Source organism: Streptomyces sp. NPDC020983 (genome assembly GCF_044333485.1).
GTDB lineage: Bacteria > Actinomycetota > Actinomycetes > Streptomycetales > Streptomycetaceae > Actinacidiphila.
The window spans coordinates 589435-647105 of the sequence record NZ_JBIRRA010000002.1; the positions used below are offsets into that span (position 1 = coordinate 589435).

General features: G+C 74.0%; 44 protein-coding genes, 1 tRNA gene, 1 pseudogene and 1 riboswitch (1 of these 47 running past the window's edge). Of the genes and pseudogenes, 32 read left to right on the forward strand and 14 right to left on the reverse strand.

Annotated elements, in window-relative coordinates; all coding sequences use genetic code 11:
* From ACH4SE_RS05950 to ACH4SE_RS05965, 4 genes and pseudogenes are all read right to left on the reverse strand, one after another.
* Window positions 1–1575 (reverse strand): annotated as a pseudogene (locus ACH4SE_RS05950) (hypothetical protein); the annotation flags it as partial.
* 7 nt (window positions 1576–1582) lie between these two features.
* A complete protein-coding gene (locus tag ACH4SE_RS05955; RefSeq protein WP_398542048.1) occupies window positions 1583–2596 on the reverse strand; it encodes an SMI1/KNR4 family protein in 1014 nt (337 codons plus the stop codon).
* Between the two features lie 163 nt (window positions 2597–2759).
* Window positions 2760–3497 carry a hypothetical protein gene (locus tag ACH4SE_RS05960; RefSeq protein ID WP_398542049.1) on the reverse strand — a complete coding sequence of 246 codons (738 nt, stop codon included), beginning with the start codon at window positions 3495–3497 and terminating at the stop codon, window positions 2760–2762.
* Between the two features lie 247 nt (window positions 3498–3744).
* Window positions 3745–4470, reverse strand: a complete 726-nt coding sequence (locus tag ACH4SE_RS05965) for a sensor domain-containing protein (RefSeq protein ID WP_398542050.1) — start codon at window positions 4468–4470, stop codon at window positions 3745–3747.
* 410 nt (window positions 4471–4880) lie between these two features.
* Here ACH4SE_RS05965 and ACH4SE_RS05970 point away from each other — a divergent pair, with 410 nt between their 5' ends.
* The 6 genes from ACH4SE_RS05970 (at window position 4881) to ACH4SE_RS05995 (ending at window position 14420) form a co-directional block, all read left to right on the forward strand.
* Complete coding sequence (locus ACH4SE_RS05970) at window positions 4881–5387, forward strand: YwqJ-related putative deaminase (RefSeq protein WP_398542051.1); 507 nt, start codon at window positions 4881–4883, stop codon at window positions 5385–5387.
* Between the two features lie 7 nt (window positions 5388–5394).
* A complete protein-coding gene (locus ACH4SE_RS05975) occupies window positions 5395–5931 on the forward strand; it encodes an SUKH-3 domain-containing protein (protein ID WP_398542052.1) in 537 nt (178 codons plus the stop codon).
* Between the two features lie 288 nt (window positions 5932–6219).
* Window positions 6220–7008, forward strand: a complete 789-nt coding sequence (locus ACH4SE_RS05980) for an ABC transporter ATP-binding protein (RefSeq protein ID WP_398542053.1) — start codon at window positions 6220–6222, stop codon at window positions 7006–7008.
* Window positions 7005–9575, forward strand: coding sequence for an ABC transporter permease (locus ACH4SE_RS05985; RefSeq protein ID WP_398542054.1), 2571 nt, complete (start codon window positions 7005–7007; stop codon window positions 9573–9575). The genes ACH4SE_RS05980 and ACH4SE_RS05985 overlap by 4 nt, the downstream gene beginning before the upstream one ends.
* A gap of 299 nt (window positions 9576–9874) precedes the next feature.
* Window positions 9875–13414 (forward strand): transcription-repair coupling factor, encoded by a 3540-nt coding sequence (gene mfd / locus ACH4SE_RS05990; protein WP_398542055.1) that lies wholly within the window; start codon window positions 9875–9877, stop codon window positions 13412–13414.
* Window positions 13415–13493: 79 nt separating this feature from the next.
* A complete protein-coding gene (locus ACH4SE_RS05995; RefSeq protein ID WP_398542056.1) occupies window positions 13494–14420 on the forward strand; it encodes a TolB family protein in 927 nt (308 codons plus the stop codon).
* A gap of 84 nt (window positions 14421–14504) precedes the next feature.
* Here the strand turns inward: ACH4SE_RS05995 and ACH4SE_RS06000 are convergent, their stop codons facing one another.
* The gene (locus ACH4SE_RS06000) at window positions 14505–16169 is read right to left on the reverse strand and encodes a DUF2079 domain-containing protein (RefSeq protein ID WP_398542057.1); all 1665 of its coding nucleotides are present in this window, start codon (window positions 16167–16169) and stop codon (window positions 14505–14507) included.
* A gap of 99 nt (window positions 16170–16268) precedes the next feature.
* A complete protein-coding gene (locus tag ACH4SE_RS06005) occupies window positions 16269–16946 on the reverse strand; it encodes a hypothetical protein (RefSeq protein ID WP_398542058.1) in 678 nt (225 codons plus the stop codon).
* A 198-nt stretch (window positions 16947–17144) separates the two neighbouring features.
* Here ACH4SE_RS06005 and ACH4SE_RS06010 point away from each other — a divergent pair, with 198 nt between their 5' ends.
* The 3 genes from ACH4SE_RS06010 (at window position 17145) to ACH4SE_RS06020 (ending at window position 21484) form a co-directional block, all read left to right on the forward strand.
* Complete coding sequence (locus ACH4SE_RS06010) at window positions 17145–19211, forward strand: N-6 DNA methylase (protein ID WP_398542059.1); 2067 nt, start codon at window positions 17145–17147, stop codon at window positions 19209–19211.
* Between the two features lie 93 nt (window positions 19212–19304).
* Window positions 19305–19949, forward strand: a complete 645-nt coding sequence (locus ACH4SE_RS06015; protein ID WP_398542060.1) for a hypothetical protein — start codon at window positions 19305–19307, stop codon at window positions 19947–19949.
* Window positions 19946–21484: a protein kinase gene (locus ACH4SE_RS06020; protein WP_398542061.1), complete on the forward strand. Its 1539-nt coding sequence runs from the start codon at window positions 19946–19948 to the stop codon at window positions 21482–21484. The genes ACH4SE_RS06015 and ACH4SE_RS06020 overlap by 4 nt, the downstream gene beginning before the upstream one ends.
* Before the next feature lie 24 nt (window positions 21485–21508).
* Here the strand turns inward: ACH4SE_RS06020 and ACH4SE_RS06025 are convergent, their stop codons facing one another.
* Complete coding sequence (locus ACH4SE_RS06025; RefSeq protein ID WP_398542062.1) at window positions 21509–23059, reverse strand: DUF2079 domain-containing protein; 1551 nt, start codon at window positions 23057–23059, stop codon at window positions 21509–21511.
* A gap of 283 nt (window positions 23060–23342) precedes the next feature.
* Between ACH4SE_RS06025 and ACH4SE_RS06030 the strand changes: the two genes are divergently transcribed.
* The 14 genes from ACH4SE_RS06030 to ACH4SE_RS06095 all read left to right on the forward strand — a co-directional run bounded on the left by ACH4SE_RS06030 (window position 23343) and on the right by ACH4SE_RS06095 (window position 39058).
* The gene (locus ACH4SE_RS06030) at window positions 23343–24119 is read left to right on the forward strand and encodes an HNH endonuclease family protein (protein ID WP_398542063.1); all 777 of its coding nucleotides are present in this window, start codon (window positions 23343–23345) and stop codon (window positions 24117–24119) included.
* A gap of 158 nt (window positions 24120–24277) precedes the next feature.
* A complete protein-coding gene (locus ACH4SE_RS06035) occupies window positions 24278–24934 on the forward strand; it encodes a SurA N-terminal domain-containing protein (RefSeq protein WP_398542064.1) in 657 nt (218 codons plus the stop codon).
* 34 nt (window positions 24935–24968) lie between these two features.
* Window positions 24969–26030 (forward strand): nucleoside triphosphate pyrophosphohydrolase, encoded by a 1062-nt coding sequence (locus ACH4SE_RS06040; RefSeq protein WP_398542065.1) that lies wholly within the window; start codon window positions 24969–24971, stop codon window positions 26028–26030.
* 112 nt (window positions 26031–26142) lie between these two features.
* The gene (locus ACH4SE_RS06045) at window positions 26143–27420 is read left to right on the forward strand and encodes a cytochrome P450 (RefSeq protein WP_398542066.1); all 1278 of its coding nucleotides are present in this window, start codon (window positions 26143–26145) and stop codon (window positions 27418–27420) included.
* A 136-nt stretch (window positions 27421–27556) separates the two neighbouring features.
* Entirely contained in the window at window positions 27557–28633 is a 1077-nt protein-coding gene (locus tag ACH4SE_RS06050) for a transglycosylase family protein (protein ID WP_398542067.1), read from the forward strand.
* A 396-nt stretch (window positions 28634–29029) separates the two neighbouring features.
* Window positions 29030–29171: riboswitch (cyclic di-AMP (ydaO/yuaA leader) on the forward strand.
* A 5-nt stretch (window positions 29172–29176) separates the two neighbouring features.
* Window positions 29177–29863, forward strand: coding sequence for a transglycosylase family protein (locus tag ACH4SE_RS06055; RefSeq protein WP_398542068.1), 687 nt, complete (start codon window positions 29177–29179; stop codon window positions 29861–29863).
* A gap of 186 nt (window positions 29864–30049) precedes the next feature.
* Window positions 30050–31330, forward strand: a complete 1281-nt coding sequence (eno, locus tag ACH4SE_RS06060) for a phosphopyruvate hydratase (protein WP_398542069.1) — start codon at window positions 30050–30052, stop codon at window positions 31328–31330.
* Window positions 31331–31477: 147 nt separating this feature from the next.
* Window positions 31478–32002, forward strand: coding sequence for a septum formation initiator family protein (locus ACH4SE_RS06065; protein ID WP_398542070.1), 525 nt, complete (start codon window positions 31478–31480; stop codon window positions 32000–32002).
* A 92-nt stretch (window positions 32003–32094) separates the two neighbouring features.
* Window positions 32095–32634 (forward strand): DUF501 domain-containing protein, encoded by a 540-nt coding sequence (locus ACH4SE_RS06070; protein ID WP_398542071.1) that lies wholly within the window; start codon window positions 32095–32097, stop codon window positions 32632–32634.
* Window positions 32631–33617: an exopolyphosphatase gene (locus tag ACH4SE_RS06075; RefSeq protein ID WP_398542072.1), complete on the forward strand. Its 987-nt coding sequence runs from the start codon at window positions 32631–32633 to the stop codon at window positions 33615–33617. Before ACH4SE_RS06070 ends, ACH4SE_RS06075 begins: the two co-directional genes overlap by 4 nt.
* 295 nt (window positions 33618–33912) lie before the next feature.
* A complete protein-coding gene (locus ACH4SE_RS06080; RefSeq protein WP_398542073.1) occupies window positions 33913–35298 on the forward strand; it encodes an NAD(P)/FAD-dependent oxidoreductase in 1386 nt (461 codons plus the stop codon).
* A 246-nt stretch (window positions 35299–35544) separates the two neighbouring features.
* The gene (locus tag ACH4SE_RS06085; RefSeq protein WP_398542074.1) at window positions 35545–36861 is read left to right on the forward strand and encodes a class I SAM-dependent methyltransferase; all 1317 of its coding nucleotides are present in this window, start codon (window positions 35545–35547) and stop codon (window positions 36859–36861) included.
* 202 nt (window positions 36862–37063) lie between these two features.
* A tRNA-Leu gene (locus ACH4SE_RS06090) sits at window positions 37064–37146 on the forward strand.
* Between the two features lie 322 nt (window positions 37147–37468).
* Complete coding sequence (locus tag ACH4SE_RS06095; protein WP_398542075.1) at window positions 37469–39058, forward strand: flavin monoamine oxidase family protein; 1590 nt, start codon at window positions 37469–37471, stop codon at window positions 39056–39058.
* A 39-nt stretch (window positions 39059–39097) separates the two neighbouring features.
* On the opposite strand, the gene ACH4SE_RS06100 is transcribed toward ACH4SE_RS06095, so the two are convergent.
* Entirely contained in the window at window positions 39098–39976 is an 879-nt protein-coding gene (locus tag ACH4SE_RS06100) for a bifunctional DNA primase/polymerase (protein ID WP_398542076.1), read from the reverse strand.
* 208 nt (window positions 39977–40184) lie between these two features.
* Here ACH4SE_RS06100 and ACH4SE_RS06105 point away from each other — a divergent pair, with 208 nt between their 5' ends.
* The gene (locus ACH4SE_RS06105; RefSeq protein WP_398542077.1) at window positions 40185–41054 is read left to right on the forward strand and encodes a Bax inhibitor-1/YccA family protein; all 870 of its coding nucleotides are present in this window, start codon (window positions 40185–40187) and stop codon (window positions 41052–41054) included.
* 106 nt (window positions 41055–41160) lie between these two features.
* Here ACH4SE_RS06105 and ACH4SE_RS06110 read toward each other — a convergent pair whose 3' ends face one another.
* Window positions 41161–41394 (reverse strand): DUF4287 domain-containing protein, encoded by a 234-nt coding sequence (locus ACH4SE_RS06110; protein ID WP_398542078.1) that lies wholly within the window; start codon window positions 41392–41394, stop codon window positions 41161–41163.
* A gap of 143 nt (window positions 41395–41537) precedes the next feature.
* On the opposite strand from ACH4SE_RS06110, the gene ACH4SE_RS06115 reads away from it, so the two are divergent.
* Window positions 41538–41864, forward strand: coding sequence for a hypothetical protein (locus ACH4SE_RS06115; protein ID WP_398542079.1), 327 nt, complete (start codon window positions 41538–41540; stop codon window positions 41862–41864).
* A 43-nt stretch (window positions 41865–41907) separates the two neighbouring features.
* Here ACH4SE_RS06115 and ACH4SE_RS06120 read toward each other — a convergent pair whose 3' ends face one another.
* From ACH4SE_RS06120 to ACH4SE_RS06130, 3 genes are all read right to left on the reverse strand, one after another.
* The gene (locus tag ACH4SE_RS06120; RefSeq protein WP_398542080.1) at window positions 41908–42717 is read right to left on the reverse strand and encodes a hypothetical protein; all 810 of its coding nucleotides are present in this window, start codon (window positions 42715–42717) and stop codon (window positions 41908–41910) included.
* A gap of 268 nt (window positions 42718–42985) precedes the next feature.
* Window positions 42986–44206, reverse strand: coding sequence for an acetyl-CoA C-acetyltransferase (locus tag ACH4SE_RS06125; RefSeq protein ID WP_398542081.1), 1221 nt, complete (start codon window positions 44204–44206; stop codon window positions 42986–42988).
* A 253-nt stretch (window positions 44207–44459) separates the two neighbouring features.
* The gene (locus ACH4SE_RS06130; RefSeq protein WP_398542082.1) at window positions 44460–45530 is read right to left on the reverse strand and encodes an SGNH/GDSL hydrolase family protein; all 1071 of its coding nucleotides are present in this window, start codon (window positions 45528–45530) and stop codon (window positions 44460–44462) included.
* A gap of 185 nt (window positions 45531–45715) precedes the next feature.
* Here ACH4SE_RS06130 and ACH4SE_RS06135 point away from each other — a divergent pair, with 185 nt between their 5' ends.
* Window positions 45716–47104: a cystathionine beta-synthase gene (locus ACH4SE_RS06135; RefSeq protein ID WP_398542083.1), complete on the forward strand. Its 1389-nt coding sequence runs from the start codon at window positions 45716–45718 to the stop codon at window positions 47102–47104.
* A 340-nt stretch (window positions 47105–47444) separates the two neighbouring features.
* Here the strand turns inward: ACH4SE_RS06135 and ACH4SE_RS06140 are convergent, their stop codons facing one another.
* Window positions 47445–47855 (reverse strand): hypothetical protein, encoded by a 411-nt coding sequence (locus ACH4SE_RS06140; protein WP_398542084.1) that lies wholly within the window; start codon window positions 47853–47855, stop codon window positions 47445–47447.
* A 91-nt stretch (window positions 47856–47946) separates the two neighbouring features.
* Here ACH4SE_RS06140 and ACH4SE_RS06145 point away from each other — a divergent pair, with 91 nt between their 5' ends.
* From ACH4SE_RS06145 to ACH4SE_RS06160, 4 genes are all read left to right on the forward strand, one after another.
* On the forward strand, window positions 47947–49320 hold the full coding sequence (locus tag ACH4SE_RS06145) for an AMP-binding protein (protein ID WP_398542085.1): 1374 nt from the start codon (window positions 47947–47949) through the stop codon (window positions 49318–49320).
* A gap of 245 nt (window positions 49321–49565) precedes the next feature.
* Entirely contained in the window at window positions 49566–51761 is a 2196-nt protein-coding gene (locus ACH4SE_RS06150; protein WP_398542086.1) for an MMPL family transporter, read from the forward strand.
* A 320-nt stretch (window positions 51762–52081) separates the two neighbouring features.
* Window positions 52082–52984: a MurR/RpiR family transcriptional regulator gene (locus ACH4SE_RS06155; protein WP_398542087.1), complete on the forward strand. Its 903-nt coding sequence runs from the start codon at window positions 52082–52084 to the stop codon at window positions 52982–52984.
* Between the two features lie 246 nt (window positions 52985–53230).
* A complete protein-coding gene (locus ACH4SE_RS06160) occupies window positions 53231–53740 on the forward strand; it encodes a hypothetical protein (RefSeq protein ID WP_398542088.1) in 510 nt (169 codons plus the stop codon).
* A gap of 82 nt (window positions 53741–53822) precedes the next feature.
* On the opposite strand, the gene ACH4SE_RS06165 is transcribed toward ACH4SE_RS06160, so the two are convergent.
* Window positions 53823–55163: a diaminopimelate decarboxylase gene (locus tag ACH4SE_RS06165; protein WP_398542089.1), complete on the reverse strand. Its 1341-nt coding sequence runs from the start codon at window positions 55161–55163 to the stop codon at window positions 53823–53825.
* 118 nt (window positions 55164–55281) lie between these two features.
* On the opposite strand from ACH4SE_RS06165, the gene hutU reads away from it, so the two are divergent.
* Together hutU and ACH4SE_RS06175 are read left to right on the forward strand one after the other, a co-directional pair.
* Complete coding sequence (gene hutU, locus ACH4SE_RS06170) at window positions 55282–56943, forward strand: urocanate hydratase (RefSeq protein WP_398542090.1); 1662 nt, start codon at window positions 55282–55284, stop codon at window positions 56941–56943.
* A protein-coding gene (locus tag ACH4SE_RS06175; protein ID WP_398542091.1) for an allantoate amidohydrolase crosses the window boundary here: on the forward strand, window positions 56940–57671 show its 5' portion. It continues 513 nt past the right edge of the window; the window shows 732 of its 1245 coding nt (coding positions 1–732); its start codon is at window positions 56940–56942; its stop codon lies beyond the right edge, outside the window. Before hutU ends, ACH4SE_RS06175 begins: the two co-directional genes overlap by 4 nt.

Sequence of the window (57671 nt, forward strand, 5' to 3'; positions counted from 1 at the left end):
GTACGGCGGCGGGGGCGGGGGCGTGCCGGTGCCGGCGGCGAAGGGCGCGGGTGTGCCGGTGCCGGGTCCGGCGAGCATGGTGGCGGCGTAGTGCGGGTCGTTGCTCGCGGGCGGCGGTGTGCCGGTGGCGCCCGCGAACGGTGCCGGAGGCGGCGTGCCCTGCCCCGCGTGGGGCGGCGGGGGCGGGGGCGTGCCGGTGCCGGCGGCGAAGGGCGCGGGTGTGCCGGTGCCGGGTCCGGCGAGCATGGTGGCGGCGTAGTGCGGGTCGTTGCTCGCCGGTGGCGGTGTCCCGGTGGCCCCCGCGAACGGTGCCGGCGGCGACGTGCCCTGCCCGGCGTACGGAGCGGGCGGCGGCGTGCCCTGCCCTGCGTACGGCGGCGGGGGCGGGGGCGTGCCCTGCCCCGCGTACGGCGGCGGAGGGGTGCCCTGCTCGGCGTACGGAGCGGGCGGCGGCGGGGTGCCCTGTCCGGCGTACGGCGGCGGCGGTGGCGGGGCGCCCTGCGCGGACGGCGCGGGGGGAGCCGGCGGGACATGGCCGACCGGCGTCGCCTTGGCCGTCTCCAGGCCCGCGATGTCGGCGGCGCCCTGCCCGCCGCCGTGCTGCGCGACCGGCGGGGGCAGCGGCACGGCGGGGCCGTCCGGCGCGGGGAAGGGGGACCCGCCCACGGTGTGCGGCACCCCGCCCTGGGCGGGCGGCGGCACCGGTGGCCCGGACTGCGCCGGGGACGGCACGGGCGGCCCGGGCTGCTCGGGCGCGAGCAGCGTCGGCGGCAGCCCGCTGCCGGCGGGCAGCAGTTTCGTCCGGGCCTCGGAGGACTCGGGCGCCGGCGGCGTCTCGGGGAGGTCCGCACCGCTGATCGGCGGTGCGAAGACCGTCGCGGGCATGGGCACGGACTGGCCCTCGCCGGTGTCGCTGACCGTCTTGCCGGCCCAGCTCCCGCCGTCCTGCGGCTCCTCCGGCTCCTGCGCCACCGCCGGCTGCGCGTCCTGCGGCTGCTCCTGCGCGGGCACGGCGGGCCGTCGCGCGTAGTCCACACCGTCCGGCTCCTGCGCCGCGGGGACCGCCTCGGCGGCCGGCCGCCGTACGTAGTCGACACCCCCGGACGGCGCCCCGGCGGAATCCGCCGGAGCCGCCGCGGAATCCCCGGCGGAATCCCCGGTGGAGGCGGCACCCGGCCTGCCGCCGGAGCCCGGCCTGCGGTCGGGGATGCCCATCCGGTCGGCGGCCTCCTGGAGCCACTCCGGGGGGCTCAGCAGGAAGGACGTCGCCTCCAGGTCGATACGCTGCGGCGGCTCGGGCGCCGTGTCCTGCGGCATGGCGCCGTACTCCTCCTCGTAACGGCGGATCAGCTCGCCGATGGGCAGCGGCGGCCAGAGCGTGGCCTCGCCGCTGTCCCGGGCGATGACCACCCGCAGCTGCGAGCCGTCGTCCGCCGGGCCGTCCTCGCGCGGCTCCGACCAGACGACGAAGCCGAGGTCGAACTCCCGGACCTGGATCTCGCGGTGCTCGTACGGCGGCACGTCGCCGTTGATCCACCGCTCGGCGCGCTCCTGCGCCTGCGCGAAAGTCACCATGGCCGGCTCACTCCTCCACCTGGACGGCGCCGGCGAAGCCGCCGTCCACCATCAGATTCGCCACCGTCGCCAGCTCCGGCGGATTGCCCGCGAGGCGCAGCAGGAACGCGTCGATCGATTCGCCGCAGGGCAGCAGCAGCTCGGCGACGCGGTCGGCGGGGGTGTCCCAGCCGTCGCCGTCCCGCGCGTCGTCGTAGGCGCAGAACCACACCGTGCCGGTGTCCCCGCCCTTCACCTTCACCGCGAGGAGCCCGCCCTGGACGTAGCCGACGGCCAGGTAGTCCTTGGTCAGGTGGTCGCGCAGGCACTTGTTGACGTAGACGAGGTCGTTGACCGCCGCGGCGTCGCGCACGGTGAAGAACGGCTGGTCGATCAGCAGCCCGAGCTCCGGGTCGAGCGCGACCCCGCGCGGCGCGCAGCCGCCCGCCGCCTTCAGGAAGGCCCGGTAGGAGCCCGGCAGCCGGTACCCCAGCTCCTCCTCGACGTCCCGCACCTGGGCCTCGGTGACGGAGACGGCGTCGATGGGGAGCTCGAAGTGGACCGGACGCGTCTCCTGGAGCGGGCGGGTGCCGCGTTTGGAATGGTCGGCGACGGAGTTCGCGAGGCCGCCGTGGTGCCGCAGCAGCGCCTTGACCTCGGCGGGGACGAGCTCCAGGCGGCGGGTGCCGGCCACGTGGTGCCACGTCCAGCCGTGCGGGGTGGCCACCGGCGGCAGGCTGGCCCACAGCTCGTGGCCCGCGGCGTGCAGCGCGGCGTTCGCCGACACGTAGTCCGTCAGCCGCAGCTCGTCGATGCCGAAGCCCTCGGGCGGCTCGGCTATCTCGGCCGCGGCGCGGGCGAACGGCGAGAAGTCCGGGTACCCGTCGGTGTCCACCCACACGCCCTGCGGGTAGCGCGCAGCGCGCACCGGGTCGGGGAAGTGCACGACCTGCCCGGCGTAGGCCACGTTGGGCGGCGCGGTCCGGGACTCCGCGCCGGAGCCGGGGGGCGGGGCCCCCAGCCCTTGCCGACCTGTCGTCATGACTGCTGCCCCCTGGTGCGTACGGCTGATGACCACAGCCTAGGGCCTGCGGCCTGCCCGCCGACCGGCCAGTCGCCCGGTTGTGGACAACTCGTGGACCGCGCCCGGCCGCAGGGCCGCCCGCGGCCGCCGCCTCCCGCCCCCCGGCGGGCGGGGGGCGTCCTCAGCTGTGCTTCGCGGCCTTCCGCAGCTTGGCGACCTGCTCGACCGGAATGGAGCTGCGCAGCTGCGCGGGCTGGTGGTCGGCCCGCACCGTCTCGTACGCCGCCGTGGTGTCGCCCACCCGGATGACGGTCACCAGCACCTGCCCGCCCGTGCCCTTGGCGGAGTCGCCGATGACGTACGCGACCCGCTCGTCGCCCAGCCCGGCGTCGGCCGCGGCGGGGCGCACGGTGAAGTGGGACGTGACGCCGCCGCGCACCACGGAGTAGGAGTGGCAGGCGGTCACGGCGGCGGCGAGGTCGTGCAGCACCCTGGCCGCGTCGCCCTTCTTGTAGGAGGCGATGACGGTCAGCGAGATCGCCTTGGCGCCCTTGGTCGCGGTGCTGGTGGCGTCCGTGGTGTCGGTGACCATCGCGCCCGTGTAGACCTGCCGCCGGTACCTGGGCTGGCTGCTCCACTGGTCCACGATCGGCTGGCAGGCCGCGGTGTCGGCCTTCTGGGCGTCCCCGAGCAGCTGCTGCTTGCTGCCCGCGGGCAGCACCTGCACGTGCGGGACGTCCTGCGAGGTGAGCAGCGCCGAGGTGAGCTTCGCGGTGCTCACCTCGCCCTTCGCCACCGTCGGGCCGTCCTTGCCGCCGCCGCCCCCGCAGCCCGCCGCGAGCGCGAGGACGGGCAGCAGCGCGGCGGCGGCCGCGGCGCGGCTACCGGCCGGTAGGCGATGGTGTGCGCGGATCGGCATCGATGCGTTCCCCTGTGTCGTTGCGGCAAGGCCCGCGGCGGCGCATGTCCCCGTCCCGGGGGCGGCCTCACGCGGGCGTCGGCCCGTTGCCGCGCGACTTTACGGCAACGGGCCCCGTACCTCCCCTGTGGGGCTGCTCACACGGCGCCGCGCGGGGGCCGGGGCAGGAACGGGCGCCGCCCGTACGTCCGGCCCCGCGCGAGCCGCCCGGAGGCCGGACGGCACCCCCGCCGCGCGCGTACGGCGGTCACTTGCGGGCCGCGAGCGCCTTCTTCAGCTTCTCGTCCTGCTTGCGCTCCACGTCGACGGGCAGCGGGCCCGCGCCGCCCGCGGACTTCACCGACACGTACATCGTCACCGTGTCCCCGGTCTGCACCACGGACAGCAGCGCGGCGCCGGCCCCCTTGTCGGAGGTGTCGTTCATGACCCAGGACACCGCCGTGTCGCCGACCGGCACCGCCGGGCCCTTGGAGACGGTGAAGGGCGTCTTGGCCCCCGTGCTGTCGGTCGCGGTGAAGGCGGTGCAGCCGGCCAGCGCGGTCTTCAGCTGCGTCATGACCTTGGCGGCGTCGCCCGGCGCGTGGCTGGCCACCATCATCTGGTTGATGATCTCCGGTGTCGTTCCGGCCTTCGCCGTGCCCTTGGCGAAGGCCGCGCCGACGAAGGCCATCCGGTGGATCTTCGGATTGCTGCTGGTGACGTCGGCGAGCGGCTGGCAGACGGGCTTGTCGGCGGTGAGCGTCGAGGTGTCGGACGAGTCGGCGGTCCGTGAGGGCTGGACCACCCAGCCGGGCAGGTCGGAGTCGGTGACCAGCGCCTTGGTGAGCTGCTCCGTCGTCAGCGGGGCCTTGCCGCTGAGGACGTTCGGCGACTGCGAGTCGGGGGTGGGGGAGTCGTCGCCCGAGGAGCAGGCGGCGGCGAGCAGCAGCGCGGGCAGCGCGGCGGCGGCGAGGCGGAGCCGGGTGGTGTGCATCGGGGTCACATTCCTGGTTCGGCGGTGTGGGGGGACCCGCGGTGGCGGGCCGACTGCTGATCCTCCCCGCCCTTCCTGTGCCGCGTCCATGCCGCGTCGGCCCGCCGTGCGCCGGACTCCCGCCCGGAGACCGCGCCGTGTGCGGACGGTGACCGCCCCGTGCTCCGTGGGGCGCCGCTGTGAGCGGGCCCTCCGGGTGGTCCAGAGCCGCGGAGTTGTGACGTTCATGTGTTCGCCGTGTACGCACTGTGCCTGCTCTGCCGGAATTCGGACACCGGGCGGTGACATGGCCCACACACAATGAGCGCGCCGACGTGTTCGCTTCCCCATCGCGCGGCGCGTTTGGCACTCTGATCGGCACACGGGGGAACGCCCGCTCGCGCGGGCGGACGGAGGGACGCACGTACACCATGACAACTCACTTCCTGGCGACGGGGGCTGCGGACCCCCGGCTGAACTGGGGCGCCCCACGGCCCCCGGACGGCCCGCCGCGGCTGCGGCACCGAAGAGACGGCATCCTGCCCGCCGTCGCCGCCGCGCTGTCCATCCGCGACGAGGTGCTCACCTGCACCGGTGCGAAGGGCGACCGCCCGCCCGTCCTGCATCCGATCGTGCAGGAGTTCCTGGACGCGCTGCCCGCGACGCAGCGTGAGCGCTTCACCGGCCGCTGCGCGGAGCCGGTGCTGATCTCCCGCCACCTGGCGTCCGTCGAGGCGGGGCGCGGCAAGCGCGCCGCACGCCGCCCGCTGACGCAGGGTGAGGCCCGCAAAGCGCTGCGCGGCGCGAAACTGACGGCCCGCCGGATACGCGAGGACGGCGACCCCGCGCACGGCACGTACGCGCCGCCGTGCCGCTCCTGCGCGCCGCTGCTCGCGCACTTCGGAGTGCAGGCCGTCGACCCGGCCGAGGGGGCATGACGCCCTGATGGCAGCGAGCGCACGCTTTCCCGCCGCCGTCGACGCCGCGCTGCGGGCCGGCGGCTGGCAGCCCGGGCGGTGGGACATCAAGCAGGCCGAGGAGTGGGCGGATCTCCTGCGCGGCCACGTGTCGCCCGGCGGCCACCGGCACAGCGTCTTCCCCGCCGCCGTCGAGGCCTGGGCGGAGTTCGGCGGCCTGGCCTTCCCCGCGGCCGCCGGCCCGGGACAGGTCACCGCGCCGACCGCGGTGACCGTGGACCCGCTGCGCGGCCTGCACATGGCCCGCATCTTCGGCGACCTCGGCCGCGCGCTGGAGACCGAGGTCAGCCCGCTCGGCGAGGAGCCCGGCACCGGCGCCCTGCTCGCCATCGACGCCGAGGGCCGGGTCTACGGCATCGACCACGCGGGGGACTGGTACGCCGGCCCCGACATCGACCTTGCCCTCGCCGCGCTGATCGGCGGCGGCCGCACCGTACGCCTGACCCTCGAGACGTCCGGCGCGGACCCGCGCCCGTACGGCGCCGCGGAGCCCGGCCGCCCCTGAAGCCGTCCGGGCGCACCCGGAGCCGCTGGGCAGCACGTCGGCTCGGCCGCCCCCGACCACGGGACTACCCGGAACCCCGGGACCCCTAGGGGGCGGTACCTACTTTTGGCATGGACCGGTTCGTACCGCCGGATGACGTGCGGGTCCCGCCCGCTCCCTACGGTCGTAGGGCGGGGTGGGGATACCCCCACCACGGAGACGGAGACCTTCCCCAATGTGCGGCGGAGCGCCCTCCGTCAGGCTGATGGACATCACGACAGTGCGACATACGACGACGCAGGAGTAACAGTGACAACGCCAGTGACGATTCCCAGGTCCGGGGGCAACGGAGAACGTTCGGCTGTTGCCGCTGCAGGGCGCTCGGTGACGAAGGCGTACGGCGCGGGCGAGACCCGGGTCGTCGCCCTGGACGCGGTCGACGTGGACATCGCCCGCGGGAGGTTCACCGCGATCATGGGCCCCTCGGGCTCCGGCAAGTCCACCCTCATGCACTGCCTCGCGGGCCTCGACACGGTCACCTCGGGGCGGATCTGGGTCGGCGACAGCGAGATCACCGGGATGAAGGACAAGAAGCTCACCCAGCTGCGGCGGGACAAGATCGGCTTCATCTTCCAGTCCTTCAACCTGCTGCCGACCCTCAACGCGGCGGAGAACATCACGCTGCCGATGGACATCGCGGGCCGCAAGGTCGACCGCGACTGGTTCGAGCGGGTCGTGGAGACGGTGGGCCTGGCCGGCCGGCTCAAGCACCGCCCGACCCAGCTGTCCGGCGGCCAGCAGCAGCGTGTGGCCGTCGCCCGCGCCCTGGCCGCCCGCCCCGAGATCATCTTCGGCGACGAGCCGACCGGAAACCTCGACTCGCGCGCCGGTGCGGAGGTCCTCGGCTTCCTGCGCCGCTCGGTCGACGAGCTGGGCCAGACCATCGTGATGGTCACCCACGACCCGGTCGCCGCCTCGTACGCCGACCGCGTCCTCTACCTCGCCGACGGCCGCATCGTCGACGACATGGCCAACCCGACCGCCGACACCGTCCTGGAGCGCATGAAGTCCTTCGACGGCCGCGGGAGGACGTCGTGACCGTCCTGAAGACATCGGCGCGGAACTTCTTCGCGCACAAGGGCAGAATGGCCCTCTCGGCGATCGCCGTCCTGCTGTCGGTCGCCTTCGTCTGCGGCACCCTGGTGTTCACCGACACCATGACCGCCACCTTCGACAAGCTCTTCGGCTCCACCGCCTCCGACGTCACCGTCAGCGCCAAGAAGATCGACGACGAGCAGGCCACCGGCATCCCGGACACCGTCCCCGCCGCGCTCCAGCAGCAGCTGGCGAAGGTCCCCGGCGTCGCCAAGTCCGACCCCGACGTCACCAGCGACCAGGTCACCGTCGCCAACGCGGCGAACGAGAAGATCGGCTCCTCGTCCGGCGCCCCGACGATCGTCAGCAACTGGGACCCGACGGAGTCCAAGGCAGTCGAGCTCTCCTCGGGCCACCTCCCGCGCAGTGCCACCGACGCCGTGATCGACGCCGACACCGCGGGCAAGAAGCACGTCGCGATCGGCGACACGCTGCGCGTCATCGCCGCCCCCGGCGACTTCGACGTCACCGTCAGCGGCATCGTCACCTTCAGGACCACCAACCCCGGCGCGACGGTCCTCTACATCGACACCGCCACCGCGCAGACCAAGCTGCTCGGCCGCTCCGACGCCTACACCGCCTTCGGCCTGAGCGCCGCCAAGGGCACCACCGACGACCAGCTCAAGCGGAACGTCAGGGCGGCCATCGGCTCCGGCTACACCGTCGACACCGCGGCCGAGACCAAGAAGAAGGACCAGGACGACCTCGGCGGCTTCCTGAACTTCATGAAGTACGCCATGCTCGGCTTCGCCGGGATCGCCGTCCTCGTCGGCATCTTCCTGATCGTCAACACCTTCTCCATGCTGGTCGCCCAGCGCACCCGGGAGATCGGCCTGATGCGGGCCCTCGGCTCCAGCCGCGGCCAGGTCAACCGGTCCGTGCTCGTCGAGGCGGTGCTGCTCGGCGTGACCGGCTCGGTGCTCGGTATCGGCGGCGGCATCGGCCTGGCCGTCGGGCTGATGCACCTGATGGGCAAGGCCGGCATGAAGCTCGACACCTCCGAGCTGACGATCAAGGCCTCGACCCCGCTGGTGGGCCTGGCCATCGGCGTCGTCGTGACCGTGGTCTCCGCCTACATCCCGGCCCGCCGGGCGGCGAAGATCTCCCCGATGGCCGCGCTGCGCGACTCCGGCACCCCCGCCGACGGCCGCGCCGGACGGGTCCGCGCCGCGATCGGCATCCTGGTCAGCGCGGCCGGGGCGCTCGCCCTCGTCGCCGCAGCGAAGGCCGACAAGGCATCCGCGGGCGGCGGGATGCTGGGCCTGGGCGTGCTGCTCACGCTGATCGGCTTCGTGATCGTCGGCCCGCTGCTGGCCGGTGTGATCGTCAGGGCGGTGAGCGCGGTCGTGCTGCGCTTCTTCGGCCCGATGGGACGCCTGGCCGAGCGCAACGCGCTGCGCAACCCGCGGCGTACCGGTGCCACCGCTTCCGCGCTGATGATCGGCCTGGCCCTGGTGGCCGGCATGTCGGTGGTCGGCTCCTCGATGGTCGCCTCCGCCGACGACCAGCTCGACTCCTCGGTCGGCGCGGACTTCATCATCGAGGTCGGCAACAACGGCAGCCAGCCGATCACCCCGGCCGCCGAGAAGGCGCTCACCGCCACGCAGGACATCGCCCACTTCACCCACTACACGATCGTCAACGCCAGGCTCACCCTGCCCTCCGGCGAGACCGTCAGCTCCGACCTGAGCGCCGCGGACCCGACCTACCCCAAGGACCTGCGGCTCAAGACCACCCAGGGCAACCTGGTGGACGCCTACGGCAAGAACGCCATGTCGGTGCCCGAGGGCTTCGCCAAGGACCACCACCTCAAGCTCGGCGACGAGCTGAAGGTCGTCATGACCAGCGGCCGCCCGGCCCAGCTCAGGATCGCCGCGATCACGAGCGACGACACGACGATCGAGCACGGCTCGATGTTCACCAACATCGCCACGGCCCGCGAGTACCTGCCGGCCGACAAGATGCCGGGCGACTTCCTCCTGTTCGCCACCGCGGTCGACGGCAAGCAGAAGGAGGCCTACGCCGGCCTCAAGGCCTCGGTGAAGTCCCACCCGGAGATCGACGTCCGCGACCAGGCCGACTACAAGGACCTCATCCACAGCCAGGTCAACCAGCTGCTGTACATGATCTACGCGCTGCTCGCGCTGGCGATCATCGTGGCCGTCCTCGGCGTGGTCAACACCCTGGCCCTGTCGGTGGTCGAGCGGACCCGGGAGATCGGGCTCATGCGGGCCATCGGCACCTCGCGGCGCCAGCTGCGCCGGATGATCCGCCTGGAGTCGGTCGTCATCGCCCTGTTCGGCGCGCTCATCGGCCTCGGCCTCGGCCTGGCCTGGGGCACCACCGGCCAGCGGGTCCTGGCCGCGGAGGGGCTCGGCGTCCTGCAGATCCCGTGGACGACGATCGTCGTGGTCTTCGTCGGATCCGCGGTCGTCGGCCTCCTCGCCGCCCTCATGCCCGCGCTGCGGGCGGGCCGGATGAACGTCCTGAACGCCATCGCGACGGACTAGGCCCGCGCTCCACGAGGCCCCGCGCCCCCGCACCCCGCCAGGGGCGCGGGGGCGCCCTGCTGCGCCGTGAGGCGGCCGCCCGCGCACTTGCCCGTGCCCCTGGGAGGCACCGCCCTCCGCGGAGGGCGCCCGCACGGCGCGGGAGCGGCCGCGGGTCCCGAGGGCACCCCCCTCCGCGGAGGGCAGGCCCCGGCCGGAGGCCGTACGCTGGAGGGACCCCCGGCACGTGAGACGTGTCGGGCGGTCGCGTTGCCCGTGGCGGCAGCGCCCCGACACGTATCCCCCGGGACGGAACCCTCATGAGTCTGAACGGTCTGGTCGACGCCGCCGTCGCCGACACCGCCCTCGCCGAGGCGGTCCAGGCCGCGGTCTCCGGAGCGCGGCCGCACGTGGATCTGGTCGGCCCGCCGGCCGCGCGCCCGCTGGCGATCGCGGCGCTCGCCGCGAAGGCCTCCCGCACGGTGCTGGCGGTCACCGCGACCGGCCGCGAGGCCGAGGACCTGGCCGCGGCGCTGCGGTCGATGCTGCCCGCGGACGGCGTCGTCGAGTACCCGGCGTGGGAGACGCTGCCGCACGAGCGGCTCTCGCCGCGCAGCGACACCGTGGGACGCCGCCTCGCGGTGCTGCGGCGGCTGGCGCACCCGAGGGCGGACGACCCGACGGCCGGACCCGTGCAGGTCGTGGTCGCGCCGATCCGTTCGGTGCTGCAACCGCAGGTCAAAGGGCTGAGCGAGCTGGAGCCCGTGGCGCTGTCGAGCGGGCAGAGCGCCGACCTGGGCACGGTCGTGGACGGGCTGGCGGCGGCCGCCTACGCGCGCGTGGAACTCGTGGAGAAGCGCGGCGAGTTCGCCGTGCGCGGCGGCATCCTGGACGTCTTCCCGCCGACGGAGGAGCACCCGCTGCGGGTGGAGTTCTGGGGCGACGAGGTCGAGGAGATCCGCTACTTCAAGGTCGCCGACCAGCGCTCCCTGGAGGTCGCCGAGCACGGCCTGTGGGCGCCGCCGTGCCGCGAGCTGCTGCTCACCGACGACGTACGGGCGCGGGCCGCCGAGCTGGCCGCCGCGCACCCCGAGCTGCACGAGATGCTGGACAAGATCGCCGAGGGCATCGCCGTCGAGGGCATGGAGTCACTCGCCCCGGTGCTGGTGGACGCGATGGAGCTGCTGCTGGACGTGCTCCCGGCCGGCGCCATGACGGTGGTGTGCGACCCCGAGCGGGTACGGACCCGGGCCGCCGACCTGGTGGCGACCTCGCAGGAGTTCCTGGAGGCGTCCTGGGCGGCGTCCGCGGGCGGCGGCGAGGCGCCCATCGACCTGGGCGCGGCCTCGCTGTGGCCGATCGCGGACGTACGGCAGCGGGCCGGCGAGCTGGGCATCCCGTGGTGGTCGGTGAGCCCCTTCGCCGCGGACGAGGCCGACGACCTGGACGGCGACATCCTCAAGCTGGGCATGCGCGCCCCCGAGGTCTACCGCGGGGACACCGCGCGGGCGCTGGCCGACACCAAGGGCTGGCTCGCCGAGGGCTGGCGCACCGTCTACGTCACCGAGGGCCACGGACCGGCCTCCCGCGTCGCCGAGGTGCTGGCGGGGGAGGGCATCGCGGCCCGGCTGGACATCGAACTGGCCGACCTCGCGCCGTCCGTGGTGCACGTCGCCACCGGCTCGCTGGAGCACGGCTTCGTCGACCCGGGCCTGCGGCTCGCGGTGCTGACCGAGACCGACCTGTCGGGGCAGAAGTCGTCCACCAAGGACATGGGGCGGATGCCCTCCCGCCGCCGCAAGACCATCGACCCGCTCACCCTGACCGGCGGCGACTACATCGTGCACGAGCAGCACGGCGTGGGCCGCTACGTGGAGATGGTGCAGCGCACCGTGCAGGGCGCCACCCGCGAGTACCTCGTGGTCGAGTACGCCCCGGCCAAGCGCGGCCAGCCCGGCGACCGGCTCTTCGTGCCCACCGACCAGCTGGAGCAGATCACCAAGTACGTCGGCGGCGAGGCCCCGACGCTGCACCGGCTGGGCGGAGCGGACTGGACGAAGACCAAGGCGCGGGCGAAGAAGGCCGTCAAGGAGATCGCGGCCGACCTGATCCGGCTGTACTCGGCCCGCATGGCCGCGCCCGGCCACACCTTCGCCCCGGACACCCCCTGGCAGCGCGAGCTGGAGGACGCCTTCCCGTACGTGGAGACGCCCGACCAGCTCACCACCATCGCCGAGGTCAAGGGCGACATGGAGAAGTCGGTGCCCATGGACCGGCTGATCTGCGGCGACGTCGGCTACGGCAAGACCGAGATCGCGGTGCGGGCGGCCTTCAAGGCGGTGCAGGACGGCAAGCAGGTGGCCGTGCTCGTGCCGACGACGCTGCTGGTGCAGCAGCACTTCGGCACCTTCTCCGAGCGCTACGCGCAGTTCCCGGTCAACGTGCGGGCGCTGTCCCGCTTCCAGACCGACACCGAGGCTAAGGCGGTGCTGGAGGGGCTGCGGGAGGGCTCGGTCGACGTCGTCATCGGCACCCACCGGCTCTTCTCCTCCGAGACCCGCTTCAAGGACCTCGGCCTGGTGATCGTCGACGAGGAGCAGCGCTTCGGTGTCGAGCACAAGGAGCAGCTGAAGAAGCTGCGGGCCAACGTCGACGTGCTGACCATGTCCGCCACGCCGATCCCCCGCACCCTGGAGATGGCGGTCACCGGCATCCGGGAGATGTCCACCATCACCACCCCGCCGGAGGAGCGGCACCCGGTGCTGACCTTCGTCGGGCCCTACGAGGAGAAGCAGATCGGCGCCGCGATCCGGCGTGAGCTGCTGCGCGAGGGGCAGGTCTTCTACATCCACAACCGGGTCGAGTCCATCGACCGGGCGGCGGCACGGCTGCGCGCCATCGTGCCCGAGGCGCGGATCGCCACCGCGCACGGGCAGATGAGCGAGGCCGCCCTGGAGTCGGTCGTGGTCGACTTCTGGGAGAAGCGCTTCGACGTCCTGGTCTCCACCACGATCGTGGAGTCCGGCATCGACATCTCCAACGCCAACACCCTCATCGTCGAGCGCGGCGACACCTTCGGCCTGTCGCAGCTGCACCAGCTGCGCGGCCGTGTCGGGCGCTCGCGCGAGCGCGGCTACGCCTACTTCCTCTACCCGCCGGAGAAGCCGCTCACCGAGACCGCGCACGAACGGCTCGCCACCATCGCCCAGCACACGGAGATGGGCGCCGGCATGTACGTGGCCATGAAGGACCTGGAGATCCGCGGCGCGGGCAACCTGCTGGGCGGCGAGCAGTCCGGCCACATCGCGGGGGTCGGCTTCGACCTGTACGTCCGGATGGTCGGCGAGGCCGTCGCCGACTACCGCTCGGCGCTGGAGACCGGCGGCGAGCCGGAGGAGACGCTGCTCGAGGTCAAGATCGAGCTGCCCGTCGACGCCCACGTCCCGCACGACTACGCCCCCGGCGAGCGGCTGCGGCTCCAGGCCTACCGCGCCATCGCCGCCGCGTCCTCCGAGGAGGACATCACCGCCGTCCGCGAGGAGCTGGTCGACCGCTACGGTCCGCTGCCCGAGCCGGTCGAGAACCTGCTCCTGGTGGCCGGGCTGCGGATGCTGGCCCGCAAGGTCGGCGTCACCGACATCACCCTCCAGGGCTCCAACGTCCGCTTCGGCCCGGTCGAGCTGCGCGAGTCGCAGGAGCTGCGGCTCAACCGCCTGCACCCGCGCGCGGTCCTCAAACCGGCCACCCACCAGATCCTGGTGCCCCGCCCGGCGACCGCGCGGATCGGCGGCAAGCCCGTCGTCGGCCGCGAACTGCTCCAGTGGACCGCGGAGTTCCTGACCACCATCCTCGACAACTGAGCCGCCCGCGGCGGACCCGGGCCGGCGCCGCCCGGGTCCGCCGAACCGCACCCGTGGCCGGCACGGTTACAGTGCGGACGTGACGATCACCGGAGCGGGGACGAACATACGGCCGTTGGCCCCCGGGCAGCGCGCCCGGCTGCTCGTCGGCGACATCGACGGCGGCGCGCCGCGGCTGGTGCACGAGACCGCGCACAGCGCCCTGGAGGCACCGAACTGGTCACCGGACGGCCGCTGGCTGGTCGTCAACCAGGACGGCCTGCTGCTGCGCATCCCCGCCGACGCCGCACCGGGCGACGGCGTGCTGCCCGAGGTCGTCGACACCGGCGGCATCACCGACGCCAACAACGACCACGTCCTCTCCCCGGACGGTGCCACGGTGTACCTGTCGGCCGGCGACGGCCACATCCACGCCGTCCCCTTCACCGGCGGCCCGGCCCGCCGCGTCACCAACGACCGCGGCCCCGGCCCCTTCCGGCACTTCCTGCACGGGGTCTCCCCGGACGGGCTGACCCTCTCCTACGTGGGCGTCGAGCCCTACGGCGGTGACGAATGGGGCTACCGCAACATCTTCACCCTCCCCTCGGCCGGCGGCCCGGACACCCGGCTCACCGACAGCCCCGCTCCCGCGGACGGTCCGGAGTTCACCCCGGACGGCGAGTGGATCGTCTTCAACTCCGAGCACGGCGCATCCGTTCCCGGCCACGCCCAGCTCTTCCGCATGCGCACCGACGGCTCCGGCCTGACCCGGCTGACCTCCGACGAGCGCGTGAACTGGTTCCCGCACCCCTCGCCGGACGGCCGCCACCTGCTCTACCTCAGCTTCCCGCCCGGTACCCTGGGCCACCCCGCCGACCGGGACGTCGTCCTGCGCCTGCTGGACGCGCACGGCGCCGGTGCCCCGCGCGACCTCTACGCCTTCCGCGGCGGCCAGGGCAGCCTCAACGTCAACAGCTGGTCCCCCGACAGCCGCCACTTCGCCTACGTCGACTACCCCGCGACCTGACCGGCCGCCCGGACCCCCGGCCGTCCGGACCCCCGGCCGCCCGGCACCGCCGGGGCCGGGCGGGACCGCGCCCGGCGGCGGTGCCTAGGTGCGGCGCAGGATCACGTAGCCCTCCTGGCTCGCCATCTGCGTCCACGTCGTGCCGGGGTGCAACTGCGTGCCGTACGTCACCGGGTCCGGCACCCACCCGCTGGAGTTGTCGATCGCGATGTACTGCGGCACGACGCCCTTCGTACCGCCCACCCAGTAGACGGTCGTGCGGTGCACCAGCCGGCTGATCGGCCCGACGTTCGCCTCCACGGTGGCGCCGTCCGGTATCTGGCCGAGCAGCTTCTCGATGACCTTGGTGCGCGTGTCGACCTTGTAGGTGTCGGAGTGCCCGAGGGAGGCCAGCGGCATCGACAGCGTCAGCGCCATCGCCGCCCCCACCGCCGCGGCCGGCACCCCGGACGCGTAGGACCGCAGCCACGGGGTGCGGCTGCCCCGCGACCGGTCGGCGGCGTCCACCAGCGCCAGGAACACCACCGGCATCAGCACCGCGCTGTAGTGCCAGGCCGTGCCCCAGTTCTCCGGGTAGTGCGACACGAAGCGCCACCCGATGGTCGGCAGCGCCGCGACGATCAGCGGCGACCGCAGGGCCAGCAGCCCGGTGGTCGGCAGCAGGACCCACAGCAGCGTGCGCAGCGCGGTGCCGAAGGGGATGTGACCGGTCAGCGTCCCGTCGCCGTTGATGTGGTTGAACGCGTCGTAGCCGGGACCGTAGAAGGCGGGGATCAGCACGGTGACGGCCAGGGCGGACGCCGCCACGCCGAAACCGATCAGCCCGATCGCCCACGGCCCGTACCGCTCCGCGTCGCTCAGCGGCACCTCCACCTCGTCACCCCCCTCGTCTGCTGCTCCGTCCGCCGTCCCGCCGGCTCCGGCGCCCGCGGGTGCGCTCTTTGCGCCGGTCCTTTCCGCGGCGCCGCCCGCGGCTCCGGAAGACGCGGCCTGCGCCTCGGACGCCTGCGCCTCGGAATCCTGCGCGTCGGCGGCCTGCTCCGTGGCCGGCGCGGCGGCCCGCGAGCTCTCCCGGGTGCGCCACCAGACGATCGCGCCGATCATCGCCGCCGTGACGCCCAGATCCTCCTTGACCAGCACCAGGGGCACCGCCCACCACAGGGCCGCCCCCCAGCGCTTGCGGACGACCGCCTCCAGCGAGAAGGCCAGCAGCGGCATCGCGAAGGCGATCTCGTGGAAGTCGAAGTCGACCGCCCGCTGGACGGCCCAGGACAGACCGTAGGCGGCGCCGATCGCGAGCCCCCTGCCCCGCCCGAGGAGCAGCGAGGCCCCCCGGGTGACCGGGACGACCGAGATCGCGAACAGCAGGGCCTGCGCCACGAGCAGCGTCGCCGGTGTCGGGAAGACGCGGTAGAACGGCGCGATCAGCGCGGTCGCCGGACTGAAGTGGTCGCCGAGCGCGTTGAAGCCGGGCCCCTTCAGCGGGGTGGTCGGCGCGTGCAGGTGGGCGTACCCCTTCACCGCCTGCTCGAAGATGCCCAGGTCCCAGGACATCGTGAGCATCCTGCGGTAGCGCACCAGCGACAGCAGGACGTAGGCGACGAAGAAGACGGCGCCGAGCAGATACGGGTCGAGGCGTGCGCCCGGGATCCGCAGCCCGGGCCGCGCCGCCGTGGCGGGGCCCGGTTCTGCGGCAGGCGGCGCCGCCTTGCCGCCGGATTGCGGTATGACGGCCTCGGCCCTGTCCATCGACGTCCTCCCGAGGATGTGGGGTCGGGTCTGCCGGAAAAGATACGGGACGACGCTGTCCGCGCGGGACCCGTGGGACGGACGGCCGTGGCCGCGCGCTCAGCCGGTCTTGGTCCAGGTGCCGCAGTCCGCCGTCTTGAAGTAGGCGTCCTTGGCCGTGACGGTGACCACGGCCTGGCCGGTGACGTTGTCGTTCGCGAGGATCGAGTCCACGTCGTGCAGCGCGTCCTTGGTCCTCTCCCAGTAGCACGTCTCGCCGCCCTTGGCCTTGTAGGTGCCGGCGGCTATGTCCGTTCCCACCTTGTACATGCCGTCCCCGACCGACGTCTTCGGCGAGGCGGGTGCGTCCTTCCCGGCGGCGAACCAGTCCTTGCAGTCCGTCGACGTGAAGATCTTGTCCGTCGGCTTGATCGTCACGTAGCTGCTGCCGTACACGGTGTCGTTCGCGAGGATCGAGTCGGTGTCGCCCTTGGCGTCCTTGTCCCGCTCCCAGTAGCACATGCCGTCGGAGTTCCCGCTCGTCCGGTAGGTGCCCGGCTGGATGTCCTTGCCGACCTGGAACGTGCCGTCGCCCTTGAAGGCGGGCTCGTCCGCCGGCTTGTCCTCCTTCTTCTTCTGCGCGGGAGCGGACGACGCGGACGCTGCGCCGCCGTCCTTCGCGGACGCGCCGGACGAGCCGGCCGAGTCGTCCGACGGGCCGCAGGCGGCGATCCCGATCGCGAGGAACGCGGTGACGGTGCCCGCTGCGGCGAGCCGGACGAGAGACGACGTGGACATGGGTTTCCCCCCTGCGTTCGGCGGGCCTCGGTGGCCCTGTGAACCGTTGACACCATGAGAGCATCAAGGTGTGAACCGAGTCAACACTAATTCTCGAACGAGTGATGTTCACGCCGTGAAGGGGTCCGATCGTGCTCCCTGGGTATGCTCGCCCCCACAGACACACACGCAGGGACGACCGGGGGGAAGGAGAGGACAGTGCCCGAGCACGCGAGCGAGGTGACGGCGGCGGAGATCGCCAGGCTGGCCGGCGTCGGAAGGGCCGCCGTCAGCAACTGGCGCCGGCGCCACGGCGACTTCCCCAGGCCGGTGGGAGGCTCCGACACCAGTCCGACCTACGAGCTGGCCTCCGTGGAGAAATGGCTGCGCGAGCAGGGGAAACTGCCCACGGTGCCGCTGTACGAGCGCCTGTGGCAGCGTGCCGACAGCCACCCCGGAGGGGTGCCGGCGGCCCTGCGGATCGCCGGATCCGTCCTGATACTCATGCGTGAGGACCCCCGCCTGGTGGTCCACTACAGCGCCGCGTCCGACGGCGAGCTGGCCGAGCGGCTGCCGGCCGAGCTGGAGTCCGCGCTGGCCGCGCGCTTCGGCCCGGACCACCCCGTGCGGCTGCCGGACCGGCTGGCCGACGCGGTGCCGCTGCTGCGCACCGTGGTGAAGTTCGCCGAGGACGTCGGTCCCGCCCAGACCTACGAGTTCCTCTTCGGCCGCTATCTCGACGCCAACCCCCGGCAGTTCGTCCTCACCCCGCCGGGCCCCGCGGAGCTGATGGCCGCACTGGCCGGGGAGCGGCCGGGCAGCGTGCTCGATCCCGCCTGCGGCAGCGGAGCCCTGCTGCGTGCGAGCGGGGCCACCGACGCCGTTTACGCCCAGGAGGCCGACCCGGAGCTGGCCTCGCTCACCGCGCTGCGCCTGGCCCTGGCGACCGACCCGACCGTCCGGGTCCGGGTTGCCACGGGCGACAGCCTGCGCGCGGACGCCTTCGGCGAGCCGGCCGTCGAAGCCGTCGACACGGTGCTCTGCCACCCGCCGTTCAACGACCGCAACTGGGGCCATGACGAGCTGGGGTACGACGCGCGCTGGGAGTACGGCTTCCCGGCCCGCACGGAGTCCGAGCTGGCCTGGCTCCAGCACGCGCTGGCCCACACCAGCGAGGGTGGCACGGTGGTGATGCTCCTGCCGCCCGCCGTCGCGTCCCGCAGGTCCGGCCGCCGGGTGCGCGCCGACCTGCTGCGCCGGGGCACGCTGCGCGCCGTGGTGGCGCTGCCCGCGGGGGCCGCTCCGCCGCAGGGGCTGCCCCTCCATCTGTGGGTGCTGCGCAAACCCCGGCCCGACCAGCGCCCGCCCGCAGAGCTGCTGCTGTTCGACGCGGCGGGGATACCGGGATCCGGCACGGAGAAGGCGCCCTGGTTCGCCGTCAGCTCGGCGGTCCTCGACACGTGGCGGGCCTTCGACCGGCACGGCTCGGTGCCCGACCGCCCCGGTCTGAACCGCACGCTGCCGGTCATCGAACTGCTCGACGACGACGTGGACGTGACGCCCGCACGGCACCTCCCGCCGCCCGTGGCCGACGGAGGCGCCGCGGAGCTGGAGGACGTGCGGGACCGGCTGGCGCAGACGCTGCGCCGCACCGCGGACATGGCTCCGGCGCCCCCGGCGGACGGGGAGCCGGCCCGCTGGCCGACCACGACCGTGGGGGAACTGGCCCGGGCGGGCGCCCTGCTGATGCGTGCGGGCGGCGGGGGCAGCGCCCCGGCGGACGGTTCCGCCGGCCCGCGCGCCGTGCTGACCGAGCACGACGTCATCGCCGGCGGCGGCCCCACGGGCATACTGCCGCCGGGCCGCCCCGACGGGCCCGTGGACGAGCCGGTGCTCGTCGAGGAGGGCGACGTGGTGGTGCCGGTCCTCGGCGGCGGGGGGGTGGCCCGGGTGGTGGACGCGGCCACCGCCGGTGCAGCGCTCGGGCGCAACGTCTACCTGCTGCGGCCGGACACCGGGGCGCTCGACCCGTGGTTCCTCGCCGGGTTCCTGCGCGGCACCGCCAACGGCCGCCAGGCCAGCAGCTTCGCGACGACGTCCACCCGGCTCGACGTGCGCCGGCTCCAGGTGCCGCGGCTGCCCCCGGCCGAGCAGCGGCGCTACGGCGAGCGCTTCCGCACCCTCGCGGCCTTCGAGGAAGCGCTGCGCCAGGCGGCCCGGCTCGGCGACCAGCTCGTGCAGGGGCTCTACGACGGACTGACCGAGGGCACCGTGCGGCCCGGATAGTTGTCCACAGGCCGTCGCGGAAGCCGCGCCGCCTGCCCGTTGCGGCCGATACGCTCTCGACCAGCCATCCGCTTCGACGACCAGGAGCCCCAGATGTACGGCCCCGGCATCACCCAGCCGCCGCGCCCGCCCGCGGGCCGCGGCGCCGTGATCTGGCTGCGCGTGCTGTTCACCGCGCTGCCGGTGCTCTCGTTCGGACTCCTCGCCTGGGCGTCGCCGCTGCGGCTGGCCGTGACGCGGCGCAACCCGGCCGACTGGGCGCTGATGGTGATCGACATCGTCCTGGTCGTCACCGGCTACATGCTGATCGGCTTCGCGCAGGACAACACGGACAGCTGGCAGTCGAACGTGGGGACGCTGACGGTGCTGGTCGTCTCGCTGGGCACCCCGGCGTACTTCCTGACCGCCGACATCAGGCGGCGCCCCGTGGTGCTCGCCGGATACCCGGTGCCGCACGGCTACCCGGCCCGGAGCCCGTACGCCGCCGGATACGGCCCGGCGGCCGGCGGGGCGGCAGCGGGGATACCCATGTCCCACCCGGTGCCGCACCGGACGCCCGTCCCGCAGCAGACCCCCGCCCCGCACCGGACGCCGGCCCCGCAGACCCCCGCGCCGCACGGCACACCCGATCCGTCGAACGGGGCGGCGGCGGCCGGGCCGCCGCCACCGCGGATCCAGCAGGTGCGGGCGGAGCTGGACGAGCTGAGTGACTACCTCCGCAAGGAGGAGGGCCGGTGATCGGTCGGCTCGTCGCCGGCCGCTACGAGCTGGCCACGGTGATCGGCCAGGGCGGGATGGGCCAGGTGTGGACGGCCTACGACCGGCGGCTGGACCGCCGGGTCGCGGTGAAGCTGCTGCGGCCCGACAAGGTCGCCGGTGCCGACGACGCCGGCGAGCTGCGGAAGCGGTTCGACCGGGAGTGCCGGGTCACCGCCCAGGTCGACCACCCGGGCCTGGTGACGGTGCACGACGCGGGTGCCGACGGCGACGACCTGTATCTGGTCATGCAGTACGTGGAGGGTGCCGATCTCGGCGACCACCTCGCCGAGCACGAGCCGTACCCGTGGCCGTGGGCGGTCGCGGTGGGCGCGCAGCTGTGCGCGGTGCTGGCGGCGGTCCACGCGGTGCCGATCGTCCACCGCGACCTGAAGCCGCGCAATGTGATGGTCCGTCCGGACGGCACGGTCACGGTGCTCGACCTGGGCGTCGCCTCGGTGATGGACACCGACACCACGCGGCTGACCCACACCGGCACGCCCATCGGCAGCCCGGCGTACATGGCGCCGGAACAGGCCATGGGCGGCGCGGTCGGACCGCGGACGGACCTGTACGCACTGGGCGTGCTGCTGCACGAACTGCTCAGCGGGAACGTGCCGTTCGCCGGCACCACGGCGCTCGGGGTACTGCACCGCCACCTGTACGAGGCGCCCGTCCCGCTGCGGCGGCTGCGGCCCGAGGTGCCCGAGCCGCTGGAGGCGCTGGTGCTGCGGCTGCTCGCCAAGGATCCGCAGCACCGTCCCGCGGCGGCGCAGGAGGTCTACCAGGACCTCGCGGCGCTGCTGCCGCCGCCCGCCTCGCACCGGCCGGCGCCCGGGCCGATGGATCCGACGCGCCCCTTCGTGCGGCCGCAGGCGCCCTGGCCGGACCGTGCGGCCGCCGCGGCGGTGCCGCCGAAGCCCGTCGTGCCGCCGCAGCCCGCGCAGTCGCCGAAGGACGCCGACCTCGCGGTGGCCGTGGACGAGGTCAGGAAGCTGCTGGACGCCGGCCGGATCACCCAGGCGGTGGACATGCTCGGCGGCATCATCCCTGCGGCGGCCCGCAAGCACGGCGAGCACTCGCCCGTCCTGCGGGCCCTGCGCAAGCAGTACGCGGCCACGCTGATGGAGGACGGGCAGTACCGCCGGGCCCTGCCCGAGCTGCGGCGGCTGTCGGACGAGTTCGCCTCGCAGTACGGCGGGGCCGACCGGCAGGCGCTGCAGTACCGCTACGAGGCCGCGCAGTGCCTGGAGCACCTCGGCGACCCCCGGGCCGCCCTGAGCGAATACCGCATCCTGCTGCCGTACTTCGAGCAGTGGACGGCCACGAGCCCCGGCATACCGCTGGACATCCGCCGCCGGACGGCCCACCTGCTCCTCTCGATAGGCGACCGCACCGCCGCCCGCGACATCCTGACCCGGCTGCTCTACGACGCCGAGCGGGTGCACGGCCCGCACCACCCCTTCCCGGCGGAGATCCGCCGGACCCTGGCGTGGCTCGGCCAGGTGCACGTGTAGCCGGGCGGAGGCGGAGGGGCGGCGTCACTCGCGGCGCAGCACCACGTAGCCGCCGGCGTCGGCGACCGTGGTCCAGCGCGCCTGCGGGTGGAGCTGCCGGGCGTAGCCGGGCGGGTCGGTGAGCCAGCCGGAGAGGTTGTCGAAGGCCAGGTAGTCCGGGATCCGGCCGCCGGTCCGGCCGACCCAGTAGACGGTGGTGCGCCGCACGAGGCGACTGATCGGCCCCACGTCGGCCTCCACGGTGGCGCCGTCCGGGATGCGGGCGAGGGCGCGCTCGGCGGCCCGCGTGCTGCCGTCCACCCGGTAGGCGGCCAGGTGTGTCAGCCCGGCGACCGGAAGCTGGGCCGAGAGCGCGACCGCCGCTCCGAGCGCAGCCGCGGGGAGCGCGCGGGCGGCCGCGCGCAGCCACCGCGGCGTGTGGCGGCTGCCCGGCGCGGCGGCCGCGACCAGGGCGGCGGCGTCGGCGGCGGCGAGGAAGACCACGGGCATGAGCACGGCGCTGTAGTGCCAGCCGGTGCCCCAGTTCTCGGGGTAGTGCGAGACGAAGCGCCATCCCAGGGTCGGCAGTCCGACCAGCAGCAGCGGGGAGCGCAGCGCGAGCAGCCCGCCGGCCGGCAGCAGCACCCACAGCACCGTGCGCAGCGCCGTGACCGCCGGGATGTGGCCGGTGAGCGTGCCGTCGCCGTCGATGTGGTTGAAGGCGTCGTAACCGGGGCCGTGGAAGAGCGGGATGAGCCGGCCGATCTCCCACGCCGACGCGACGATCCCGAAGGCCGCCAGCCGCAGCGCCCACGGGCGGACCCGTCCGCCGCCGGCCGCGCCCCGCAGGGTGTCGTCTCCGGCCCGCAGCCACACCACAGCGCCGGTCATCGCGACCGCGGCCCCCAGGTCCTCCTTGACCAGGACCAGCGGCAGCGCCCACAGCATCGCCGCCGTCCAGCGCCGCAGCAGCACCGCCGCGAGCGAGAAGGCGAGCAGGGGAACGGCGAAGGCGATCTCGTGGAAGTCGAAGTCGACGGCCCGCTGGACACCCCAGGACAGCCCGTACGCGGCGCCCAGCGCGAGTCCGGGGCCCCGCCCGAGCAGCAGGCCCGCCGCCCGCGTCACGGGGACCACCGAGAGGGCGAACAGCAGCGCCTGCGCCACGAGCAGCGTCACGGTGGTGGGGAAGACCCGGTAGAAGGGCGCGATCAGGGCGACGACCGGGCTGAAGTGGTCGCCGAGCTCGTCGAAGCCGGGCCCCTTGAGATCGGCGACCGGGGCGTGCAGGTGGGCGTAGCCCTTCACCGCCTGCTCGAAGATGCCCAGATCCCAGGACATCGTCGCCATCCGGCGGTAGCGCGACAGCGACAGCGCCGCGTAGACGGCCGCGAACCCGGCGGAGAGCACCCACGGGTCGGGCCGGGGCGGGGCGGGCCGCCCCGGCCGCCCGTGGACCGGGGCCGCGGCCGCACGGCCGGCGGCATCCGCGGCCGGTCCGTGCGCGGGCGCGGGGATCCCCGCCGCCCCTGCGGGCTCCTGGGCGGGGAGCATGGCGTCCGCGCCGTGCCGCCCGCCGTTGCCGTCGCCGCTCATACGCCGGTCCTTCCGTCGCCTCGGCTGCCCTGCCGCGATCCCGCGGGATGCACCTTTCGCCCCGGTTCGGGGCGCTACCAGCTTGGCGACGCGAGCGGCGCGTCCCGGTGACGGCACGCCGACACGGGCCCGGAGCTTCCGCGGCCGTGCCGCCCGGGGGAACCCGGTAGGCCGGGGAGGCGGCGCGGGCCGTACTCTGCGCCATCGGGGGAAGACAGTTGACGGACCGTTCCTCCGCCCGTCGCACCGGTCGCCGTACCGGCCGGACCCCTGAGAGGCGCACATGGCACCCACGACCACCCCGCCCGCCGGGCCCGGAACGGCGGACGCCGCCGGCGGACCCCTCGCGCCCGGCCGCTCCCGCACCGCCGCCCGGGCCGTGGCCTGCGCCGCGGCCCTCGCCGTCGTCCTCGGCGGCGGACTCGCCGGCTGCAAGGACCCGAACGCGCCCGCGGCGACCGGCAGTGCCCCGGCGCCCGCCGCGGGCGCGCCCGGCAGCGCGCTGTCGGCGGCCGGCCGGCTGACCGTCAAGGGCCGTGCCCCCAAGACCGGCTACTCACGCGACCGCTTCGGCGCCGCGTGGGCCGACACCGACCACAACGGCTGCGACACCCGCGACGACATACTCAAGCGCGACCTGCGGCAGACGACCTTCCGGGACGGCGACAAGCGGTGCATCGTCACCGCCGGCGTCCTCGCCGACCCGTACACGGGCACGCGGGTCACGTACAGGCGCGGTGCGAGCAAGGTGGACATCGACCACGCCGTGGCCCTGTCCGACGCCTGGCAGAAGGGCGCCCAGCAGTGGCCGGTCTCCAAGCGCCGGGATTTCGCCAACGACCCGCTCAACCTGCTGGCCGTCGACTCCTCCACCAACCGCCGCAAGAGCGACGGCGACACCGCGACCTGGCTGCCGCCGAACACCGCCTTCCGCTGCGCCTACGTGGCACGGCAGGTGGCGGTGAAGAAGAAGTACGGCCTGTGGGTGACGTCCGCGGAACGCGACGCCATGCGCAAGGTGCTCGGCGGATGCCCCGCCGAGCGGCTGCCCACGGGCTGAGGGCCGCACGGCCCCGGGGGCGGGAAACCGGCCCCGGGAGGCGGGCTGTGCGGATCCTGTGGTGCCGAGTGCTGGATATCGGCGGCCCGGGATCAATATCCTCGTGCTCGATCATCACATCAGCATCGTGAGGCTTGTTCCCCTGCCGGGAGGCACCCATGGTCCGCCGCCGCACCGCCGCCGTCTCGATCGCCGCAGCAGCCCTGCTGCTGGCATCGCCCGCCCTGACCGCGTGCGGATCGGGCCCGGACCGGACCGGCGCCGCGGCCGTGGTGGGCGACCAGCGGATCACCGTGGCCTCGCTCCAGTCGAAGGTCAACCAGGTGCGCGCGGCGCAGAAGGCCTCCCCGCAGGGCGCCCAGCTGCTCGCCTCCGGCGGCAAGCTGTCGACGCAGACGCTGACCATGCTCGTGCAGACCGCCGTCATCGAACGGGCCGCGCGGGACGCCGGGGTGACGGTCACGGAGGGGGAGGCGCAGCAGGACCACGCGGCGGCCCTCCAGCAGTTCGGCGGGAACCAGAAGGCGCTGGACGCCGCTCTGCTCCAGCAGTTCGGTATCGCGCCCGCCGAGGCCGACACCTACTTCCGGACGAACGCGCTGCTCGGCAAGCTGATCTCCAGCCTCGGCTACCAGCCCGGCAGCGACGGCGGCCAGACCGCCCTGGTCGGCATCCTCACCAGGACCGCGGACAAGCTCGGCGTGACGATCAACCCGCGCTACGGCACCTGGGACAGCAAGAAGGCCAGCATCGGTGACACCTCCGACGCCTGGGTGATCACGAAGACCCCGGCCTCGGCGGCGCCCGCCGCGTGAGGCCGTTGTCGGACCCCCGCGGTACGTTCGAGGAGTGAACGACTCCGCTGCCGACCCCACCGCCGCTCCCGGCGACGCCCCCGCGGGCGGCGCCGGCCGGCTGGTCCTGCTCACCACCAGCCACCGGGTGGCCCCGGGGCAGCTGTCCTGGCCCGCGTGGCAGGCGCTGCGCGGCGCCGACCGGGTGCTGTGCCCGGACGCCGGGCATCCCCAGCTGCCCTTCCTGCACGAGGCGGGGGTCCGCGTGGAGATCGCCGCGCCCACCGGCCGGGAGCTGGTGGAGGCGGCGGCCGGCGGCCGCACGGTGGTCTACCTGCCGGCGGGCGGCGGGGAGGGCGACCGGGAGGTGACCGCGGAGCTGGCCGCGCTCGGCGGTTCGGGCCGGGTCGAGATGCCCGACCTGGAGCTGCTGCCCGGCTCGTACGACCTGCCCGGCGCCCGCCTGCTCGACCTGGTCCAGGTGATGGACCGGATCAGGGCCGAGTGCCCGTGGAGCAGCCTGCGCACCCACGAGGACCTCGCCGCGTACGGCATCGAGGAGATGTACGAGCTGGTCGAGGCGATCGAGGAGGGCGACCGGACAGCCGTCCGCGAGGAGCTGGGTGACGTGCTGCTCCAGGTGGTCTTCCACGCCGCCATCGCCGAGGGGGATCCGGACGAGCCGTTCGGTATCGACGACGTGGCGGCCGGCCTGGTCGACAAGCTGATCCACCGCCACCCGCACATCTTCGGCGACGAGACCGCCGAGACGCCCGAGCAGGTGCAGGCCAACTGGATACGGCTGAAGGGTGTCGAGAAGGCCCGCGAGTCGGTGACGGAGGGGGTGCCGCTCGCCTCCCCGGCGCTGGCGCTGGCCGCCAAGCTCGCCGGAAGGGCGCGGCACGCCGGGCTCCCGCTGCCGGTCACCCCGCCCGCCCCGCTCTACGACGACGAGAGCGCGCTCGGCGACCACCTGCTGGCCGAGGCCGCCGCCGCCCAGGCGTCCGGCATCGACCCGGAGGCGGCGCTGCGGCACGCCGCGCGGCGCTACCGCGCGGCGATACGCACTGCCGAGTCCGAGGCCCGGCACCCGCGGGACGGGTCCCGGAAGCCGTAGCCGCCGTGCCGCGGGCCGGGCCCGGCGCCGCGCCGCAGGGGATCCACCGGCGGCGCCGGGTACCGGCACGGGCGGCGCCCGGCACGGCGGCGCGGTCGCGTACGGTCGGGGGATGACCGACGGCGCCGCCATGCCCGAGCTCTTCACCTGGGAGTTCGCCACCGACCCCTACCCGGCCTACGCCTGGCTGCGCGAGCACGCCCCCGTCCACCGCACGACGCTGCCCAGCGGCGTCGAGGCGTGGCTCGTCACGCGGTACGCCGACGCGCGCGAGGCGCTGGCGGACCCCCGGCTGAGCAAGAACCCGGTGCACCACGCGGAGCCGCCCGGCGCGCGCGGCAAGACCGGCATCCCCGGTGAGCGCAGCGCCGACCTGATGACGCATCTGCTCAACATCGACCCGCCCGACCACACCCGGCTGCGCCGCCTGGTCTCCAAGGCCTTCACCCCGCGCCGGGTGGCGGGCTTCGGCACCCGGGTGCAGCAGCTGACGGACCGTTTCGTGGACGGCTTCGCGGCGCGCGGCGAGGCGGACCTGATCCACGAGTTCGCCTTCCCGCTCCCCATCTACGCCATCTGCGACCTGCTGGGCGTGCCCGCCGAGGACCAGGACGACTTCCGGGACTGGGCCGGCATGATGATCCGGCACGGCGGCGGCCCGCGCGGCGGCGTCGCGCGCTCGGTCAAGCGGATGCGCGCCTACCTGACGGAGCTGATCCACCGCAAGCGCGCCGAACTGGCCGCGGACACCGCCGGCGGGCCGCCCGACGACCTGATCGCCGGTCTGATCCGGGCCTCGGACCACGGCGAGCACCTGACGGAGAACGAGGCCGCGGCCATGTGCTTCGTGCTCCTGTTCGCGGGTTTCGAAACGACCGTCAACCTCATCGGCAACGGCACCTACGCGCTGCTGCGCAACCCGGAGCAGCGCGCCGCCCTCCAGCGGGCCGTCACGTCGGGGGACGACGCGCTGCTCGACACCGGGATCGAGGAACTCCTGCGCTACGACGGCCCGGTCGAGCTGGCGACCTGGCGCTACGCCACCCGGCCGGTCGAGATCGGCGGTGTGCCGATCGCCCAGGGCGACCCCGTGCTCGTGGTCCTCGCGGCGGCCGACCGCGATCCCGCGCGCTTCGCCGACCCCGACCGGCTCGACCTCGCCCGCCGGGACAACCCGCATCTCGGTTACGGGCACGGCATCCACTACTGCCTCGGCGCGCCGCTGGCCCGGCTGGAGGCCAGAACGGCCCTCGCGACACTCCTCACCCGGCTGCCCGACCTGCGGCTCGCCGCCGATCCCGGCGATCTGCGCTGGCGCGGAGGCCTCATCATGCGCGGCCTGCGGACGCTGCCGGTGGCCTTCACCCCCGAGGCGGGGCCGTCCAGCTGACCGGGCGTCAGCCCCGTGACCGCGACGTGACGGCCGCTACATCGACTTGTGATCCGTTGGCCAATCCCGCTACGTTCTGCGGTCAACGCGAGGCGTGCGAAGGCTGCGCGCAACGGCACCGATGAAAGGCGACCGTATGCTCTCCGCCAACGGCAGGCACCGACGTCCCCGGCAGGCTCCTGCCGCGGTGGTGACCATGGCGGCGACCGGCGCGGGGCTCGCGCTGCCGCTGCTGGGCGCGGCCGCCGGAGCCGCGCAGGCCGCGGACGGCGGCACCTGGGACAAGGTCGCGATATGCGAGAGCGGCGGCCAGTGGGACGCCGCGTCGCACAACGGCGTCTTCGGCGGCCTGTCCCTCACGCAGGACGTGTGGGTCCGCTACGGCGGCCTCCTCTACGCTCCCCGGCCCGACCTCGCCTCGCGGGCGCACCAGATCAAGGTCGCCGAGAGGATCCTCACCGACCTCGGCCCCGACGCCTTCCCCGGCTGCGAGCTGGGCACGGGCCTGCTGGACGGCAACGGCAACGGCAACGGCAACGGCAACGCCGACGGCAGCGGCGGCAGCGCCGACGACGGCGGCACCGGCGCCACGGACGGCTCGACCGCCACCCCGGCCCCCACCACGCCCGCCGACCCCTCCGCGCCGCCCGCGTCCACCACCCCCGGCGCTCCCGCCGCCACCCCCACGGCGCCGGCCACCCCCACCACCCCCGAGACCGGCACCGCCACTCCGGCGCCCCCCGCGGCGGAGACCCCCGCCCCCACCGCCACCGACCCGGGTGCCCCCGCAGACGGCTCCACGGCCACGCCCGCGGGCCCCTCCGCCCCGCCCGCGTCCACCACCCCCGGCGCGCCCGCGACCGGCAGCGGGCGCCACGCGCGCCCGTACAGCCCCACCGACGAGGAACTGGCCGCGGCCGACCGCGCGACCCGTACCCGCACCACCGCCGTCGTCCCGGACGCGGACGGGGAAGCGGACGCGCGCCAGGGGAGCGGCGCGGCCGGCAACACCCAGGGCAACAGCGGCAATTCGGACAGCGCCTCGCACCAGGCCGCGGACACCTACGAGATCGGCGCCGGCGACTCGCTCTCCGGTATCGCGGCCGCGCACGACGTCCCCGGAGGCTGGCTCCACCTCTACGACGCCAACCGCCAGGCGATCGGCGATGATCCAAACCTCATCAAACCTGGACAGATCATCGACCTGGGCTGATTTCCGCCGCTCGCGAGCCCCGAAATCCCCTGCCGCGCAGGGTCGGTGACAAATAGGACGTAGGGGATTTACGCTCCTTGTGGTGATGTGACAAGCCTCTCCTCGAACCTGTGACCGGCCGCGCGTGCCCCGCCCTGACGCAGCCTCCCGACCTGCGGATTCGTCCAGCCTCCGACGCCGTGGCCGCAGTTGGCGCCCGAAACGCGAGTGTTTGTTCAATCCGGTCCGGTGTGCTTAACGTCTAATCGCTCGCCACAGCGGGCCCCGCCGGAGCGGAACGCCGAGTCCTGCCGCCGCGCCCGACGGGAGCAACCGACGCGAAAGCGCCGCAGGCAGGAGCGGGGGACCCACGGTCTTTCCGCCGGATACACGGCAACGGACGGCACGTCGCCGCGCAGCCCCGCTGCGCCGCCGCGAGGAAGCCGCCGCCGCCACGGATCCGGCTCGGGGTGAAGCAGGGCACCGCCCACGCGGTGCCGGCCGGGCAACTCACGTCCGAACCCGACAGCTGACCTCGCAGGCGTCGGTGAGGGACATACACACATGGGTAAGCACCGTCGTGCCTCGAAGATGGTCCGATTCGCCACTTTCGCCGGTGTTGCCGGCGTCGCCGTCGCCGCGCCGCTGATCGGCGCCACCTCCTCCTCGGCCGCCTCCGTGGCCACCTGGGACGCCGTCGCGCAGTGCGAGTCCGGCGGCAACTGGCACATCAACACCGGCAACGGCTACTACGGCGGCCTGCAGTTCTCGCAGTCCAGCTGGGAGGCGGCCGGCGGCCTGAAGTACGCGCAGCGCGCCGACCTGGCCACCAAGGACCAGCAGATCGCGGTCGCCGAGAAGCTCCTCGCCCTGCAGGGCCCCGGCGCCTGGGCGTGCGCCTCGGCCGGCGGCCTGACCGCGGGCGGCCCGGCCCCCGACGTCAACCCCGGCGGCTCGTCCTCCTCGTCGGCCGGCTCCAGCAGCTCCGGCTCGGCGAAGACCACCACGAAGACCGGCACCGCCAAGAGCACCCCGGCCAAGAAGACCGCCAAGCCCGCCGGGCACACCGCGACCGACTGGCAGCGGCACGGCGCGAAGGGCTCGTACACGGTCGTCTCCGGCGACACGCTCTCCCGGATCGCCGCGAGCCACCACGTCAAGGGCGGATGGCACAAGCTCTTCCAGCTCAACAAGGACGTCGTCAAGGACGCCAACCTGATCTACCCGGGCCAGCACCTGCGCCTCGGCTGATCCCGGGGCGCGGGGCGGGTGGGCCCCGCGCGCCCTCACCGGCCGGCCGGACGCGCGGCGCGCCTCGCGGCGCCCGCGCGCCCGGCCGGTTTTCCGTCTCAGGGGCCGGGCCGACGACCGGCCCGGGGACGTGAGCCGGTTAGGCTCGTCCCGGAAAAACGCGAAGACATCTCAGAAGGAGACAACGTGCCGTCCATCGACGTCGTCGTAGCCCGGGAAATCCTCGACTCGCGAGGCAACCCCACCGTCGAGGTCGAGGTCGGCCTCGACGACGGCAGCACCGGCCGGGCCGCCGTTCCGTCCGGCGCCTCCACCGGCGCCTTCGAGGCCCTCGAACTCCGCGACGGCGACAAGAACCGCTACCAGGGCAAGGGCGTCGAGAAGGCCGTCCTCGCCGTGATCGAGCAGATCGGCCCGGAGCTCGTCGGCTACGACGCCACCGAGCAGCGGCTGATCGACCAGGCGATGTTCGACCTGGACGCCACGCCCGACAAGTCCTCGCTCGGCGCCAACGCCATCCTCGGCGTGTCGCTGGCCGTCGCGCACGCCGCGTCCGAGGCCTCCGACCTGCCGCTCTTCCGCTACCTGGGCGGCCCGAACGCGCACGTCCTGCCCGTCCCGATGATGAACATCCTCAACGGCGGCTCGCACGCGGACTCCAACGTCGACATCCAGGAGTTCATGATCGCGCCGATCGGCGCGGAGTCGTTCTCCGAGGCGCTGCGCTGGGGCGCCGAGGTCTACCACACCCTCAAGGGCGTGCTGAAGGCCCGCGGCCTGTCCACCGGTCTGGGCGACGAGGGCGGTTTCGCGCCGAACCTCGGCTCCAACCGCGAGGCGCTCGACCTGATCATCGAGGCCGTCAAGCAGGCCGGCTACACCCCCGGCCAGGACATCGCGCTCGCGCTCGACGTCGCCGCCTCCGAGTTCTACAAGGACGGCTCCTACGCGTTCGAGGGCAAGTCGCGCTCGGCCGCCGAGATGACCGAGTACTACGCGGAGCTGGTCGAGGCCTACCCGCTGGTCTCCATCGAGGACCCGCTGTTCGAGGACGACTGGGACGGCTGGAAGACCATCACCGACCAGCTCGGCGCCAAGGTGCAGCTGGTGGGCGACGACCTGTTCGTCACCAACCCGGAGCGCCTGCAGAAGGGCATCGACAGCGGCACGGCCAACGCCCTGCTGGTGAAGGTCAACCAGATCGGCTCGCTCACCGAGACGATGGACGCCGTCGAGCTGGCCCAGCGCAGCGGCTACAAGTGCATGATGTCGCACCGCTCCGGCGAGACCGAGGACGTCACCATCGCCGACCTAGCCGTCGCCACCAACTGCGGCCAGATCAAGACCGGCGCCCCGGCCCGCTCCGAGCGCGTCGCCAAGTACAACCAGCTCCTGCGCATCGAGGAGATCCTGGACGACGCCGCGGTCTACGCCGGCCGCAGCGCCTTCCCGCGCTTCAAGGGCTGAACACCACGCGCCGCGTCCCCGTCCGGTGCCCTCCCACCGGCGGGGACGTACACGCGTACGGGCGAGGGGACAGTATGTTCCTCCCAGGGGCGGTAGCGTCCCCTGCGAGGGACGCGAGTCCGAGGGACGTACGAGGGGAGCGACGGCGTGGCGTCGGACCGGTTCTCCACCGCTGCCCGGCTCAAGGCCATCGGGCAGGAGGCACAGGCGCGGGTCTACCGCGCCGCGGCGGCCCGCAGACCCGGCCGGCCGGGCCGGCTGACCGGGCGGGCGGCGCTGCTCGCGCTCGTGCTGTGCGCCCTGGTGATCGCCCTCGCCTACCCGACCCGGCAGTACATCGCGCAGCGTTCCGACATCGCCGACCAGCGCCGCGAGGCGCAGCAGGCGAAGAAGAGGGTCGAGCAGCTGCGCGAGGAGAAGGCCCGCTGGCAGGACCCGGAGTACGTCCGCACCCAGGCGCGCGAGCAGCTCCACTACGTGATGCCCGGCGAGGACGGCTACTCGGTGGCCGCCCCCACGCCCTCCGCCGGTGCGCCGGGCGCGCACAACCGCGGCGCGGGCTCCCCGGGCGACGCGGGCGGACAGGCGGCGGCAGCCGCCCACCGGCCCTGGTACGCGAACCTCTGGGACGGCGTCGACCACGCCGACGCCGCGGCGACGCCCGGCCGCTGAGGCCTGCTCCGGAAAGCGGTACGGCCCGCCCTCGCGGCGCACACGTCCGCCCGGCCCCACGGCCGTACGGCCCCCGAGACGAGAAACGGCACATGAACCCCTCAGAGCACCCTCCCGCGACCCCCGAGGACGCAGCCGCCGTCCAGGCGCAGCTGGGCCGCCCGCCGCGCGGCCTGCGCGCGGTCGCGCACCGCTGCCCCTGCGGCAACCCGGACGTCGTCGAGACCCAGCCGCGGCTGGAGGACGGCACGCCCTTCCCGACGCTGTACTACCTGACCTGCCCGCGGGCCGCCTCGGCGATCGGCACGCTGGAGGCCGACGGCGTCATGAAGACGATGACCGCCCGCCTGGCCGAGGACCCGGAGCTGGCCGCGGCCTACCGCGCCGCGCACGAGGACTACATCGCCCGCCGTGACGCGATCGAGGTGCTGGCGGGCTTCCCGAGCGCGGGCGGCATGCCGGACCGGGTCAAGTGCCTGCACGTGCTCGTGGGCCACGCGCTGGCCGCGGGACCGGGCGTCAACCCGCTGGGCGACGAGGCGCTCGCGATGCTGCCCGAGTGGTGGGCCAAGGGCCCGTGCGTCCCGCTCCCGGGAGAAGACCGCGACGACCGGCAGGAGACGTCCTCATGACCGCCCCCACGACGACCCGGGTCGCCGCCGTCGACTGCGGCACCAACTCGATCCGGCTGCTGGTCGCCGACGTCGACCCGGCCACCGGCACCCTGCGCGACCTGGACCGGCGCATGCGCATCGTCCGGCTCGGCCAGGGCGTCGACCGCACCGGACGGCTCGCGCCCGAGGCGCTGGAGCGCACCTTCGCGGCCTGCCGCGAGTACGCCGGAGTCATCCGCGAGCACGGGGTGCCCGCCGAGCGGATCCGCTTCGTGGCCACCTCCGCCTCGCGCGACGCGGAGAACCGCGACGACTTCGTGCGCGGCGTGCGCGAGCTGCTGGGCGTCGAGCCCGAGGTCGTCACCGGCGACCAGGAGGCCGCGCTGTCCTTCACCGGCGCCACCCGCGAACTGACCGGCGGGCACGGTCTGCTGACGCCGTACCTGGTGGTCGACATCGGCGGCGGCTCGACCGAGTTCGTGCTGGGCGCGGAGCGCGTGGAGGCGGCCCGCTCGGTGGACGTGGGCTGCGTGCGGATGACGGAGCGTCACGTCGTGCGCGAGGGACGGCCGGTGGACCCGCCGTCCGCGGAGATCGTCGCGGCGATGACGGCCGACATCGACGCCGGTCTGGACGCGGCCTCCCGGACGGTGCCGCTGGAGCGCGCCCGTACGCTGGTCGGGCTGGCCGGCTCGGTCACCACGGTCGCCGCGCTCGCGCTCGGCCTGGAGGCGTACGACTCGGCCGTGATCCACCACTCCAGGATCACGCTCGCGCAGGTCAGGGCGGTCGCGGGGATGCTGCTGGCGTCCACCCACGCCGAGCGCGCGGCCCTCGCCGTCATCCACGAGGGGCGCGTCGACGTGATCGCCGCGGGGGCTCTGGTGCTGCTGCGGATCATGGAGCGGACGGGCGCCGCGGAGGTCGTGGTGAGCGAGCACGACATCCTCGACGGCATCGCCTTCAGCGCCGCGGAGCAGGGCGCCGGAAAACCTTTGTGAAACTCTTCACATGAAGTTCCCGCCTCGCGGCCCGATTTTCCAAGGCACGGACGTCCGATGCCCCGGGAATCGTTGGCAGCGGCGGGTTCCTGCGGTGTGACGGCTGCGGGGCCGCGGGGTGGACGCCGCACGATCGGTGCTGATCAGCGCCCGGGGTGGGGGAGCGGCGGCGGCGGGGCCGGCCGGCGGGTGCGTCGCACCTGGTCGCGAAACCGCGCAGGGTAGCACAGGGTCTCCAGGTCCTTGTGAAGGGGCTCACGAGGTGCCCCCCGCGGGGTGCTGGATACTCGGATGCATGAGCACCACGGAGCGTCCACGGATCCTCGTAGTAGGCGGCGGTTACGTCGGCCTGTACGCGGCGCGCCGCATCCTGAAGAAGATGCGGTACGGCGAGGCGACCGTCACGGTCGTCGACCCGCGCTCGTACATGACGTACCAGCCCTTCCTTCCCGAGACGGCAGCAGGCAGCATCTCCCCGCGTCACGTCGTCGTCCCGCTGCGGCGCGTGCTGCCCGGGGCCGAGGTGCTGACCGGGCGGGTCGTCGACATCGACCAGGACCGCAAGGTCGCCACGGTCGAACCGCTCGTCGGCGAGTCCTACGAGCTGCCCTTCGACTACCTGGTGATGGCGCTCGGCGCGGTCTCCCGGACCTTCCCGATCCCGGGCCTGGCCGAGAACGGCATCGGCATGAAGGGTGTCGAGGAGGCGATCGGGCTGCGCAACCACGTGCTGGAGCAGCTCGACAAGGCCGACTCCACCACGGACGAGGAGATCCGCCGCAAGGCGCTCACCTTCGTCTTCGTCGGCGGCGGCTTCGCGGGTGCGGAGACCATCGGCGAGGTCGAGGACATGGCGCGCGACGCCGCCAAGTACTACCCGAACGTCAAGCGCGAGGACATGCGCTTCATCCTCGTCGACGCCGCGGACAAGATCCTCCCCGAGGTCGGCCCGCAGCTGGGCAAGTGGGGCCTGGAGCACCTCAAGGAGCGCGGCATCGAGGTCTACCTCCAGACGTCGATGACCTCCTGCGTCGACAAGCACGTGGTGCTCGCCAACGGCCTCGAGGTCGACGCCTCCACCATCGTGTGGACGGCCGGCGTGAAGCCGAACCCGGCGCTGGCGAAGTTCGGCCTGCCGCTCGGCCCGCGCGGCCACGTGGACACCGCTCCGACCCTCCAGGTGCGCGGCACCGACTACATCTGGGCCGCCGGCGACAACGCGCAGATCCCCGACCTCGCCGCGGGCGAGGGCGCCTGGTGCCCGCCGAACGCGCAGCACGCGCTGCGCCAGGCCAAGGTGCTCGGCGACAACGTGGTGTCGGGCATGCGGGGCTTCCCGCAGCAGGACTACAAGCACGCCAACAAGGGTGCGGTCGCGGGTCTCGGGCTGCACAAGGGCGTCGCGATGATCGTCTTCGGCAAGGCGAAGATCAAGGTCAAGGGCCGCCTCGCCTGGTACATGCACCGCGGTTACCACGGCATGGCGGTGCCGACCTGGAACCGCAAGATCCGGGTCTTCGCCGACTGGACGCTCGGGATGTTCCTCAAGCGCGAGGTCGTCTCGCTCGGCGCCATCGAGAACCCCCGCGAGGAGTTCTACGAGGCCGCCCGCCCGGCTCCGGCGCCCGCCGCCGTGCCCGAGCAGCCGAAGGCCGCCGCCGAGAAGGCCGGCGCGGCCTGACACCCCCCGGCGGCGCCGGCAACGGACGCCACCGGGCACCAGCAGACGCCGTGCGGGCGCCCGCCATCCGTGGTGCGGGCGCCCGCACGGCGTTGTCGTGCAGGCGGCCGCCGCGGCCCCCGCGGGCGCGGCCCACGGCCCCCGCGGGCGCCCGGCAACCGCCGTCCGGGCTATGTGCGTGTATCCGCAACGTAGATTTGCGGCGGGACGGCGATTTCCCGCGGCCGCAGTCGTACGCTCAGATGCATGGCTGACGCGGCTCCGAGAATCATCGACCTCGCCGAAAACGTCCTCTCCCGGCCGTTCCCGCTGCGTGTGCGTGCCTGGGACGGCAGCGAGGCCGGGCCGCCCGGCGCCCCCGCTCTCGTCCTCCGCCGCCGCCGCGCGCTGCGGCGCATCCTGTGGCGGCCCGGTGAACTCGGCCTGGCCCGCGCCTGGGTGGCCGGCGACCTCACCGTGGAGGGCGACCTGTACGAGGCCCTCGACCGGCTCTCCGGCCTGTTCTGGGAGCGCCCCGAGCCCGCCGCGGGAGCCCCCTCCGGTGCGCGTCACGCCCTGGAGGTGCTGCGCCGCCCCGCCACCTACCGGCTGGTCCGCAGCGTCCTGGCCCTCACGGGACCGGGACTGCCGCCCGCGCCGCCGCCCGAGGAGGTGGGTCCGCGCTCGGGCCCGGCGCACACCAGGCGCCGCGACCGTGCCGCCATCTCGCACCACTACGACGTCGGCAACGACTTCTACGCCCTCGTGCTGGGCCCGAGCATGGTCTACTCGTGCGCGGTGTGGGCGGACGAGGGCACCACGCTGGAGCAGGCGCAGACCGCCAAGCTCGACCTGGTGTGCCGCAAGCTGGGCCTGCGCGAGGGCCGGCGGCTGCTGGACGTCGGCTGCGGCTGGGGCTCGATGGTGATCCACGCCGCCGAGCACTACGGGGTACGGGCCACGGGCGTCACGCTGTCCGTGGAGCAGGCGGAGTTCGCCCGCAAGCGTGTCGCGGAGGCCGGGCTCGACGACCTGGTCGAGATCCGGGTGCAGGACTACCGGGACGTCGCGGACGGGCCCTTCGACGCGATCTCGTCCATCGGCATGGCCGAGCACGTCGGCAGCGAGCGCTACCTGGAGTACGCGCGCATCCTGCACGGTCTGCTGCGGCCGGGCGGCGGGCTGCTCAACCACCAGATCGCCCGCCGCCCGCTGGGCGACGAGGCGGCCTACCGCGTCGACGAGTTCATCGACCGCTACGTCTTCCCGGACGGCGAGCTGGCACCGGTGGGGGCGACCGTCTCCCGGCTGGAGGAGGCCGGCTTCGAGGTGCGCGACGTGGAGGCGCTGCGCGAGCACTACGGGCGCACGCTGCGCGCCTGGGTGACCAACCTGGAGGAGAACTGGCGGCAGGCGGTGCGGCTGGTCGCGCCCGGGCGGGCCAGGGTGTGGCAGCTGTACATGGCAGCCTCCGCGCTGGCCTTCGAGCGCAACCGGATCGGCGTCAACCAGGTGCTCGCCGTGCGCACGGCGGAGGACGGCGGTTCCGAAATGCCGCGCACCCGTTCGGATTGGCTCTCGTAAGGCGGCGCAAGGCGCGCCAAGGGCGATTTCGCGTCACTTGTGCGGGGCAACCATGGCCCTGTAAGGGCTGCTCTGTCCTGCCGATGTGTCGCGCCGAAGCCAATGAACCACCGTCAGTAGCCTCTAAAATAAGACAACATGACTAGTTAGGCGCCCTGTTGGGATCCGCCGACCCCGATACGCTTTTCTCTGCGCCCCGCCGGCCCGGATGGTGGAACGCAGACACGGCGAGCTTAAACCTCGCTGCCCCATGTGGGCGTGCCGGTTCAAGTCCGGCTCCGGGCACTTCACCTTACGGGTGGCAGGCCTGCGAGTCGGCCGGAACACGTGGTTCCGGCGGGGCATATGCCACCGCGCCCGCCCGCGTATGCCGTCGTGTCCGGTCTTTCCTCGCATCACGCGCGTCATGCGCCTTTTACCGAAGGCGGCGCATACTGCCGCGCCGTCGCATACCGCCGTTCCGGCGCGCGCCACTGAACCCGCGCTGAACTGCTCCTGAGCATATGGAGCGGAGCTTCCCCTTACCCCCGCGACACGCGCTGCGCGATCACGCGTAACCCGCGCTTGCGAAAGTCCGCTGCGCCAGCAGCGAAAGGGGACATGGCAGATGACCCAGCTCAATCGACGTGCGTTTCTGCGTGCCGTCGGCGCGACGGGCGGCGCCGGCGCGATGCTCGCCACCATGGGGGCGCTCGGCCTCACGACCACCGCACAGGCGGCGGCCGCCCGCGAGGCGGCCTACCGCGCGCCACGCCCGGGCGACTTCAGCCTCACCGGCAGAGCCGCGGCCTCCGTGGTCGTGCTCGGCGGCGGCATCGCGGGCCTCGCCACCGCCTACGAACTCGGCAAGGCCGGCTACCGCTGTACGGTCCTGGAGGCCCGCGACCGGCCCGGCGGCCGCAACTTCACCGTCCGCGGCGGCGACACCACCACCGACCTCTACGGCCACCGGCAGACGGCCCGCTTCTCCGCCGGCCAGTACATGAACGCCGGGCCCGCCCGCATCGCCCAGTGGATGATCACCCTCGACTACTGCCGCGAGCTCGGCGTCCCGATCGAGGTCTTCACCAACGTCAACGCCGACACCTACCTCTACAACGAGTCGGCCGGCATGACCGGGCCGATGCGCTACCGCGCCGCCAAGGCCGACGTCTTCGGCTACGTCACGGAACTGCTCGCCAAGGCCTCCGATCAGGGCGCCCTCGACCGCGCGCTGAGCAGCGACGACCGCGAGCGGCTGACGGAATTCCTCAAGGACTACGGCGACCTCGGAAACACCCTGGAATACACCGGCAGTTCCCGCCGCGGCTACAGCGTGTGGCCCGGCGCCGCCGGCACGCCGGGTGTCGTCGCCGGCGACGTGCCCAGCGCCTCGGAGATCTTCGCCAGCGGGGTCGGGCGCTACTTCGCCTTCGAATTCGAATTCGACCAGGCCATGCTGATGTTCCAGCCGGTCGGCGGGATGGACCGCATACCGCACGCGCTGGCCGAGGCGATCGGCAACCGGAAGATCCTCACCGGCTGCGCCGTCACGCAGGTGACGGACAAGGGCGACGGCGTGCGCGTGGCGTACACCCAGGGCGGGCGCCCCCGGGCGATCGAGGCGGACTACTGCGTGGCGGCCATGCCGCCGAACATCCTCGCCAAGGTGCCGCACAACCTCGGCAGCGGCGTCCAGACGGCCCTGGAGGCGATCACACCGTCCTCGGCGGGCAAGATCGGCCTGGAGTACCGCTCGCGGTGGTGGGAGACCGACCACCGCATCTACGGCGGCATCACCGAGACCGATCTCGACGTCACCCACATCTGGCACCCGTCCTACGGCTTCCACGGGGAGCGCGGTGTGCTCATCGGCTACTACAACACCGGGGCCAACGCCGACTCCTACGCCCCGCTGTCCCCCGGGGAGCGCGAGGCGCGCGCCGTGGCGGCGGGCGTGAAGATCTACGGCGAGAAGTACCGCAGCGAACTGGCCAGCTCCTTCTCGCACCACTGGCGGCAGTTCCCCTACCAGGAGGCCGCCTGGCACAGCACGCCCGGCGGACCGGACCACCCCCGCTACAAGCCGCTGACCCAGCCGTCGGGCCGCGTGCACTTCGCGGGCGACTGGCTCAGCTACATGGACGCCTGGCAGCACGGTGCCTTCAGTTCGGCGCGCAGTGCCGTCACCGCGATCCACCAGCGCGTCCTGGCCTGACGGGCGCGGCCGGATCCCGGCCACGGCCACCGCCCCGCGTCACGGATGCGGGGCGGTGCGCAGCCGGCCCGCCGACGCCACCGTGGCGGCGGCCTCCCGCTCGCTGAGCCCGGCGTGCACGGCCGCCGTCACCAGCGCGGGCGCGAGGGTGTCGCCGATCCCGGCGTCGTAGGCGCGGCAGGCGGCCCAGAAGAGCCGGCCGTTGCGCTCGCCCTCCTGGGAGTCCAGCACGAAGCGCACCAGGGCCGCGGCCCGCTTCTCGGCGGGGTGCCGCGGCCCGGCGGCGTGCCGGGGCTGCGGCTCGGCCGGGGGCGCCGGCGGGGCCGCCAGCCGCAGCAGCGCCGCCGGGGCGGGGGCGAGCGCGGTGCCGGACGGGCCGGGAGCGGGCACGTAGCGGCCGGCCAGGGTGCGCGAACCGGGGCCGACGACGTAGCCGCCCTCGCCGCGTATGTCGACACCGCGGGCCAGCCGTCCCGCCGAGTTGGGGACGGGCCCGGGTGCCGTGAACCACAGGTGGCGGCCGCCGGAGGGGGTCAGCACGGTGAACGTCTCGGGCACGGTGAAGCCGTGCTCCGCGGCGAGGGCGCGCAGTGCGGCGACGCCGTCCGCGCCGTGCTTGACGTCCAGGTCGACGCCGACGAGGTGGTGCGGGGCCCGCCCGCACGCGACGCCGTAGCCCGTCGCCCAGGGGGCCACGGCGAAGAGCGCACGGATCCGCGCCGGGTCGGTGCTGGCGTCGTGCACCCCGTGGCCCGGCCGCCCGCACGCGCCGCGGCACAGCGCCGCCGGACGGGGCTCGTCGCGGTGCGGGGAGCGGACGGCGGGCAGCTTGCTGCGGGAGAGCGGGAAGACGGGCAGGCCGCGGGCGGCGGCGAGCAGGGCCGCGTGCAGGGCGCGGGTGTGGTCGGGGCGTGCCATGGCCTGCTCCCTGGGTTTCGAACGCGTGTTCGTCTGCACTCCTCAGTGATACCCCGCCGGAGCCCGGCCGTCCACCGGGTATGCGCATCGGGACCGCGGGTGCGGGGCGCGGCGGGCGTGTTCGAGCCGGCGATCCGCGGGAAGGCTGGTTCTTTGCCAAGCCATTACTCTTGACGCAGAGCCGCGGACGCGGCCTTGGAGGAGTGCGATGAGGAGCAGCAACCCGGTCCTCTCCCGGCGGGGCTTCACCCGCGCGAACGACTACGCAGGCTTCGAGCCGGCCGGCGGCGGTCCGTACGGCGGCGCGCAGGACGGCGGCCCGTACACGCGGCCGCCACGCAATCCGTACGACCGGCCGGGGCCCGCGGGCGGCGGACAGCTGGAGGAGATGTACGCGGCGCCCGCCGCCGGTCCGGCCCAGACCGGGCGGATGACGATCGACGACGTCGTGACGCGTACCGGCCTCACGCTCGGCACGCTGACGGTCGGCGCCGTCCTGGGGTGGGTCGTGCTGCCGGACCGCGTCGGCGTGGCGGTGGGCGCCGCGCTGGTCGCGTTCGTGCTGGCCATGGTGCAGGCGTTCAGACGCCGTCCCGTACCCGCGCTGATCCTCGGCTACGCCGCCTTCGAGGGCGTCTTCCTCGGCGTGCTGAGCCGGGAGTACAACCAGGCCTGGCAGGGCGCGCCGGTGCAGGCGGTGCTGGGGACGGTGGCCGTCCTCGCGGGCATGCTCGTCGCGTACCGCGCGCGGATCATCCGCGTCACCGCGCGCTACCAGCGCATCGGCATGGCCGTCGCGATCGGCTTCGTGCTCGCGATGCTGGTGAACCTGCTCTTCGCGGCCTTCGGCGGCTCGGACACGCTGGGGCTGCGCACGGGCCCGCTGGGCATCGTCTTCTGCGTGCTCGGCGTGGCGCTGGGCGCGTTCTTCCTGTCACTGGACTTCAAGCAGGTGGAGGAGGGCGTCCGGGGCGGCGCCCCGCGCGAGGAGTCCTGGCTCGCGGCCTTCGGCCTGACACTGTCGCTGGTGTGGATCTACCTGCAGCTGCTGCAGCTGATCGCGATCCTGCGCGACTGACGCGCCCCGCCGCTCCCCGGGGTGTGGTGCGCACGTCCGCGGGCTGCCGGGAGGTTCCGCTTCCCGGCAGCCCGCAGGCGTGGGGGAGTGGGCAGTGGCAACCGGGTCAGCGCAGGTTGCGGGCGGCCCGCCGCAGGTCGTACTCGTGGACGAGGGCCTTCGCGTGGCCGTAGGAGAGGTCGTGCTCGCTGCGCAGCCAGCTGACCTTCTCGTCGAAGCGGAAGAACGCGGGCCCTTCGGCGAGGGCGGACAGCCACTCGCTGACCTCGCGGCCGGTGCAGTGCGGGATGCGGTCGATCAGGTTCCGGTGGGTTTCCTCGGAGAAGTGCGTTTGGTACATCGGCGCCTCCGGTAAGTGGTCCGGTCACCCCACCGTGCCCGAGTGGCGGTGCGTTGGCAACCATCGCGCAACCATCGCGCAGCGAACCGCCGGGGACGGACAGGGGTGCGAGGCCCTCCTCCGTACCCCGGTACTGTCGGCTCATGCCCGAGCACACACGACCGGACGAGCTGGGCGCCGCGGTGGAGCGGCTGGCGGGGCGGCTGCGCTCGCTGCCCCAGCGACGGCTCCAGGCGGGCGCCGCGGCGGCCGGACTGGACCTGGCGCGCTGGCTGGACCGCGAGGCCCAACTGCTGGAATTCCCCGGGCGGGAACCGTACGTGATGCCGGACGAGGGCGTCTTCGTGGTCGGTGACCAGCTCTCCCTCGCCGGGCGGGAGCTGCTCGCGGTGGCGGCGCGGCCCGGGCACGGCGCGCTGCTGGACGAGGCGCGCGAGAAGGTCGCGCAGGCGGCCCGGGCGGTCGGCTGACGGCCGCGTGAGGCGGCGTCAGCGGCCCCGTGGGGCCCCGCGGTCAGAGCGAGGCGACGACGCGGTCGGCCAGCACGTAGACGCTCTCCTCGCCGAAGGCGAAGGTCAGGGCGTAGGCCCCGGCTATCGCCGAGCCGCCGCGCAGGACGGGGACGTCGCCGCGGTCGAGTGCCTCCGACAGCCGCAGTGCGGTCTCCCGGTGGCCCGGCGTCATGCACAGCGTGGTGCCGTCCGCGAAGACGTACACGTCCAGCGTGCCCAGCGGGCCGGGACGGACGTCGGAGAGCGGGATGCGGCCGTCCGCGAGGTCGGCGAGCCGGTCTGCGGTCTGGTCCGGCGAGGCGACGACCGGCGAGGGCGCGAAGTCCGGGCCCGACGGGTGCGGGATCGTGCCGGGCGCGGGCAGGCCGGCGTCACCGGCGTCGCCCGCGCTCTCGGCCTCGCGGCCGCCGTCGAAGGCGGCCTCGGCCGCGTCGAGGCCGGCGAGGTCGGTCTGCCGGGGCAGGTAGGGCAGCACCGGCGGCACCTCGTAGTCGCAGCCGGGCAGCGGCCCGTCCGCGGCGCCGTACAGCCCGCGGAAGAGGGGTGCCTCGCCCGCGCTCTCGCGGGCCTCCTGCTCGGCCCAGAAGGCGCGGGCCTCGGCCAGCTCGCGCTCGCGCTCGTCGGCGAGGGCGCCCGCGACGGCGGCCCTGATGCCGTCCGCGTCGCGCTGCCCGGGCACGGCGAGCCCGGCGAGGTCCCGGCGCAGCGCGGCCAGCTCGCGCCGCACCCCGCGGGCGGAGACCAGAGCGGCGGAACCCGCCGCCACGGCGAGACCCGCGGCGACCAGCAGGACGGTGAAGTTGGCACTCACTGACGTTCTCCCGACTGACGCGACCCGAGCAATTGCCCACTTGTCCGGTGGACGAAACTTTCCCCTCACATCACTGTGCCGGTAAACCCCTGGCCCCCGCAGTGCGGAAAGTCATGACTTCGGGCGGATTCCGGGTTCTGTCCGGTTTTGCTGGGGGCGGCCTGACCTGGGTAAACGCGATGCCCCCGGGACAAAGTACCTCCCGGGGGCAGGGTGCCTGCGACATACGTCACAACTGGGTGCTACGGAGTCGGACGGTGGCGGAGCGTCACGAAAGGCGCTCGATCACCATGGCCATTCCCTGGCCGCCGCCGACGCACATGGTCTCCAGGCCGAACTGCTTGTCGTGGAACTGCAGGCTGTTGATCAGCGTGCCGGTGATGCGCGCGCCCGTCATGCCGAAGGGGTGGCCCACGGCGATGGCGCCGCCGTTGACGTTGAGCCGGTCCAGGTCGATGCCGAGGTCCCGGTAGGAGGGGATGACCTGGGCGGCGAAGGCCTCGTTGATCTCGACCAGGTCGATGTCCCCGATCCCCATCCCGGCCCGCCGCAGCGCCTGCCGCGAGGCCTCCACCGGGCCGTAGCCCATGATCTCGGGGGAGAGCGCCGAGACGCCCGTGGAGACGATCCGCGCCAGCGGCGTGACCCCCAGCTCGCGCGCCTTGGTGTCGGACATGATCACCAGGGCCGCGGCGCCGTCGTTGAGCGGGCAGCAGTTGCCGGCCGTCACGGTGCCGTCGGGCCGGAAGACCGGCTTGAGGCCCGCGACGCCCTCCATGGTCACGCCCGCCCGCGGGCCGTCGTCCGCGGCCACCACGGTGCCGTCCGGGAGGGTCACGGGGGTGATCTCGCGCTCCCAGAAGCCGTTCTTCAGCGCCTGCTCCGCCAGGTTCTGCGAGCGGACGCCGAACTCGTCCTGCTCGCGCCGTGTGACGCCCTTGAGCGCCGCCAGGTTCTCCGCCGTCTGCCCCATCGCGATGTACGCGTCGGGGAGCCGGCCGTCCTCGCGCGGGTCGTGCCAGCCGGCCCCGCTCTGCCCGGCGCGCTCCGCGGTGCGGGCGACGGCCTCGTCGAAGAGCGGGTTCATGGTGTCGGGCAGCGAGTCGGAGTTGCCCTTGGCGAAGCGCGAGACCATCTCCACGCCCGCCGAGACGAACACGTCGCCCTCGCCGGCCCTGATGGCGTGCAGCGCCATCCTGGTGGTCTGGAGCGACGAGGAGCAGTAGCGGGTGACCGTGCAGCCCGGCAGGTGGTCCATGCCCATCTGCACGGCGACGATCCGGGCCATGTTGAAGCCCTGCTCGCCGCCGGGCAGGCCGCAGCCGAGCATCAGGTCGTCGATGTCGTGCGGGTCGAGCTGCGGGACCCTGCCGAGCGCGGTCCGGATGACCGTCGCGGCGAGGTCGTCCGGGCGCAGGTCCTTGAGCGATCCCTTGAAGGCGCGCCCGATGGGCGAACGGGCGGTGGAGACGATGACGGCTTCGGGCATCGCGGCACTCCTCGGCGGGGCTGTGGCGGTGGACTGGGATGCGGGGCTGGACTGGTGCGGGGCGGGGCGGGGCTGGGCGGGTGGTGCGGCCCCGGACCCGCCGAGGCGGGCGCGGCGTCCCGGGCGCGGGGGCCGACTGGAAAGTTACCCGCGCGTAGCAGGGCGCGTCATCCGCCGGGCCCTGTGATGCGGGCTACTTTCTGAGCGCTTGCTTACCCGCCGACGACCCACCCCTACCCCGCGGGCACCGCGGTTACGCCGACCGGTCCGCCGCGCCGCCCGCCTCCCCGGCGTCCCCGCTCCGGGCCCCCGCCGCGGGCACGTCCTCCCGCGCCTGCTCCAGCGGATGCCGCCGGCGCCGCTTGACGAGCGCCCAGCGCCCGCGCGGGCCCGCGGGCGCGTCATGGGCCGCCGTGACCTCCGTACCGCCCGTGCCGGCCGCCTCCGCCGCCGCCTGGGCCACCGGCAGGAAGCCCTCGCCGCGCCGCGCGTCCGGCCGCTCGTCGGCCTGCGGCCACAGCCCCAGCGCCGCGCACAGCGTCGGCAGCACCGCCATCGCGGCCGTCGCGTACCCCTCGGCCGAGGGGTGGTAGTTGTCCGGGCCGAACAGCTCGCGCGGCCGCGCCGCGAACTCCGGCCCCAGCAGGTCGCCGAGCGAGACCGTACGCCCGCCCGCCTCCACCACGGCGATGGTCTGCGCCGCTGCCAGCTGCCGGCTCATCCGGCGCGCCAGCCAGCGCAGCGGCTGGTAGACGGGTTCCACGGAGCCGAGGTCGGGGCAGGTGCCGACGACGACCTCGACGCCGGCCGCGCGCAGCCGCCGCACGGCGTCCCCCAGCAGCCGCACCGAGGTCGCCGGCGGCATCCGGTGGGTGACGTCGTTGGCCCCGATCATGATCACCGCCACGTCGGGCGGCGAGGCGTCCGGTGCGAGGACCAGCTCCACCTGGCGCGGCAGGTCGTCGGACTGCGCGCCCGGCTGCGCGACGGTGACCAGCCGCACCGGCCGCTCCGCGACCGCGGCGAGGCCGGACGCGAGCAGCGCCCCCGGGGTCTGGCCCGCGCGGTGGACACCCTGGCCGGCGGCCGTGGAGTCGCCCAGGAAGACCAGCCGCAGCGGCGGCTCGGCGGCGGCGTGCGCGAACGCCGACCCGTACCTGCCGTCGGCCCGCGGCGGCACGTCCCCGGATCCGCCCACCACCCGTCTGGCCAGCCTGACCTCCGCCAGGACCAGCCCGACCGCCGCTCCGCCCAGCAGGCTGATCCCGCCCCCGCCGACCGCCGCCGCGGCCGCGATCCGCCGCGCCACCCTCGCCCTCGACATCGAGCCCGCTCACCACCCGTCCACTCGCCGCTACATTCACGTGTTGCCCCGCGGAACGCCTGCGGCAACGTCAACGCTCCCCGCGCCGCGCGTGTTGCGCGCCGTTTCGCCGTTTCGCCTCCGGCCGCCCGCGTCCCGCCCCCTAGGCTGGCCCCCACCACGACGGAGAACCCGGAGACACTACGGTGCAGTTTCACGACTCGATGATCAGCCTCGTCGGCAACACCCCGCTGGTGAGGCTCAGCAGTGTGACCGAGGGCGTCAGGGCCACCGTCCTGGCGAAGGTCGAGTACTTCAACCCCGGCGGTTCGGTGAAGGACCGCATCGCCCTGCGCATGATCGAGGCCGCCGAGCGCAGCGGCGACCTGAAGCCCGGCGGCACCATCGTGGAGCCGACCTCCGGCAACACGGGTGTGGGCCTGGCCATGGTGGCGCAGCGCAAGGGCTACCGCTGCATCTTCGTCTGCCCGGACAAGGTGTCCACCGACAAGATCAACGTACTGCGGGCGTACGGCGCCGAGGTCGTCGTCTGCCCGACGGCGGTGGACCCCGAGCACCCGGACTCGTACTACAACGTGTCCGACCGCCTGGTGCGCGAGACGCCGAACGCCTGGAAGCCCGACCAGTACAGCAACCCGAACAACCCGCTGTCGCACTACGAGTCCACCGGGCCGGAGCTGTGGCGGCAGACGGACGGCCGGATCACGCACTTCGTGGCGGGCGTCGGCACCGGCGGCACCATCTCCGGCACCGGCCGCTACCTCAAGGAGGTCAGCGGCGGGCGGGTGCAGGTGGTGGGCGCCGACCCGGAGGGCTCGGTCTACAGCGGCGGCTCCGGCCGGCCGTACCTGGTCGAGGGCGTGGGCGAGGACTTCTGGCCCGAGGCCTACGACCGGGGCGTGGCCGACGAGATCGTGGCCGTGTCCGACAAGGACTCCTTCCAGATGACCCGGCGGCTGGCGCGCGAGGAGGGGCTGCTGGTCGGCGGCTCGTGCGGGATGGCGGTCGTGGCGGCCCTGAAGGTGGCCGAGCGGCTCGGCCCCGACGACGTCGTCGTGGTCCTGCTGCCGGACAGCGGGCGCGGCTACCTCTCGAAGATCTTCAGCGACGAGTGGATGAGCTCGCACGGCTTCCTCGACGACGGCGAGGGCGAGTCGCGCGTTTCCGACGTCCTGGCGCACAAGACCGGCGGCATGCCGCAGCTGGTGCACATGCACCCGGACGAGACCGTCGGCCAGGCCATCGAGGTGCTGCGCGAGTACGGCGTCTCGCAGATGCCCGTGGTCAAGCCGGGCGCGGGGCACCCGGACGTGATGGCCGCGGAGGTCGTCGGCTCGGTCGTGGAGCGCGACCTGCTGCACGCGCTGTTCACCAAGGCCGCGAGCCTGGACGACCCGCTGGACAAGCACATGTGCCGGCCGCTGCCGCAGGTCGGCTCCGGCGAGCGGGTCGCCGACCTGATGACGGTGCTGGAGGCGGCGGACGCCGCGATCGTGCTGGTGGAGGGCAAGCCCACGGGCGTGGTGAGCCGCCAGGACCTGCTGGCCTTCCTCGCGCTGCACGGCGCCGCCTGACCGGCGGCGGGCGGGAGCGGCCGGGCGCGCAGTCCTCGCCGGTCCGGGGGTTCGCGGAACTGGTACACCCGCGACACGTCCGCGCAGCACGCGCTTAACACGCGTCCGGCACATTGGTGCATGTCGGAAGGGCGGGCGGCCACCCCGCCCCGACGGCATCAGACGGCGCCAGGGACTTCCGGAGCGGCTCCCGGACTCCATGGTGACCCGGACGCGTACAGCCCGGTCCTGACCCGGCTCGCGTCCCTCGCGGGGACCGCCGTCGTCCCGCCCTCCGGACCTGGTCCGGGGGTGCGGCGGTCCCCGCGACTACCCCCTCGCGCGGCCGCCGGCCCGCCGGTCACTCGTCGCGCGACGGCTTCGCCCTCGACCACGCACCGGCCAGGCCCTGCGCCACGTTGACCCCCACGATGCCCGCCCAGCTGATGAACAGGCCCGCGGTGCCCGCCTGCGTCGCGGCGATGGCCGACAGCGGGATCGCCAGGATCAGCGTGAAGCCCGCGAAACCGTAGCGGGCGAAGCCGGGGCCGGGCTGCGGCGGGCCGATCGGGCGGCGGTCGGCGCGTGCGAAGGACGTCTGCTGCTGCGCCAGCTCGCGGCGGATCCGCTGCTCGACGCGGCTGTCGATACTGTCCGACACCTTCTCGATGAAGGAGTCGACGAGCGCGGATTCGTACTCCTCTCCGAGGTCCTTGCGGGCCTGCAAGGTCGCGGAGAGTTCCTTGGTCAGTTCCGGGTCGCGGGTGTCCATGTGCCCAACCGTAGGCGGCGGGTGCCGTGGGCCACACTGGGGTTAGCCCCCGGGTCCGCCGGGGGCGAGCCGTCCCCCAGGAGGACCCGCCATGGCCGACGCACCGCTGCTGACCGCCCTGCACGGCGGTACGGACCGGGCGGACGCGCTGACCGTCGACGGACGCAGCAGCTCGTACGAGGAACTGCTCGGCGCCGCGGGTGCGGTCGCCCGGCGGGTCGCGGGGGCGCCGGCCTTCGCGGTACGGGCCACCGCCTCGCTGGAGACGGTGGCCGCGGTCGTCGGCGGGCTGCTGGCGGGAGTGCCGGTCGTCCCGCTCGCCCCGGACGCCGGACCCGCCGAGAGCGAGCACATCCTGCGCGACTCCGGCGCCGAGGTGGTGACCGTCGACTTCGCCGAGCGCGCCGACTTCACGCCCGTCCCCGGCCCCGCCGCGGCGGCGGGCACGGGCACGGAGCCGTCCCCGTACCGGAACGCCGCCCTGGTGCTCTACACCTCGGGGACGACGGGGCCGCCCAAGGGCGTGCTGGTCTCGCGCGGCGCCGTCGCCGCGGATCTCGACGCCCTCGCGCAGGCGTGGCAGTGGACCGCGGACGACACCCTGGTGCACGGGCTGCCGCTGTTCCACGTGCACGGGCTCGTGCTGGGCGTCCTCGGGGCGCTGCGCACCGGAAGCCGCCTGGTCCACACCGGCCGGCCGACGCCCGCGGCCTACGCGGCGGCGGGCGGCAGCCTGTACTTCGGGGTGCCGACCGTCTGGCACCGCGTGGCGCGGGACGAGGACGCGGCCCGCGCGCTGGCGGGAGCCCGGCTGCTGGTCTCCGGCAGCGCGCCGCTGCCCGAGCCGGTCTTCCGCTCGCTGCGCGCGCTGACCGGCCACGAGCCGGTGGAGCGCTACGGCATGACGGAGACGCTGATCACGGTGAGCGCGCGGGCGGACGGCGTCCGCTCGCCGGGCGCGGTGGGCACCCCGCTCGCCGGGATCACCACCCGGGTGGCCGAGTCCGCCGACGGGATCGGCGAGCTCCAGTTGCAGGGCCCCACGCTCTTCGACGGCTATCTGGGCCGCCCCGAGGCGACCGCCGCCTCGTACACCGACGACGGCTGGTTCCGCACCGGCGACATCGCCGCGGTCGGCGAGGACGGCACGCACCGCATCGTCGGCCGCGCCTCGACCGACCTCATCAAGTCGGGCGGCTACCGGATCGGCGCGGGCGAGGTGGAGAACGCGCTGCTGGACCACCCCGCCGTACGGGAGGCGGCCGTCGTCGGCGCGCCGGATCCGGACCTGGGGCAGCAGATCGTGGCCTACGTGGTGGCGGACGGTGTGACCGCGACGGAGCTGACGGACTTCGTGGCCGCGCGGCTCTCGGTGCACAAGCGGCCGCGGACGGTGCGCTTCCTCGCCGAACTGCCGCGCAACGCGATGGGCAAGCCGCAAAAGCGGTTGCTGCCGCCCGTCTGACCGGGGTAGACGTGGTGGCGGACCGAGCGGAGGGGTGTGCTCCGTCCCGCGCGTGAGGACGGCCTCCGGCCGGCGCCGGGCCGGGACCTCGCGCTTGCCGCTTGCCGGGCGGCAAGTAAGCTCGTCCCACAGACAACGTTGCCCGTACCAACCGGACGGCCTCCCCGGGCCCGTCCGGGTCGCCGATACCCCGGTCCCGCTCCGAAGGGTGGCGGTGATACGTCCTGCCATGGAGGCAGCACCGCATGTTCCACCGCATCGGACGCACAGTCGTCCGCCATCCCGTATGGACCATCGTCGCGTGGGTCATCGCGGCCGTCGCGATCATCGCGACCGCCCCGAGCCTTCCGTCCAACAGCGACGAGAGCAGCTTCCTGCCGAGCAGCTACGAGTCCATCAAGGCCATGGACCTCCAGGAGAAGGCATTTCCCCAGGCCTTCACCCCGGCCGCGATCGTGCTCTACCAGCGCGAGGACGGCGGCAAGCTGACCCGGACCGACCAGGCCGACATCACCCGGATCACCAAGGACCTGGGCGGCAAGAAGATCGACCAGGTCCAGAAGGTCGTCGCCGGCACCTCGTCCAAGGACGGGAAGTACACCACCGCCTACGTCCAGATGGACAAGAAGTCGGCGGGCCAGCCCAAGCAGGCCGACGCCGCCAAGGAGCTGCGCAAGGACTCCACCGACCTGGCCAAGGGCACCGCGCTCAAGGTCCAGGTGGGCGGCCAGGCCGCGCAGAACCTGGACCAGCAGGAGGCCGGCAAGACGTCGGACGCGGTCGCGCTGTTCGGCTCGCTGCTGATCATCATCGTCACGCTGCTGATCATCTTCCGGTCGCCGCTCATCGCGATCATGCCGCTGGTGCTGCTCATCGGCGTCGTCTTCACCGTCTCCAACGCGCTGATCGCCGACGCCACCAAGGTCTTCGGCCTCCAGGCCAACAGCTCGATCTCGGCGCTGCTCATCGTGGTGGTGCTGGGCGTCGGCACCGACTACTTCCTCTTCCTGATGTTCCGCTACCGGGAACGGCTGAGGGCGGGTGACGAACCCAAGCAGGCCATGATCAACAGCGTCACCAGGGTCGGCGAGGCGATCGCCTCCGCGGCCGGCGCGGTGATCATCGCCTTCTGCGCCCTGGCGCTGTCGACGCTCGGCTTCCTCACCCAGCTCGGCCCGGCCCTGGCCATCCTGGTCGCGGTCACGCTGATCGCCGGTCTGACGCTCTTCCCGGCGGTGTGCTCGCTCATCCCGGTCCGTGTGCTGTTCTGGCCCGGAAAGAAGTGGCGGCAGGAGCCCACGGGCACCCGCTTCGCCGCCGTCGGCCGGCTCGTCGGCCGCAGGTCCGGCCTCGTCGCGGTGGTGTCGGGCCTGGTGATGCTGCTCCTGGCGCTCGGCACCTTCGGCTACAAGGCGTCCTACGACCTGGCGTCCGGCTCGATCCCGAAGTCCAAGGAGTCGATGGTCGTCCAGGACACCCTGGCCAGGGCCTACTCCGCCGGCGCCGCCGAGCCGACCAACGTCTACCTCAACAGCACCGACGGCAAGCCGCTGCCCGCGGACCTGTCGGCCTACGGCGACAAGCTGAGCAAGGTCGACGGTGTCGCGGCCGTCAGCTTCGACAGGTCCAGCGACCTGAACAAGGCGGGCACCACCGCGAACTTCACGGTCACGCTGAAGTACGAGGCGGCCAGTGACAAGGCGATCGGCACGGTCGACGGCATCCGCAGCGCCGCCCACGACAACGCGCCGCCCGGGACCGAGGCCTTCGTCGGCGGCACGTCGTCGATCTTCAAGGACATCAACGCGGCGGTGAACCACGACTACCGGACGGTGTTCCCGGTCGCCGCGGTGCTGATCATGATCATCCTGGGCCTGCTGCTGCGCAGCGTGGTCGCGCCCTGGTACCTGATCGCGTCCGTCGGTCTCGGCTTCGGCGCCACCCTCGGCACCACCGTGCTGCTGTTCGGGCGGGGCGACGGGCTGATCTTCATGCTGCCGATCATCATGTACCTGTTCGTCGTCGCCATCGGCACGGACTACAACATCCTGATGATCGCCCGGCTCAGGGAGGAGGCCCGCGAGGGCCGCGACCCGCGCGAGGCCGCGGCCGAGGCGCTCAAGCACGCCGGCCCGACGGTCGGCGCGGCGGGCGTGATCCTCGCGGCGACCTTCGCGACGCTGATGCTCTCCGGCAACTCCTTCCTGACGCAGATGGGCTTCACGGTCGCCTTCGGCATCGTGATGGCCGCCTTCGTGATGGCGATGTTCTTCACGCCGAGCCTCACCGCGCTCATCGGGCACGCCGCGTGGTGGCCGGGGCACGCCGACCGGGCGGTGAAGACCGGGGAGAACGGATCCGGGGGCGTCGGCGGTCCGGGCGGCCCGGGCGGTCCCGACGGCCGTCGGGACGCCGAGCTCGACGCGCCCGGGAGGCGCTGAGCTGCGGATGCGCAGCGGTAGCTGAGTTGTCCACAGGGCCGGACAGGTGTCGATCACCTGTCCGGCCCTTTCGGTTACGCTGGGACAGCGGACGGTGGTCGGAGGGTGACGGAAAGTGAGAGGGCGGGAGGGGGTGTGGACACGGGCCGGCGGTGAGGAGGGGCGGAGGGCGGCGGCGACGTGCGCGCGGCCTGGTGATCGGCGGGGCGGGCGCGGGCCTTGCCGGAATGCATACGGTCATGCAGAGTCAGGGATCGGTGAATAGGAGGCCTGAGAAGGGGGTCGGGGATGGGCAGTGGCGACGCGGCGGGCCGCGGCAGATGAGCGGCGGCACGGCGGCGGGTGACGGCGGCCTCGCGGGCCCGGCCGCCCCGGCGGGGGCGGGCGGCGAGAGCGCCGCGGGCCGGCTGCTGAAGCTGTTCGAGGCACACCGGCTGACGCCGACCCAGCGGCGGATCGCGCACTGCCTCGTGCGGCGTGCGGCGGACGCGCCCTTCCTGTCCAGCGTGGAGGTCGCCGAACTCGCGGGCGTCAGCCAGCCGTCCGTGACGCGCTTCGCGGTGGCCCTGGGCTTCGACGGTTACCCCGCTCTGCGGCGGTATCTGCGGGAGGTGCCGGCGGCCGCACCCGCCGAGCAGGAGGCGGCGGGCGGCAACGAGTACCAGCAGGCCGTGCAGGCCGAGATCGAGAACCTGCGGCACCTCGCGGCGCTGCTCGCCGATCCCGCGCCGGTCGCCCGGGCCGGGGCTCTGCTGGCCGCGTCGGTGCCGCTGCCGGTGCTGGGACTGCGTGCGGCCGGTGCGCAGGCGGGGGGCTTCGCGTACTTCGCCGCCAAGGTGCACCCGGACGTGCGGCTGCTGGACGAGGGCGGCACGGTGCTCGCCGACCGCATCGACGCCGCCGTGCGCGCGGGGGCGAGTGCGCTGCTGTGCTTCGCGCTGCCGCGGCATCCGCGGGAGGTGGTGGAGGCGCTGGCGTACGCCCGCGGGGCGGGGCTGACCGTCGTGACCGTGGCGGACAGCGCGTTCGCGCCCGTCGCGGCGCACAGCGACCTGCTGCTGCCGGCTGCGGTCGGGACGGGGCTGGCCTTCGACACCGCGTGCGCGCCGATGCTGCTCGGCCGGGCGCTGCTGGAGGCGATGTGCGACGAGCTGCCGCAGGCGCAGGCGCGGCTGGAGGAGTTCGACGCGCGGGCCGCGGCGCGCGGGGTGTTCGTGGAGTGAGCCGCGGGCGCCCGGCGGGTGTTCGTGGAGTGAGCCGCGGGCGCCGGCGGGCGAGGCGGTGCCCGGCGTGGGCGGCCGGGCGTGGGGGTGGACGTACGTTTTAACGAAAATCTGAGAATGCCGAAGTAACCTCCCGTCACCTGGTGTGCGACGCCGTGGGCCGGCCGCGGCGGATGGCGCGCGGAGGACGGGCCGGCGGAAGAGGAGGTGTGTGACGTGGTGCGCGGGGCCTACACATTGGCGCGGGTGGCCGTGACGGTGCGGACCGCGGGAGTGTGGCTGTGGTGGCTGGGGATCGTGGCCGCGGCGCCCGGCGCGGCGGTGACGTTCAGCCCCACCGGGCGGCGGATCGGCGTGACGGCCGGAGCGGCGCTGTTCCTCGTGGCGGCGTTCGCCGTCTTCTTCGTACGGGCCGGCCGGGCCGAGGCACGGGCGCGGAATGCCGCCCGGGCGGCGAAGTCGGTCTTCCTCCAGGACCGCAAGGTGACCGCGCGGGCCTGGCTGCGCCGCCGCCGCTGGTGGCTGCTGCTGGCCTTCGTGGTCGCGCTGGGCTCGTCGGCGGGGCTGCCCTGCGCGGGCGGGATGCTGCTGGCCGGGGCGGGCGCGGGGCTGTTCGCGCGGGCGCTGCGGATAGCCCGGATCGAGCGGGGCCGGGAGGCGCTGCTGTGGGTGCGGCCCGACGGTGACCAGGCCGCCTACCAGCTCACCGGTATCGGCGCGGGTGACGCGGTGCCCGGCGGCGGGCGCCGCCGCTGAGACGGCGGGGCTCCACCGGGTGCCTGCCGTGCTGCTCGGGGCCTCGGGGCCGCACGGCGCTGCTCGGGGCCGCTCGGGCCGCTCAGGGCTGGAGCGGCGGGAGGGCGGCGCCGCTCTCGGCGAGCAGCTCGTCGAGGGTCTGGGCGGCGCGGACCGGTGCGAAGCCGGGCTCGGCGCCGGGCTCCCCGGCGTAGGCCCAGACGGCGGGGCGGGGGAGCGCGTTGTAGGCGAAGTGCGTCGAGAAGTAGTAGGCCCCGGTGTCCAGCAGGGCCACGTGGTCGCCCGCGGCCAGCAGCGGCAGGGCGCGGCCGCGGGCGACGAGGTCCCCCGCGAAGCAGCAGGGCCCGGCGACGTCCTGGACGACGGGCTCGCCGGTCTTGGGCCGTCCCTGCGGGTCGAGGGCGAGGACGCGCAGCGGCCACGCCTCGGGTGCGAAGACGGTGCGGGTGGCGACCTGGGCGCCCGCGTGCGTGACGGCGATGGGCCGCCCGCCGGCGGACTTGGCGTATTCGACGCGGGCCAGCACCGTGCCGTGCTTGGCCAGCAGCGAGCGGCCGAATTCGGTGACGATGCCGTAGCGCCCCCCGAAGAGGCCCGGCACCTCGGCGCGCAGCAGGTCGGCGTAGGCACCGAAGGTGGGGTCGGTCGCGTCCGAGGTGAAGTCGACGGGCAGTCCGCCGCCGATGTCGAGGGTCGTGACCTGCTGCCGTCCGGCGGCGGCGTTGATGCGCTCGGCGAGGTCGTGGGCGGCCCGCACGCCCGCGGCCATGAGCGGCAGCGGCACGCCCTGCGAGCCGGTGTGGGTGTGCAGCCGGGTCAGCCACGGCCGCTCGGCGTAGGCGCGCAGCACCCACTCCTCGGCGCCCGGGTCGCGCAGTGCCACGCCGAACTTGGAGGTGGCGGTCGCGGTGCTCATCGCGTCGATGCTGCCGCCGCCGACCTGGGGGTTGACCCGCAGGCCGACCGGTGAGGCGGACGGGGCCGCGGCGAGCAGGGCGTCGATGCGGGCGAGCTCCTCGGGGTTGTCGGCGTTGACGGCGATCCCGAGTGCCAGCGCCTCGCGCAGCTCGGCGGTGGTCTTGGCGGGGGAGTCCAGCACCGTCATCTCCGGCGGGATGCCCGCCGCCCGGGCGAGGGCCAGCTCGCCGGGGCTGGCCACCTCGGCGCCGAGCCCGTACTCGCGGAGCAGGCCGAGGACCGGCACCAGCGACGCCGCCTTGACCGCGAAGGTGTGCTGGACGGCGACCCCGGGTGTGGCGAAGGCGGCGTGCAGCGCGGTCGACGACCGCCGGACGCCCACGGTGTCCAGCAGCCCGACGACCGGTTGCTCCGCGCTCACCAGCCCGCGTGCCACCGCGGCCCGCAGTGCCCCGCTCCGCCGCTGTGCCGCCTGTTCCGCAGCCGACCCCGCCTCGTCCGTCATGGCCGCCATCCCACCACCGCGGCACCCGCCTCCGCCACTGCCCCGCCGACTTGTTGACTAGAGCTATTCACGCCCCGAGGATGTGAATATTCAGTGTCGTGACGAGGAGGCCGCACCGATGACGGGACCGAGGCCGGTACGCGCACCGCGCGGTACGGAGATGAGCGCGCTGGGCTGGCCGCAGGAGGCCGCGCTGCGCATGCTGCAGAACAACCTCGACCCCGAGGTCGCCGAGCACCCCGACCGGCTCGTCGTCTACGGCGGCAGCGGCAAGGCCGCGCGCGACTGGGCGTCCTTCGACGCCATGGTCCGCACCCTGCGCGGGCTCAGGCAGGACGAGACGATGCTCGTGCAGTCCGGCCGCCCGGTCGGCGTCATGCAGACCCACGAGTGGGCGCCGCGCGTGCTGATCGCCAACTCCAACCTGGTCGGCGACTGGGCCACCTGGGAGGAGTTCCGCCGCCTCGAAGCCCTGGGCCTGACCATGTACGGGCAGATGACGGCCGGTTCGTGGATCTACATCGGCACCCAGGGCATCCTCCAGGGCACCTACGAGACCTTCGCCGCCGTCGCCGCCAAGCGCTTCGGCGGCACCCTGGCCGGCACCGTCACCCTCACCGCGGGGCTCGGCGGCATGGGCGGCGCGCAGCCGCTCGCCGTCACCATGAACGGCGGCGTCGCCCTGTGCATCGACTGCGACCCGCGCGCCATCGAGCGGCGCATCGCCCACCGCTACCTCGACGTCCGCGCCGACGACCTCGACCACGCGCTGCGGCTCGCCACCGAGGCCCGCGACGCGCGCCGCCCGCTGTCCGTCGGCCTGCTCGGCAACGCCGCCGACCTGCTGCCGCGGATGCTGGCCGCCAACGCCCCGGTCGACATCGTCACCGACCAGACGTCCGCCCACGACCCGCTGGCCTACCTGCCGCTGGGCGTGGACTTCGCGGACATGGCGGACTACGCGGCCGAGAAGCCCGCCGAGTTCACCGAGCGGGCCCGTACGTCGATGGCCCGGCACGTCGAGGCGATGGTCGGTTTCCAGGACGCGGGCGCCGAGGTCTTCGACTACGGCAACTCGATCCGCGGCGAGGCGAGACTCGCCGGCTACGAGCGGGCCTTCGCCTTCCCCGGCTTCGTCCCCGCCTACATCCGCCCGCTCTTCTGCGAGGGCAAGGGCCCCTTCCGCTGGGCGGCGCTGTCCGGCGACCCGGCCGACATCCACGCCACCGACCGCGCGGTCCTCGACCTCTTCCCGGAGAACGAGTCGCTGGCCCGCTGGATCCGGATGGCCGGCGAGCGCGTGCACTTCCAGGGCCTGCCCGCCCGCATCTGCTGGCTCGGCTACGGCGAGCGCGACAAGGCCGGCGAGCGCTTCAACGAGATGGTCGCCGACGGCACCCTCAAGGCCCCGGTCGTCATCGGCCGCGACCACCTGGACTGCGGATCGGTCGCCTCCCCCTACCGGGAGACCGAGGCGATGCGCGACGGCTCCGACGCCGTCGCCGACTGGCCGCTGCTCAACGCGATGGTCAACGTCGCCTCCGGCGCCTCCTGGGTGTCGATCCACCACGGCGGCGGCGTCGGCATCGGCCGCAGCATCCACGCCGGCCAGGTCACCGTCGCCGACGGCACCGCGCTGGCCGCCGAGAAGATCCGCCGGGTGCTCACCAACGACCCCGGCACGGGCGTCATCCGCCATGTCGACGCCGGGTACGAGCAGGCCGAGGACGTCGCGGCCCGGCGCGGGGTGCGCGTCCCGATGCGCGAGTCGTCCGTATGACCGGCGCGGCCGGGGAGCCGGGCACGGGCGACGGCTTCCAGACCATGTGGCGCGAGCTGGCCGGGATCGGCCGGCACGCGGCGTCCGGCGGCTACCGGCGCCACGCCTGGACGCCCGCCGACGCGGACTGCCGCGCCTGGTTCCGTGCGCAGGCCGCCGCCCGCGGGCTGGCGTACGAGACCGACCGCAACGGCAACCAGTGGGCCTGGCTCGGCGACCCGGCCGCGGGCGGCGCCGTCGTCACCGGCTCGCACCTGGACTCCGTGCCGGACGGCGGCGCCTTCGACGGTCCGCTCGGGGTCGTCTCCGCCTTCGCCGCGCTGGACGCGCTGCACGCACGCGGTGCCCGGCCGCGGCGCCCTCTCGGGATCGTGAACTTCACCGACGAGGAGGGCGCCCGCTTCGGACTGGCCTGCGTCGGCTCCCGGCTGGCGGCCGGTCAGCTGCCGGCGGCCGACGCCCGCGCGCTCACCGGCGCGGACGGGGTGACGCTGGCGCGGGCGATGGAGCGCGCGGGGCAGGACCCGGACGCGATCGGGCCCGACCCCGAACGCCTCGCCCGTATCGGCGCCTTCGTCGAGCTGCACGTCGAGCAGGGCCGGGCACTGGACCTCGTGGGGGCCCCGGTCGGGGTGGCGTCGGCGATCTGGCCGCACGGCCGCTGGCGCTTCGACTTCCGCGGCGAGGCCAACCACGCGGGCACCACCCGCCTGGAGGACCGCCGCGAC

Coding starts and splice junctions, on each gene's coding strand:
- ACH4SE_RS05955 (WP_398542048.1), bottom strand. CDS start 2,596: ATGACGACAGGTCGGCAAGGGCTGGGGGCCCCGCCCCCCGGCTCCGGC.
- ACH4SE_RS05960 (WP_398542049.1), bottom strand. CDS start 3,497: ATGCCGATCCGCGCACACCATCGCCTACCGGCCGGTAGCCGCGCCGCG.
- ACH4SE_RS05965 (WP_398542050.1), bottom strand. CDS start 4,470: ATGCACACCACCCGGCTCCGCCTCGCCGCCGCCGCGCTGCCCGCGCTG.
- ACH4SE_RS05970 (WP_398542051.1), top strand. CDS start 4,881: ATGACAACTCACTTCCTGGCGACGGGGGCTGCGGACCCCCGGCTGAAC.
- ACH4SE_RS05975 (WP_398542052.1), top strand. CDS start 5,395: ATGGCAGCGAGCGCACGCTTTCCCGCCGCCGTCGACGCCGCGCTGCGG.
- mfd (WP_398542055.1), top strand. CDS start 9,875: ATGAGTCTGAACGGTCTGGTCGACGCCGCCGTCGCCGACACCGCCCTC.
- ACH4SE_RS06000 (WP_398542057.1), bottom strand. CDS start 16,169: ATGGACAGGGCCGAGGCCGTCATACCGCAATCCGGCGGCAAGGCGGCG.
- ACH4SE_RS06005 (WP_398542058.1), bottom strand. CDS start 16,946: ATGTCCACGTCGTCTCTCGTCCGGCTCGCCGCAGCGGGCACCGTCACC.
- ACH4SE_RS06015 (WP_398542060.1), top strand. CDS start 19,305: ATGTACGGCCCCGGCATCACCCAGCCGCCGCGCCCGCCCGCGGGCCGC.
- ACH4SE_RS06025 (WP_398542062.1), bottom strand. CDS start 23,059: ATGAGCGGCGACGGCAACGGCGGGCGGCACGGCGCGGACGCCATGCTC.
- ACH4SE_RS06030 (WP_398542063.1), top strand. CDS start 23,343: ATGGCACCCACGACCACCCCGCCCGCCGGGCCCGGAACGGCGGACGCC.
- ACH4SE_RS06035 (WP_398542064.1), top strand. CDS start 24,278: ATGGTCCGCCGCCGCACCGCCGCCGTCTCGATCGCCGCAGCAGCCCTG.
- ACH4SE_RS06045 (WP_398542066.1), top strand. CDS start 26,143: ATGACCGACGGCGCCGCCATGCCCGAGCTCTTCACCTGGGAGTTCGCC.
- ACH4SE_RS06050 (WP_398542067.1), top strand. CDS start 27,557: ATGCTCTCCGCCAACGGCAGGCACCGACGTCCCCGGCAGGCTCCTGCC.
- ACH4SE_RS06055 (WP_398542068.1), top strand. CDS start 29,177: ATGGGTAAGCACCGTCGTGCCTCGAAGATGGTCCGATTCGCCACTTTC.
- ACH4SE_RS06070 (WP_398542071.1), top strand. CDS start 32,095: ATGAACCCCTCAGAGCACCCTCCCGCGACCCCCGAGGACGCAGCCGCC.
- ACH4SE_RS06075 (WP_398542072.1), top strand. CDS start 32,631: ATGACCGCCCCCACGACGACCCGGGTCGCCGCCGTCGACTGCGGCACC.
- ACH4SE_RS06080 (WP_398542073.1), top strand. CDS start 33,913: ATGAGCACCACGGAGCGTCCACGGATCCTCGTAGTAGGCGGCGGTTAC.
- ACH4SE_RS06085 (WP_398542074.1), top strand. CDS start 35,545: ATGGCTGACGCGGCTCCGAGAATCATCGACCTCGCCGAAAACGTCCTC.
- ACH4SE_RS06095 (WP_398542075.1), top strand. CDS start 37,469: ATGACCCAGCTCAATCGACGTGCGTTTCTGCGTGCCGTCGGCGCGACG.
- ACH4SE_RS06100 (WP_398542076.1), bottom strand. CDS start 39,976: ATGGCACGCCCCGACCACACCCGCGCCCTGCACGCGGCCCTGCTCGCC.
- ACH4SE_RS06105 (WP_398542077.1), top strand. CDS start 40,185: ATGAGGAGCAGCAACCCGGTCCTCTCCCGGCGGGGCTTCACCCGCGCG.
- ACH4SE_RS06110 (WP_398542078.1), bottom strand. CDS start 41,394: ATGTACCAAACGCACTTCTCCGAGGAAACCCACCGGAACCTGATCGAC.
- ACH4SE_RS06115 (WP_398542079.1), top strand. CDS start 41,538: ATGCCCGAGCACACACGACCGGACGAGCTGGGCGCCGCGGTGGAGCGG.
- ACH4SE_RS06125 (WP_398542081.1), bottom strand. CDS start 44,206: ATGCCCGAAGCCGTCATCGTCTCCACCGCCCGTTCGCCCATCGGGCGC.
- ACH4SE_RS06130 (WP_398542082.1), bottom strand. CDS start 45,530: ATGTCGAGGGCGAGGGTGGCGCGGCGGATCGCGGCCGCGGCGGCGGTC.
- ACH4SE_RS06140 (WP_398542084.1), bottom strand. CDS start 47,855: ATGGACACCCGCGACCCGGAACTGACCAAGGAACTCTCCGCGACCTTG.
- ACH4SE_RS06145 (WP_398542085.1), top strand. CDS start 47,947: ATGGCCGACGCACCGCTGCTGACCGCCCTGCACGGCGGTACGGACCGG.
- ACH4SE_RS06150 (WP_398542086.1), top strand. CDS start 49,566: ATGTTCCACCGCATCGGACGCACAGTCGTCCGCCATCCCGTATGGACC.
- ACH4SE_RS06155 (WP_398542087.1), top strand. CDS start 52,082: ATGAGCGGCGGCACGGCGGCGGGTGACGGCGGCCTCGCGGGCCCGGCC.
- ACH4SE_RS06165 (WP_398542089.1), bottom strand. CDS start 55,163: ATGACGGACGAGGCGGGGTCGGCTGCGGAACAGGCGGCACAGCGGCGG.
- hutU (WP_398542090.1), top strand. CDS start 55,282: ATGACGGGACCGAGGCCGGTACGCGCACCGCGCGGTACGGAGATGAGC.